This window comes from Halococcus salsus (assembly GCF_009900715.1).
Lineage (GTDB): Archaea > Halobacteriota > Halobacteria > Halobacteriales > Halococcaceae > Halococcus > Halococcus salsus.
Map to the genome: position 1 here is coordinate 1 of NZ_JAAAJC010000002.1, position 54,927 is coordinate 54,927.

At 66.8% G+C, this 54,927-nt stretch carries 58 protein-coding genes and 1 tRNA gene (1 of these 59 only partly in view); 21 read left to right on the plus strand and 38 right to left on the minus strand.

The window, feature by feature from the left end; translation table 11 throughout:
* Window positions 1–346: 346 nt before the first annotated feature.
* Window positions 347–967 carry a reverse transcriptase-like protein gene (locus tag GT355_RS07115; protein ID WP_160134026.1) on the minus strand — a complete coding sequence of 207 codons (621 nt, stop codon included), beginning with the start codon at window positions 965–967 and terminating at the stop codon, window positions 347–349.
* A gap of 149 nt (window positions 968–1,116) precedes the next feature.
* Here GT355_RS07115 and GT355_RS07120 point away from each other — a divergent pair, with 149 nt between their 5' ends.
* Entirely contained in the window at window positions 1,117–2,031 is a 915-nt protein-coding gene (locus GT355_RS07120; RefSeq protein ID WP_160134027.1) for a DMT family transporter, read from the plus strand.
* Window positions 2,032–2,158: 127 nt separating this feature from the next.
* Here the strand turns inward: GT355_RS07120 and GT355_RS07125 are convergent, their stop codons facing one another.
* Complete coding sequence (locus GT355_RS07125) at window positions 2,159–2,419, minus strand: hypothetical protein (RefSeq protein WP_160134028.1); 261 nt, start codon at window positions 2,417–2,419, stop codon at window positions 2,159–2,161.
* 48 nt (window positions 2,420–2,467) lie between these two features.
* A complete protein-coding gene (locus GT355_RS07130; protein WP_160134029.1) occupies window positions 2,468–2,893 on the minus strand; it encodes a DUF8009 family protein in 426 nt (141 codons plus the stop codon).
* 94 nt (window positions 2,894–2,987) lie between these two features.
* Here GT355_RS07130 and GT355_RS07135 point away from each other — a divergent pair, with 94 nt between their 5' ends.
* The gene (locus GT355_RS07135) at window positions 2,988–3,383 is read left to right on the plus strand and encodes a hypothetical protein (protein WP_120074423.1); all 396 of its coding nucleotides are present in this window, start codon (window positions 2,988–2,990) and stop codon (window positions 3,381–3,383) included.
* Window positions 3,384–3,423: 40 nt separating this feature from the next.
* On the opposite strand, the gene GT355_RS07140 is transcribed toward GT355_RS07135, so the two are convergent.
* Window positions 3,424–4,419 carry an aldo/keto reductase gene (locus tag GT355_RS07140; RefSeq protein ID WP_120074471.1) on the minus strand — a complete coding sequence of 332 codons (996 nt, stop codon included), beginning with the start codon at window positions 4,417–4,419 and terminating at the stop codon, window positions 3,424–3,426.
* A gap of 72 nt (window positions 4,420–4,491) precedes the next feature.
* On the minus strand, window positions 4,492–5,472 hold the full coding sequence (locus tag GT355_RS07145; RefSeq protein ID WP_120074425.1) for a DMT family transporter: 981 nt from the start codon (window positions 5,470–5,472) through the stop codon (window positions 4,492–4,494).
* 304 nt (window positions 5,473–5,776) lie between these two features.
* On the opposite strand from GT355_RS07145, the gene GT355_RS07150 reads away from it, so the two are divergent.
* The 4 genes from GT355_RS07150 to GT355_RS07165 all read left to right on the plus strand — a co-directional run bounded on the left by GT355_RS07150 (window position 5,777) and on the right by GT355_RS07165 (window position 8,785).
* Entirely contained in the window at window positions 5,777–6,211 is a 435-nt protein-coding gene (locus GT355_RS07150) for a DUF7552 domain-containing protein (protein WP_160134030.1), read from the plus strand.
* On the plus strand, window positions 6,208–6,996 hold the full coding sequence (locus GT355_RS07155; protein ID WP_160134031.1) for a DUF7260 family protein: 789 nt from the start codon (window positions 6,208–6,210) through the stop codon (window positions 6,994–6,996). The genes GT355_RS07150 and GT355_RS07155 overlap by 4 nt, the downstream gene beginning before the upstream one ends.
* 134 nt (window positions 6,997–7,130) lie before the next feature.
* Window positions 7,131–8,315 carry an MFS transporter gene (locus tag GT355_RS07160; protein ID WP_160134032.1) on the plus strand — a complete coding sequence of 395 codons (1,185 nt, stop codon included), beginning with the start codon at window positions 7,131–7,133 and terminating at the stop codon, window positions 8,313–8,315.
* A 92-nt stretch (window positions 8,316–8,407) separates the two neighbouring features.
* On the plus strand, window positions 8,408–8,785 hold the full coding sequence (locus tag GT355_RS07165; protein WP_160134033.1) for an FAS1-like dehydratase domain-containing protein: 378 nt from the start codon (window positions 8,408–8,410) through the stop codon (window positions 8,783–8,785).
* A gap of 264 nt (window positions 8,786–9,049) precedes the next feature.
* Here the strand turns inward: GT355_RS07165 and GT355_RS07170 are convergent.
* The 4 genes from GT355_RS07170 to aglM form a co-directional block, all read right to left on the minus strand.
* Window positions 9,050–9,122, minus strand: a tRNA-Pro gene (locus GT355_RS07170).
* Window positions 9,123–9,163: 41 nt separating this feature from the next.
* On the minus strand, window positions 9,164–9,604 hold the full coding sequence (locus GT355_RS07175) for an EamA family transporter (RefSeq protein ID WP_120074433.1): 441 nt from the start codon (window positions 9,602–9,604) through the stop codon (window positions 9,164–9,166).
* A 6-nt stretch (window positions 9,605–9,610) separates the two neighbouring features.
* The gene (gene trmY, locus GT355_RS07180; protein WP_160134034.1) at window positions 9,611–10,222 is read right to left on the minus strand and encodes a tRNA (pseudouridine(54)-N(1))-methyltransferase TrmY; all 612 of its coding nucleotides are present in this window, start codon (window positions 10,220–10,222) and stop codon (window positions 9,611–9,613) included.
* A 34-nt stretch (window positions 10,223–10,256) separates the two neighbouring features.
* Window positions 10,257–11,552, minus strand: coding sequence for a UDP-glucose 6-dehydrogenase AglM (gene aglM / locus GT355_RS07185; RefSeq protein WP_160134035.1), 1,296 nt, complete (start codon window positions 11,550–11,552; stop codon window positions 10,257–10,259).
* Between the two features lie 94 nt (window positions 11,553–11,646).
* On the opposite strand from aglM, the gene GT355_RS07190 reads away from it, so the two are divergent.
* The 3 genes from GT355_RS07190 (at window position 11,647) to aglF (ending at window position 14,558) form a co-directional block, all read left to right on the plus strand.
* Entirely contained in the window at window positions 11,647–12,450 is an 804-nt protein-coding gene (locus tag GT355_RS07190; RefSeq protein WP_160134036.1) for an N-acyl homoserine lactonase family protein, read from the plus strand.
* Complete coding sequence (locus GT355_RS07195) at window positions 12,447–13,760, plus strand: hydroxyacid-oxoacid transhydrogenase (protein WP_160134037.1); 1,314 nt, start codon at window positions 12,447–12,449, stop codon at window positions 13,758–13,760. Before GT355_RS07190 ends, GT355_RS07195 begins: the two co-directional genes overlap by 4 nt.
* A 78-nt stretch (window positions 13,761–13,838) precedes the next feature.
* The gene (gene aglF, locus GT355_RS07200; RefSeq protein ID WP_160134038.1) at window positions 13,839–14,558 is read left to right on the plus strand and encodes a UTP--glucose-1-phosphate uridylyltransferase AglF; all 720 of its coding nucleotides are present in this window, start codon (window positions 13,839–13,841) and stop codon (window positions 14,556–14,558) included.
* 23 nt (window positions 14,559–14,581) lie between these two features.
* Here aglF and GT355_RS07205 read toward each other — a convergent pair whose 3' ends face one another.
* From GT355_RS07205 to GT355_RS07225, 5 genes are all read right to left on the minus strand, one after another.
* Complete coding sequence (locus GT355_RS07205) at window positions 14,582–15,556, minus strand: NAD-dependent epimerase/dehydratase family protein (protein WP_160134039.1); 975 nt, start codon at window positions 15,554–15,556, stop codon at window positions 14,582–14,584.
* A complete protein-coding gene (locus GT355_RS07210; protein ID WP_160134040.1) occupies window positions 15,553–16,476 on the minus strand; it encodes an NAD-dependent epimerase/dehydratase family protein in 924 nt (307 codons plus the stop codon). Before GT355_RS07210 ends, GT355_RS07205 begins: the two co-directional genes overlap by 4 nt.
* The gene (locus GT355_RS07215; protein WP_160134041.1) at window positions 16,476–17,642 is read right to left on the minus strand and encodes an NAD-dependent epimerase/dehydratase family protein; all 1,167 of its coding nucleotides are present in this window, start codon (window positions 17,640–17,642) and stop codon (window positions 16,476–16,478) included. Before GT355_RS07215 ends, GT355_RS07210 begins: the two co-directional genes overlap by 1 nt.
* Before the next feature lie 196 nt (window positions 17,643–17,838).
* Window positions 17,839–19,626 (minus strand): glutamine--fructose-6-phosphate transaminase (isomerizing), encoded by a 1,788-nt coding sequence (glmS, locus tag GT355_RS07220; protein ID WP_160134042.1) that lies wholly within the window; start codon window positions 19,624–19,626, stop codon window positions 17,839–17,841.
* Entirely contained in the window at window positions 19,626–20,825 is a 1,200-nt protein-coding gene (locus GT355_RS07225) for a sugar phosphate nucleotidyltransferase (protein ID WP_160134043.1), read from the minus strand. The genes glmS and GT355_RS07225 overlap by 1 nt, the downstream gene beginning before the upstream one ends.
* Before the next feature lie 235 nt (window positions 20,826–21,060).
* On the opposite strand from GT355_RS07225, the gene GT355_RS07230 reads away from it, so the two are divergent.
* The gene (locus GT355_RS07230) at window positions 21,061–21,339 is read left to right on the plus strand and encodes a DUF7967 family protein (protein WP_160134044.1); all 279 of its coding nucleotides are present in this window, start codon (window positions 21,061–21,063) and stop codon (window positions 21,337–21,339) included.
* A gap of 16 nt (window positions 21,340–21,355) precedes the next feature.
* On the opposite strand, the gene GT355_RS07235 is transcribed toward GT355_RS07230, so the two are convergent.
* Together GT355_RS07235 and GT355_RS18225 are read right to left on the minus strand one after the other, a co-directional pair.
* Window positions 21,356–22,426, minus strand: a complete 1,071-nt coding sequence (locus GT355_RS07235; protein ID WP_160134045.1) for an archaeosine biosynthesis radical SAM protein RaSEA — start codon at window positions 22,424–22,426, stop codon at window positions 21,356–21,358.
* A gap of 734 nt (window positions 22,427–23,160) precedes the next feature.
* A complete protein-coding gene (locus GT355_RS18225) occupies window positions 23,161–23,517 on the minus strand; it encodes a hypothetical protein (protein ID WP_240145752.1) in 357 nt (118 codons plus the stop codon).
* Window positions 23,518–23,625: 108 nt separating this feature from the next.
* Here GT355_RS18225 and GT355_RS07240 point away from each other — a divergent pair, with 108 nt between their 5' ends.
* Window positions 23,626–24,564 (plus strand): DUF389 domain-containing protein, encoded by a 939-nt coding sequence (locus GT355_RS07240; protein ID WP_240145753.1) that lies wholly within the window; start codon window positions 23,626–23,628, stop codon window positions 24,562–24,564.
* 136 nt (window positions 24,565–24,700) lie between these two features.
* Here GT355_RS07240 and GT355_RS07245 read toward each other — a convergent pair whose 3' ends face one another.
* Window positions 24,701–25,051: a hypothetical protein gene (locus GT355_RS07245; RefSeq protein ID WP_160134407.1), complete on the minus strand. Its 351-nt coding sequence runs from the start codon at window positions 25,049–25,051 to the stop codon at window positions 24,701–24,703.
* A 289-nt stretch (window positions 25,052–25,340) separates the two neighbouring features.
* Here GT355_RS07245 and GT355_RS07250 point away from each other — a divergent pair, with 289 nt between their 5' ends.
* The gene (locus GT355_RS07250) at window positions 25,341–25,772 is read left to right on the plus strand and encodes a hypothetical protein (protein ID WP_160134047.1); all 432 of its coding nucleotides are present in this window, start codon (window positions 25,341–25,343) and stop codon (window positions 25,770–25,772) included.
* A 24-nt stretch (window positions 25,773–25,796) separates the two neighbouring features.
* Here GT355_RS07250 and GT355_RS07255 read toward each other — a convergent pair whose 3' ends face one another.
* Complete coding sequence (locus GT355_RS07255; RefSeq protein WP_205250435.1) at window positions 25,797–26,015, minus strand: hypothetical protein; 219 nt, start codon at window positions 26,013–26,015, stop codon at window positions 25,797–25,799.
* A gap of 638 nt (window positions 26,016–26,653) precedes the next feature.
* On the opposite strand from GT355_RS07255, the gene GT355_RS07260 reads away from it, so the two are divergent.
* The 3 genes from GT355_RS07260 (at window position 26,654) to GT355_RS07270 (ending at window position 28,740) form a co-directional block, all read left to right on the plus strand.
* On the plus strand, window positions 26,654–26,863 hold the full coding sequence (locus GT355_RS07260; RefSeq protein WP_160134049.1) for a hypothetical protein: 210 nt from the start codon (window positions 26,654–26,656) through the stop codon (window positions 26,861–26,863).
* A complete protein-coding gene (locus GT355_RS07265; protein WP_160134050.1) occupies window positions 26,860–27,930 on the plus strand; it encodes a DUF7972 family membrane protein in 1,071 nt (356 codons plus the stop codon). Before GT355_RS07260 ends, GT355_RS07265 begins: the two co-directional genes overlap by 4 nt.
* Window positions 27,931–28,068: 138 nt before the next feature.
* Window positions 28,069–28,740 (plus strand): helix-turn-helix domain-containing protein, encoded by a 672-nt coding sequence (locus GT355_RS07270; RefSeq protein ID WP_160134051.1) that lies wholly within the window; start codon window positions 28,069–28,071, stop codon window positions 28,738–28,740.
* Between the two features lie 431 nt (window positions 28,741–29,171).
* Here the strand turns inward: GT355_RS07270 and GT355_RS07275 are convergent, their stop codons facing one another.
* A complete protein-coding gene (locus GT355_RS07275; RefSeq protein WP_160134052.1) occupies window positions 29,172–29,654 on the minus strand; it encodes a hypothetical protein in 483 nt (160 codons plus the stop codon).
* A gap of 132 nt (window positions 29,655–29,786) precedes the next feature.
* Here GT355_RS07275 and GT355_RS07280 point away from each other — a divergent pair, with 132 nt between their 5' ends.
* The gene (locus GT355_RS07280) at window positions 29,787–30,839 is read left to right on the plus strand and encodes a DUF7972 family membrane protein (RefSeq protein ID WP_160134053.1); all 1,053 of its coding nucleotides are present in this window, start codon (window positions 29,787–29,789) and stop codon (window positions 30,837–30,839) included.
* 23 nt (window positions 30,840–30,862) lie between these two features.
* On the opposite strand, the gene GT355_RS07285 is transcribed toward GT355_RS07280, so the two are convergent.
* The 3 genes from GT355_RS07285 to GT355_RS07295 all read right to left on the minus strand — a co-directional run bounded on the left by GT355_RS07285 (window position 30,863) and on the right by GT355_RS07295 (window position 32,439).
* On the minus strand, window positions 30,863–31,288 hold the full coding sequence (locus tag GT355_RS07285) for an EamA family transporter (protein WP_160134054.1): 426 nt from the start codon (window positions 31,286–31,288) through the stop codon (window positions 30,863–30,865).
* Window positions 31,289–31,363: 75 nt separating this feature from the next.
* Window positions 31,364–31,753, minus strand: a complete 390-nt coding sequence (locus GT355_RS07290; protein ID WP_160134055.1) for a VanZ family protein — start codon at window positions 31,751–31,753, stop codon at window positions 31,364–31,366.
* A 59-nt stretch (window positions 31,754–31,812) separates the two neighbouring features.
* Window positions 31,813–32,439 (minus strand): uracil-DNA glycosylase, encoded by a 627-nt coding sequence (locus tag GT355_RS07295; protein WP_160134056.1) that lies wholly within the window; start codon window positions 32,437–32,439, stop codon window positions 31,813–31,815.
* 94 nt (window positions 32,440–32,533) lie between these two features.
* On the opposite strand from GT355_RS07295, the gene ileS reads away from it, so the two are divergent.
* Window positions 32,534–35,719: an isoleucine--tRNA ligase gene (gene ileS, locus GT355_RS07300; protein ID WP_160134057.1), complete on the plus strand. Its 3,186-nt coding sequence runs from the start codon at window positions 32,534–32,536 to the stop codon at window positions 35,717–35,719.
* 67 nt (window positions 35,720–35,786) lie between these two features.
* Here ileS and GT355_RS07305 read toward each other — a convergent pair whose 3' ends face one another.
* The 3 genes from GT355_RS07305 to GT355_RS07315 form a co-directional block, all read right to left on the minus strand.
* Window positions 35,787–36,524 (minus strand): hypothetical protein, encoded by a 738-nt coding sequence (locus tag GT355_RS07305; protein WP_160134058.1) that lies wholly within the window; start codon window positions 36,522–36,524, stop codon window positions 35,787–35,789.
* 81 nt (window positions 36,525–36,605) lie between these two features.
* Window positions 36,606–37,562, minus strand: a complete 957-nt coding sequence (locus GT355_RS07310; protein ID WP_192927987.1) for a VOC family protein — start codon at window positions 37,560–37,562, stop codon at window positions 36,606–36,608.
* A 108-nt stretch (window positions 37,563–37,670) separates the two neighbouring features.
* Entirely contained in the window at window positions 37,671–38,489 is an 819-nt protein-coding gene (locus tag GT355_RS07315; RefSeq protein ID WP_240145755.1) for an alpha/beta fold hydrolase, read from the minus strand.
* A gap of 118 nt (window positions 38,490–38,607) precedes the next feature.
* Here GT355_RS07315 and GT355_RS07320 point away from each other — a divergent pair, with 118 nt between their 5' ends.
* A complete protein-coding gene (locus GT355_RS07320; protein ID WP_160134061.1) occupies window positions 38,608–39,609 on the plus strand; it encodes a TatD family hydrolase in 1,002 nt (333 codons plus the stop codon).
* A 25-nt stretch (window positions 39,610–39,634) separates the two neighbouring features.
* Here GT355_RS07320 and GT355_RS07325 read toward each other — a convergent pair whose 3' ends face one another.
* The 5 genes from GT355_RS07325 to hemC form a co-directional block, all read right to left on the minus strand.
* Window positions 39,635–40,495, minus strand: coding sequence for a 3-hydroxyacyl-CoA dehydrogenase family protein (locus GT355_RS07325; RefSeq protein WP_160134062.1), 861 nt, complete (start codon window positions 40,493–40,495; stop codon window positions 39,635–39,637).
* A gap of 90 nt (window positions 40,496–40,585) precedes the next feature.
* Entirely contained in the window at window positions 40,586–42,091 is a 1,506-nt protein-coding gene (locus GT355_RS07330; protein WP_160134063.1) for an alpha-isopropylmalate synthase regulatory domain-containing protein, read from the minus strand.
* Between the two features lie 372 nt (window positions 42,092–42,463).
* Entirely contained in the window at window positions 42,464–43,183 is a 720-nt protein-coding gene (locus GT355_RS07335) for a uroporphyrinogen-III synthase (RefSeq protein WP_160134064.1), read from the minus strand.
* 2 nt (window positions 43,184–43,185) lie between these two features.
* Window positions 43,186–43,926 carry a uroporphyrinogen-III C-methyltransferase gene (cobA, locus tag GT355_RS07340; protein ID WP_160134065.1) on the minus strand — a complete coding sequence of 247 codons (741 nt, stop codon included), beginning with the start codon at window positions 43,924–43,926 and terminating at the stop codon, window positions 43,186–43,188.
* Window positions 43,923–45,053: a hydroxymethylbilane synthase gene (hemC, locus tag GT355_RS07345; RefSeq protein ID WP_160134066.1), complete on the minus strand. Its 1,131-nt coding sequence runs from the start codon at window positions 45,051–45,053 to the stop codon at window positions 43,923–43,925. The genes cobA and hemC overlap by 4 nt, the downstream gene beginning before the upstream one ends.
* Window positions 45,054–45,176: 123 nt before the next feature.
* Between hemC and GT355_RS07350 the strand changes: the two genes are divergently transcribed.
* Window positions 45,177–45,839 carry a CRISPR-associated protein Cas4 gene (locus GT355_RS07350; RefSeq protein ID WP_160134067.1) on the plus strand — a complete coding sequence of 221 codons (663 nt, stop codon included), beginning with the start codon at window positions 45,177–45,179 and terminating at the stop codon, window positions 45,837–45,839.
* Here GT355_RS07350 and GT355_RS07355 read toward each other — a convergent pair.
* The 3 genes from GT355_RS07355 to GT355_RS07365 are packed head-to-tail and all read right to left on the minus strand — an operon-like array spanning window position 45,836 to window position 47,201.
* A complete protein-coding gene (locus GT355_RS07355) occupies window positions 45,836–46,423 on the minus strand; it encodes an L-threonylcarbamoyladenylate synthase (protein ID WP_160134068.1) in 588 nt (195 codons plus the stop codon). The two genes, GT355_RS07350 and GT355_RS07355, sit on opposite strands and share 4 nt — an antisense overlap.
* The gene (locus tag GT355_RS07360; RefSeq protein ID WP_160134069.1) at window positions 46,423–46,929 is read right to left on the minus strand and encodes a redoxin domain-containing protein; all 507 of its coding nucleotides are present in this window, start codon (window positions 46,927–46,929) and stop codon (window positions 46,423–46,425) included. Before GT355_RS07360 ends, GT355_RS07355 begins: the two co-directional genes overlap by 1 nt.
* Window positions 46,929–47,201, minus strand: a complete 273-nt coding sequence (locus tag GT355_RS07365) for a glutathione S-transferase N-terminal domain-containing protein (protein WP_160134070.1) — start codon at window positions 47,199–47,201, stop codon at window positions 46,929–46,931. Before GT355_RS07365 ends, GT355_RS07360 begins: the two co-directional genes overlap by 1 nt.
* Before the next feature lie 88 nt (window positions 47,202–47,289).
* On the opposite strand from GT355_RS07365, the gene GT355_RS07370 reads away from it, so the two are divergent.
* Window positions 47,290–48,678: a hemolysin family protein gene (locus tag GT355_RS07370; protein ID WP_160134071.1), complete on the plus strand. Its 1,389-nt coding sequence runs from the start codon at window positions 47,290–47,292 to the stop codon at window positions 48,676–48,678.
* Here GT355_RS07370 and GT355_RS07375 read toward each other — a convergent pair.
* The 3 genes from GT355_RS07375 to GT355_RS07385 all read right to left on the minus strand — a co-directional run bounded on the left by GT355_RS07375 (window position 48,675) and on the right by GT355_RS07385 (window position 51,653).
* On the minus strand, window positions 48,675–49,364 hold the full coding sequence (locus GT355_RS07375) for a DUF5828 family protein (protein WP_160134072.1): 690 nt from the start codon (window positions 49,362–49,364) through the stop codon (window positions 48,675–48,677). The genes GT355_RS07370 and GT355_RS07375 overlap by 4 nt on opposite strands.
* Window positions 49,365–49,527: 163 nt before the next feature.
* Entirely contained in the window at window positions 49,528–50,463 is a 936-nt protein-coding gene (locus GT355_RS07380) for an A24 family peptidase (RefSeq protein WP_160134073.1), read from the minus strand.
* A gap of 530 nt (window positions 50,464–50,993) precedes the next feature.
* Window positions 50,994–51,653 (minus strand): HAD family hydrolase, encoded by a 660-nt coding sequence (locus GT355_RS07385; protein ID WP_160134074.1) that lies wholly within the window; start codon window positions 51,651–51,653, stop codon window positions 50,994–50,996.
* 225 nt (window positions 51,654–51,878) lie between these two features.
* Between GT355_RS07385 and dnaG the strand changes: the two genes are divergently transcribed.
* On the plus strand, window positions 51,879–53,327 hold the full coding sequence (gene dnaG, locus GT355_RS07390) for a DNA primase DnaG (protein WP_160134075.1): 1,449 nt from the start codon (window positions 51,879–51,881) through the stop codon (window positions 53,325–53,327).
* On the opposite strand, the gene GT355_RS07395 is transcribed toward dnaG, so the two are convergent.
* Both GT355_RS07395 and GT355_RS07400 read right to left on the minus strand, forming a co-directional pair.
* Complete coding sequence (locus tag GT355_RS07395) at window positions 53,288–53,719, minus strand: GNAT family N-acetyltransferase (RefSeq protein WP_160134076.1); 432 nt, start codon at window positions 53,717–53,719, stop codon at window positions 53,288–53,290. The two genes, dnaG and GT355_RS07395, sit on opposite strands and share 40 nt — an antisense overlap.
* On the minus strand, window positions 53,716–54,927 hold the 3' portion of the coding sequence (locus tag GT355_RS07400; protein WP_160134077.1) for a DUF92 domain-containing protein. It continues 150 nt past the right edge of the window; 1,212 of the gene's 1,362 nt are visible here — the last part of the coding sequence; its start codon lies off the right edge, out of view; it ends in the stop codon at window positions 53,716–53,718. The genes GT355_RS07395 and GT355_RS07400 overlap by 4 nt, the downstream gene beginning before the upstream one ends.

Below are 54,927 nucleotides of genomic sequence, written 5' to 3' on the forward strand. Positions count from 1 at the left end.
GGATGAAGGGCGACGGCGCGAGCGAAGCGAGCGCCGGAGGGCTTTGGCGGAGCGGGTGCGGTAGGCGGTGCGGAGGCGGAGCGGGTGCGGTAGGCGGTGCGGAGGCGGAGCGGGTGCGGTAGGCGGTGCGGAGGCGGAGCGGGTGCGGTAGGCGGTGCGGAGGCGGAGCGGGTGCGGGAGAGAAGTGGTTGTACCGCGAGTGAGCCAAAGGCGAACGAGCGGGCCGAGGAACCCCTGAGCGACTGAAAGGAGCGAGGGGGTGACGACGGCTTTTGATCCACATTTTGCCAGGGAGCGAACGAAGTGAGCGACCGCAGCAAAAGGTGGGGATGCGAAAGGTGGGGTTCTAGTCACTCGCGGGCCGGTCGGCGCGCGAGGGCGGCGGGACCTCGTCGCGACCGGCGGGGGTCGGCAGCACGCACCGGGGCGGCTCCTCGTTGACGTGGTGGTACTGCGCCGGCGTGTTGGCGAGCGGGTGGGCGGGGTTCTCGGCGCTCCGGATACGGGCGACACGGCACTCGCCGAAGCCTCGGAGGCGGGCGCGGATGCCGCGCCAGTGGTGGCGCGAGCGCTCGGGGATCGAGAGCGAGCGGGTCGAGTGACAGCCACCGCGGGTCGCGAGCAGCGCCCGGTTGGCGTTCGCCGCGAGGTCGTCGTGGTCGACGAGCACCCCGACCCGGGCGTCGCCGGGGGCCCTGGCGGCGAGCACGTCGAGCCCGAGGTGGAGCGCGCGGTACTCGGCGACGTTGTTGTCGGGTGCGGTGTCGGGTACCGCGAGGCGGGCGACGCGGTCGCCGCTCCGGGTCTCGATCACCACGCCGAGCCCGCCGGTCCCATCCGAGAGGCGATAGGAGCCGTCGGTGGCGACGTAGAACTCCCGGCGATGCGTCCGCGGTGGGTGGGCGATGTGCGGGGTGGGCGAGTCATCGAAGAGGTCCCGAAGCGCCGGCCGGCCGTATGCGGCCATGCCAACGCTTGTCTCCCCCGGAACTTAAATCGTGCGGCGAGGGTCGTTTCCGGATCCCGATCGGTTGTTGGGGGCCCCACGTCGGCAGAGGGGATCAGGACACCCAAGTTTTCGCGCCACGGACGGTCGGACGGTACTCGATACAGTCAATGAGATTTCGAAACGCCACCCTGTTCGTGGCACTGTCGATAGCGTGGGGGTCCGCGTTCACGGCGATCAAGGCGGGGTTGGAGTTCTTCCCGCCGGTGCTCTTCGCCGCCGTTCGCTACGACCTGGCCGGCGTCCTGATGATGGCCTACGTCCTCCTGACGACGGACCACTGGCTCCCGAGGGACCGCGAGGAGTGGTTGGTGGTCGGCATCGACGGCTTACTGTTGATAGCCGCCTACCACGCCTTCCTGTTCGTCGGCGAGCAAGGGACGACCAGCGGTGCGTCGGCCATCGTCGTCAGCCTCTCACCGATACTGACCACCGTCTTCGCCAGGGCGTTCCTCCCCCACGAACGGCTCACCACCGTGGGGACCATCGGTCTCGTGCTTGGGTTCGTCGGCGTCGGCATCCTGAGCGACCCCGACCCGGGAAACCTCCTCGGGACGAGGACGGTCTCGCTCGGCTTCGTGTTCGTCGCGGCAGTGGCGTTCGCCCTGGGGAGCGTCCTCACCCAGCGGCTCGACACCGAGATGCCGGCCAGGACGATGGAGGGCTGGTCGATGGTCATCGGTGCCGGGCTGTTGCACGCGGCGAGCGCCGGCATCGGGGAATCGGTCGCCAGCGTCGACCTGACCCTCGAAGCTATCGGCGCGTTGGTCTTCCTCTCGGTCGTCTCCAGCGCCATCGGTTTCCTGATATACTTCGACCTGCTGAAGCGGCTCGGCTCGATAGAGATCAACCTGGTGTCCTATGCGGCCCCGGTCGTCGCCACGGCCACGGGATTCGTCTTCCTCTCCGAGACGCCGACCGCGCTCACGGTCGTCGGTTTCGGGTTCGTCTTCGGCGGGTTCGTGCTCCTGAAACGACGGACGATCCGGAACCAGATCGTTCGAAATCGGTCGTACGCGGACTGAGGGCTTCGAACCGCCGGAGGTCGTCGTACCCGTTCGGGCACGTCGAGTTGGTCGCCGCTATCGATAGGACGACCCTCTGAGATGTCCATCGCGGGGGCACCGACGACGATGGACGTCGTTCGACCGCTCACTCCGAGAACGCTTCGCGGAGCGCCGCGCGGTCCTCGGGGTCGAGGTCGGTCGCGAGGTCGGCGGTGAACGGGCTCTCGGCGAGCGTGGCGAACGCGCGCTCGGTCTTCTCCCGGATGCGCTCGACGGCCGCCTCGACCGTCTCGATCGAGGCGTCGCGCTCGTCGGCGATCGCCACCGGGTCGGTGCCCGCCGCGAGGGCGGCCGCGACCGCGCGCTCCTCGTGGCTGAGGATCGACTGGGTGGGGTCCTCGGTCATGCCCGATCCGGGAGGGCACGCGGTAAATGAGTGACTACCCGGGGACGATCAGCCGAGGGCTGCGACGGCGACCGTGTGGGGGCCGTGGTCGCCGTCGAGTTCGACCGACTCGACCACCCGGTCGGCGAGCGCCGCGCGCCACGCGTCCACCGCCGCGGTGTGGCGCTCGTGGTGGCGTTCGACGGTGTACTCGACCTCGGGGTCGTCCCGGAGGCGCTCCTCAGTCGCGTCGGGAGTCGGGTGGGGTGGAGCATCGACGAGACGTCCCGGGTCGATGTGGAGCGGTGTGAGGCTTCCCGCGTACTCTCCCTCGTGCTCGACGTGGATCCGCGCGCGCATCCGGGGGGTGAACGGCGGCGTCACCCGGAGCACCGTCCGCGGGCCGGCCGTGTGGTTGGCCTCGACCGCCGTCACGATGTCGTCCGTGTGGACCGCGATCGAGCGGATCGTGCGATAGTCGCCGTCGTCCGGCATTCCCGGCGGTACGCGGTCCGCGTTCCTAAACCATCCGGGCGAGGCCGCGAGGGTTTCAGAACGCTTTTGCTCGCGCCGAATCTTCTCGAAGGATATGGATCGACGAGGCTATCTCGCGCGGGTCGGGGCCGTGAGCATCGGCGGGTTCGCGCTGCTGGCGGGCTGTTCGGGGAACGGCGACGGGAGCGATGGAAACGGAAGCGGCAACGGGAGCGACCCGGGCGGCGGAACGCCCGCCGACGAGGAGAGCGGCGAGGACGGGACCGCGGCGAGCGGGGCGGACGGTGAGGACGGGTCGGCCGCGTCCACCTCGACCGCGGCGGAGGAGGAGGGAGAGATACTCACGACCGGTGACGAGGCGCTCGACACCGGGCAGGCTCCACCGAGCGTCACCGCGACCCAGTACGAGAACACCGCCACCGTCCCCGAGGTCGACGGGCTCGAAACCGGGCAAGCACCGAACGCGGGCGGGAACAACTCCAGTAGCTGAGGCGCACCACCGAGAACGGGGTTTTTCGTTGGAGAGCGGGTTACTGTTCGCCTGCACGCGCCGTGTCGATGCGCTCGCGCTGGTCGTCGGAGAGCGAGATCTCGACCGCGCCGACGTTGTCGTCGAGTTGGTCGGTGGTGCGCGCGCCGACGATCGGGACACAGGTGAACTGCTCGCGCTCAATGAGCCAGCGGAGCGCGACCTGGGCCGGCGTGGCGTCGAGCTCGTCGGCGATCGCCCGAACCTCGTCGAGGACGTCCCAGCCGCGGTCGGAGACGTAGTAGTCGTCGAAGAACTCGTCGAAGGTGCCACGGGAGCCGTCGGGCGACTCGACGTCGTGGGTCCCCTCGCCAGCGCGCTCGTACTTCCCGGTGAGGAAGCCGCCCGCGAGCGGCGAGTACGGACAGACGGCCAGGTCCTGGTCGGCACAGACGTCCAGGTACTCGGCGACGTCGTCGTAGTAGGCGGCGTGGAAGAGCGGCTGGGTGACGTCGAACCGTTCGAGGTTTTCCACATCCGACTTCCAGAGCGCCTTCGTGAGCTGCCAGCCCGCCATCGTGCTCGCCCCGAGGTAGTTGACCTTCCCCTTGCGGACGAGGTCGTTGAGGGTGCGAAGCGTCTCCTCGATCGGGGTGTCCTCGTCGAAGCGGTGGATGTAGTAGAGGTCGAGGTAGTCGGTTCCCAACCTATCGAGGGTCCCCTCGATCTGGGTGCGGATGTGCTTGCGACCGAGGCCGCTGCCGTTGGGGTTGTCGGGGTCGAAGCCGAAGAAGACCTTCGAGGCGATGACGTAGTCCTCGCGGTCGCGGCCCTCCAGCCAGTTCCCGATGTACTTCTCGGCCGTGCCGTTCGGGTCGCCGTAGACGTTCGCGGTGTCGATGAAGTTGATGCCGTGGTCGGCGGCGGCGTCGAGGAGCTCGTGGCCCTCCTCCTCGTCGGTTTCGAGCACGTCGCCGGTTCGCTTGCCGAAGCGCCACGTCCCGAAACAGAGTTCTGAAACCGTCAGTCCCGTCGAGCCGAGTGTCGTGTATTCCACATCGGCCGATCGACGGTTGTCCACAAAGCGATTCGGGATGCGGCGGTTCGGACGAGCGCGCCCGACGTCGCCTCAGTCGTCGCACTCGTTCCAGGTCTCCGGGTTCGCGTCGGGCCCGCCGGCGGTGTCGGAGTCGACGAACGCCGCGAGCCGCCGGAGTTCGACCCGGAGTTCCCGCCGGCCCAGCACGGCGAACCCGAGCGCGACCACCGCGAACCCGAGGACGGTCGTCGGGGTGATGGACTCGCCGAGGAGGAGCCAGCCGCCGACCGCCGACACGACGGGCACGACGTAGAACGCGAGGTTCGCCCGGATCGCGCCGACGTCGTCGAGCAGCCCGAAGTAGACGATGTAGGCGATCGCGCCGGAGAACAGACCGACGTAACCGAGCGCGAGGAGCGCCGTGGGCGTCCACTCGATCGCGCTCAGCTGCTCGCCCGCGCCGAACGCGACGAGGTGACAGAGGAGCGCCCCGACCGGCACACCCCACGCCGTCCGGGCGATGCTCGTGTAGTCGGCGTCGGCCCACCGGATCAACACGCTCCCGAGCGCGGCACACACCGCCCCGCCGAACAGGACGAGGTACCCGGCGAGACCGCTGTCGAGCAGGGTCGCCGGGTCGATACCCACGACGAGCGCGACGCCGACGAACGCGACCGCCATCCCGACCGCGCCGTACTCCGGCAGCGACTCGTCGGAGAGGAGGAGGGCGGCGAAGATCGGGGTCAGCACGGGGTTGAGGCTGAAGACGATCGAGGCCACCGCGCTCGTGGCGTACTGCTGGCCGACGAACAGACACGCGTTCGCCAGCCCGATCGCGAACACGCCGGCCGCGAGCGACCCCAGAACGTCGTTCCTGGTTCGTGGGATCCACTCGGACCGGTCGTGGGTCAGCACCACGAACCCGAGCAGGAGGACCGTGGCGATGTCGAACCGAAACGAGACGAACAGCAGCGGCGGGATGTAGGCGATGCCGGCCTTCGCCGCGACGAACGTCCCGCCGAACAGCAGGGCCGTCGCGACGAACAGCAGGGGGACCCGGTGGCGCGCCACCCTACCGCTCCCTCCGGTTCGACACGACGGGTCCGTTCATACCGTCGAGACGGCGTTGCGGGTGAAATACCTGTGCAGAAACGCCGACGGACCCTGATCGAATTTCACTGCGCGACGCGTATTCACGGCGTGAATCGACCGCGACGAGGTCCCGCCATCCGGCGATCACACGGCCGATACCGAACAACGGAGCCGGTTCGAAGCGACCCGGTCGAACGCCACATGGGATTTTAGGCAACCCGAAAAACCGAAACGCCTTTACCTCTTTAGGGTTGCCTAAAACCATGAACACGTTCGTCTCCGGATGGTCGGCCCCGGCGGGTTCGAGGGAAGCGGCCGGCCGTCCGGCAGCGCAGGTCGAATCGAGTACGGGGACGACCCGGTCATGAGCTCCCACCCGACGCTCCGCGAGATCCGTGCGCGGCTCGTCTCGCTCGCCAGCGAGGACGGCCGCTACGTCGTCGTCTGCGGGCGCACGGATGCCCGACCGGTGCCGGTTTCGGGGCTTCGGTTCGCCGACCGTGGGACCGCGGCGAGCGCGGTTCGGGTGGCCGAGGCCTACCGCGCTCGTCTCCGTCGGTACGACCCCCGGCTCCCGGTCCACGAGTTCGTCGTCCACGAGACGGCCGCGACCGACCCGCGGGGCCAGCACCGGCGGGTGCCCGTATCGGTCGGCTGTGACGAGCCCTCACCGGCGAGTGACCGCGAAACGGCCGGTATGGCGGGTGACGACCGATGACCGTCGAGACGTACGTCGAGCGCGCACGGGGCCGAGTGGACGACGAGCGAACCGCCACCGAGAACAAACGAGCGGCCTACCGCCGGTTCGTCGCGAGCGTGAAGGAGACGCCGACCGACTCGCCGGTCGGCCGTGGCGGCGGCCCGACCGCGATCGGGTCGGTGGCGGCGGCGAGTTCGACGGGATCGAGCGGCTGCGACCGGGTCCGCGAGCGGTTCGCCGACACCGTGGCCGGCCACCGAACCGTCGATTCGGACCCCGCCGACGGACTCCTCGAAACCGTCGCCGCCGAGCTCTCGGAGGGTATCGCGGTCGCGCTCGCGCCCGCGAACGGTGCCGCGAGCCTCACCGACGGGCTGAAACAGCGTGTGGTCTCGGAGGCGACCACCCGCCAGCACGAACTCCGCGTGATGGCGCGCGCCCTCGAAACCGAGGCCGAATCGCTGGCGGCGGCGGACGAGGCGCTCGGCGACGTCATCGAGTGGCTCGTCGAGGCGAACGAGACGCCGCTCACCGACTGCGACTTCGACGCACTGGCCGAACGGCACGACCGGCTCGCGACCCACCGCGAGCGCTGCCGGACGGTCGCGCGCGACCGGCAGGGGGTGCTTCGGACCACGACGAGCATCGACGCGACGATCGGGCTCGCTCAGCGGGAACTCACCGGCGGCCTCTACGAGGGATTTTCGGTGAACTACCCCGTCCTCTCGACGGCCGTCCGACTCGACGGGCTGTGTGCGGACTGCCAGGACGTCGTGCGCGACCACCTCGTCCGACGCGTTTGACGACCCGACCGGGTCGAGCGCTGCCGAAGTGCTCGATGATGGGGTTTCCACCCATCGTCGTCCGGTCGTGACGGGGTCGATCGACCGGAACCGAACGCGCCGGCTTTACGTCCCGGCCACGGGTTCGCAAACGAATGACGGCGCGCGCTTCAGGGTGGTGGTCGCGACTCGGCGGGTACGACACGCTGGGGCTCGCGGCTGGACTCTGGTTCCTCGCGAAGTTCCTCCGCTACGGGATCTCGGCGCTGTTCCCCCAGTTCCAGACGGCCTTCGGGGTCTCGAACGCCACCCTCGGGGCCGCCTTCTCCGCGATGATGGTACTCTACTCCCTCCTCCAGTTCCCGAGCGGCGCGCTCTCGGACCGGTTGGGAGAGGTCAAGATCATCGCCATCGGGAGCCTCGTGGCCGCGCTCGGGGCGTTCGTGCTCGGGGTCGGGGCTCCGTTCGCGGTCGTGCTCGTCGGGATGGCGCTCGTGGGACTCGGGACCGGGACCCACAAGACCGTCGCCGTCGAGCTGCTCGCGCGTGTCTACCCCGCGCGCGTCGGGCGGTCGCTCGGGATCTTCGACACCGTCGGCGCGCTCGGGGGCGTGGCCGCCCCCGCGGCGGTCGTGCTCGCGACGGGCACCGTGGGCTGGCGGGCCCTGTTCGCCCTCGGCGGGGTCTGCGGCGTCGTGCTCGTCGCAGGCGTCCTCCTCCGGGTGCCGCGTCGTGAGCGAACGGCGTCCGGGGGAGAGCGCTCGCTCGCGATCCGCCCCTACCTCGTGCTCTTTCGCGACCGCCGGCTCGCGGCGTTCGTCGTCGTGACGTTGTGTTTCGGGTTCGCGTACAACGGGCTCGTGGCGTTCCTCCCGCTCTACCTCACCCAGCGCGGCCTCGCGACCGGCACGGCCTCGTTGCTCTACAGCCTCCTCTTCGCCGTCAGCGTGGTCCAGATCCTCACCGGCGGGCTCTCGGACCGGCTCGGCCGGCTCCCGCTCGCCGCGGTCGTGCTGAGCGTGGCGACCGCCGGACTGGTGGGGCTCATCGGCCTCGGCGGTCTCGTGGGTCTCGGCGCGGCCGTCGTCGTGCTCGGGCTCGGGGGCCACGGCTTCCGACCGATCCGCGCGGCACACCTCTCGACGACCATCCCCGAGGAGATCGCCGGCGGCGGGTTGGGCCTCGTGCGAACCCTCCTGATGGGCGTCGGGGCGGTCGCACCCGCGGTGGTCGGGGTCATCGCCGACGTCTCGGATTTCAGGGTCGCGTTCTCGCTGCTCGCGGTCTCGATGGCCGCCGGCGCGGTCGTCGCGGTCGGGCTCGCCGTCACCGAGCAGTAGCGTCCCAACGTCACAGAATCCACGAACAAAACTCCATGGAGGTTTATCGGTGAGCGAAAACGGTTCGACGGGACCCACCGAACCGAGCGGGCATGGTTCCAGAGGAAGGCGAGATCCGGTCGTACGAACGGATGTTCACCGAGGAGGACATCGAACGATTCGCCGAGCTCTCGGGTGACAGCGGGCGACAGCACGTCGAACGCGACGCGGAAGGGCGGCTCATGGCACAGGGACTGCTCACCGCGACGCTGCCGACCAAGATCGGTGGGGAGATGAACTACGTCGCGCGAACCCTCGACTTCGAGTTCCTCCAGCCAGTCTATGCCGGTGACACTATCACCTGCGAGACGGAGATGACGCGCGTCTCCGAGGAAGAACATCGAACCCTGCTAGCCTCCGAGTTCGTGTGCACGAACGAAGATGGTACGGAAGTCCTCAGAGGCGAATCGGATGGACAGATCCCGAAATAGGCATATCATCCCCTTTGACCGGATGGTAGCCTGTGGAATTTCGCGGTTTCGCGCACAAGCGCAGCATCCGTGGTCGGGGGCTTCGGCGGTGCTGTGCGGTGGCGGTTAGTGGTTGCGGGGGCGGTTAGTGGTTGTACCGCGAGCGAACGGAGTGAGCGGGCCAAGGAACCCCCGAGCGGAGCGAGGGGGTGACGCAGGCTTTTGATCCACATTTTGCCAGCGAAGGAGCGAAGCGACTGAGCGCAGCAAAAGGTGGGGACTGAATGGGCCGGCGCGAATTCGAATCGCGGTTACGGCCACCCGAAGGCCGAAGGATACCAAGCTACCCCACCGGCCCGCAGTCGGGTTGATGGCCACGACGGTGTTAACCCTTCCGTTCTATCCGGTGGCGGTGAGATAGACCGCGACGACGGCGAGCGCGATGCCGGCACCCTTCTGGAGGGTGAACGACTCGCTGAGGAAGAGGATCGAGAGCAGCGAACTGCCCACCAGAAACATCCCGAAGATGGGGGTGACGACGCTCACCGGGCCCGCAGCGAGCGCGCGGTAGTAGGCGAGGATGCCGACCGCGAGGAAGACCCCCGCGGCCACCATGTAGATCCCGGTTCGACCCGTGAGATAGGTGAGGAACTGGTCGCCCTCGTAGAGGCTCACCGCGACCGCCGCGAACAGGAGGATGCCGTTGGCGACCACCGCGACCACGCTGGAGGGCGCGTTCCGGATCGCGAGCGAGGCGAGCGGGGTGAAGATGCTGTAGCCGACGAGCGCGAACAGCGCCCAGCCGAGGTAGTTCATCTCGATATCACGAACTCCAGTCATCTGTGTTCATCCGGTCGTGGATTCGGGTTCGTACCGCCTGAACCCCTCGGTATCGAGCCAGTTGTGCGCCACCGGTATCGCGTGGTTCGCGTGGAGGCGCTCGGGGCCGAGGGTCACTCGCGCCGCGGCCCGCGCTTCGAGGAGGTCGGCCTCACCCGCGGTGAAGTCCCGGTGGTCCGAGAGCACGAACACCGGGTCCGCGGGTGGGTCGACCTCCCCCACCGGGTTGCCGTCCTCGTGGAGTTCGATCACGGTGCCGTCGACCTCGTCGAGCACGTCCTCGAACCCGAACCGGACTATCGACACCCCCGGCGAACTCTCGGCCGCCATGTGGCCGATCGCACCGTTCTTCGCGTCGAGCGCCCCACGAACCAGCGCCGCCGTCGAGCGCTCGTCGGGGTTGAGGTTCCGCACCTCGCTCCCCTCGAAGCGCACCGTGAACTCGTCCTGCAAGACGAGCCAGACGCGGACGTCCTCGCGGATGCCGTGCGAGAGACACAGCGCCGCGGTCACGCACCGACAGAGCACGTCGAGGCGGCCCGCCGCACCGGCCAGATCGTCGAGCGAGAAGTCGGGCGAGAGCGGCGCTTCGTGACCCAGAACGACGAACTGGCGCACGGCTACACCACCTGACTCGAAGCGACGCGCCCGCTCACCACGTCAGCCCCTCGTAGGTCATCCCCTCGCGCGGCTCGACGATCCGCCGGCCGTCGACGACTATCTGACTACGCATCGTCTCGAACTCGTCGTCGAGCGCCCCGAACTCGTCCCAATCGGTGAGCACGAGCGCCCCGTGAGCATCGTCGAGCGCCGCCGCGGCCGACGCGACGTACTCCACGTCGGGGAACTTCTCGGCCATCGCGTCGGCGGCCACCGGGTCGTAGGCCACGACGTCCGCACCGCGCTCCAGCAGCCCGTCGATGGCGACCGTCGCGCGCGAGCCACGGATGTCGTCGGTGCCGGGTTTGAACGCGAGCCCGAGCACCGCGATACGGTTCCCGTCGAGGTCGACGTGCTGGGCGAGCAGGTCGAGCATTCTCCTGGGTTGGCCGTCGTTGACCCCGACCACCGCGTCGAGGAGCTGGGGTTCGTAGTCGACCGAGCGCGCCGCCGCCCGGAGCGCGTCGGTGTCCTTCGGGAAACACGAGCCGCCCCAGCCGACGCCGGACCGGAGGAATTTTTCACTGATCCGCTCGTCGAGCCCGATGGCGTCGGCGACCTCGTAGGAGTCCACGTCGAACTCCTTGCAGATGTTTCCGAGCTCGTTGATCAGGCTGATCTTCCCCGCGAGGAAGACGTTGTTGGCGTACTTCACCATCGCCGCCTCGCGCTGGCCGGTCTCGACGACCGGCACGCCGTCGTTGGCCTCCACGAGCGGGTTGTAGAGTTCGTGGAGCGCCCCGAACGCTCGCTCGTCCTCGGCACCGAAGACGAGCTTGTCGGGATGCATGAAGTCCTCGACCGCCGAACCCTGGCTCTGGAACTCGGGGTTGACCGCGACACCGAACCCCTCGCCCGCCGTTTTCCCCGAGGCCTCTTCGAGGACGGGCTCGATCTCCTCCTCGATCATCCCCGGGATGACGGTGGATTTGACCACGACGAGGTGGTAGCCGTCCTTCTCGGCGAGCGCCTTGCCCGTGTCCCGTGTGCCGGCCTTCAGTACTGAAAGATCGATCGAGCCGTCCTCGCGCGAGGGGGTCTGCATCGCGAGGATCGTCACGTCGGTGTCCGTGAGCGCGTCGTGTTCGGTGGTCGCCCGCAGTCGGCCGTCGGCGTGTTCTTCGACGAGTTCGGGCAGGCCCGGTTCGTGGATCGGCGTCTCGCCCGCGTTCACGGTGTCGACGATCTCTTGATCGATGTCGATCGCCACCACGTCGTGTCCGAGGTCCGCGAGACACGCCGCGACGGTGGTTCCCACGTAGCCGCTGCCGACGACGCTGACGTTCATGCCGGGTCGTCGGTGGCTTCCGGCTTGAGGATTCGGGTTCGATAGTTGAGAACCGGGCGAACAGTCATGACGGTTCGGCGTGTGATCGGCGGGCATGGTCGACGCAACCATCGACGTCATCGACCGCGGCGTGCTCGAAACCGACCTCAACTATCTCGTCGAGGGCAACACCCTCGGGAGCCACGACGAACCGAACCCCGACACCGACTACGTCGAGATCCCGGTGCCGAACTTCGTGATCGACCACCCCGAGGCGACCATCCTCTGGGATACGGGCTCGCATCACGACGCGGCGAACGGCCACTGGCCCGAGGGGCTCGTGCAGGCGTTCTATCCGAAGGACGCCCACGAACACCGCCTCGACGACGACCTCGAGGACGCGGGCTACCCGATCGACGAGATAGACTGCGTGTTCCAGAGCCACCTCCACCTCGACCACGCCGGTGGCCTCGAATTCTTCGACGGGACGGATACGCCCATCTTCGTCCACGAGGAGGAGCTGAAGTTCGCCTACTACAGCGCGAAATCCGACGAGGGAAGTGCGGCCTACGTGCTCGGCGACTTCGACCACGACCTCAACTGGGAGGTGATCCACCAGGATCGAGAAACCCACTTCGAGGGCGTCGAGTTCATCCAGCTGGCGGGTCACACGCCGGGGATGACGGGCACGATGGTCGACCTCGAGGACGAGACGGTGGTGTTCGCAGGCGACGAGATCTACCAGTCCGTGAACTACGACGACGAGGTGCCGCTGGGTGCGGGACTGCTCTGGAGCCACCGCCACTGGTTCCGGAGCCTCCAGACCCTGAAGGAGCTCGAACGCAAACACGGGGCGGAGGTCGTCTACGGCCACGACCCCGAGCAGTTCCCCGAGATCGAGGAGGGATGGGGCCAGTGAGCTACGAGCGCTCGGTGTCGGCCCCCGACCACCGCTTCGAACCCGAGACGGTCTGGAACCTCCAGATGCCCGAGATACGGTTCGGCCGGGGAGCCGTCGAGGAACTCGGCTTCCAGTTCCACGACCTCGGGGTCGCGGACGGCGCACACGGGCTCGTCGTCACGGATCGAAATCTCGCCGACCTCGGTCACGCCGACCGGGTTCGCGAACACCTCGAAGACGCGGGCTTCGAGGTCGACGTCTACGACGACTGCGAACGCGAACCCTCCCTGGAGGCGGTCGGCGAGTGCCTCTCGTTCGTCCGCGACGAGCAGGGCGAGGCGGGCTACGACTTCTACGTGGGATTCGGGGGCGGGAGCTGTCTCGACACCGCGAAGGTCACCCGCGCAGTCATCGAAAACGGTGGCGAGCCGCTCGACTACGTCGCCGAGCCCACGGGAAAGGGCAAGGCGCTCACCCAATCGAATATTCCCTTGGTTCTGATGCCGACCACAGCCGGCACCGGGGCCGAAACCTCGCCGGTGGCGATCCTCTCGGTCGAGGAGAAGGAGACGAAGGAAGGGATTTCGAGCAACCACGTTCGGGCCGATGCCGCGGTGCTCGATCCCACCTTCACCACCACGCTCCCGCCGGACATCACGGCGAAGACCGCGATGGACGCGCTCGGCCACGCCATCGAGGGGTACACCACCCACCAGTTCGACGACCTCCTGCGCGCGGACGACCCCGCCTCGCGCCCGACCTACGCGGGCCGAACCCCGATCACCGACCAGTTCTCCGAGGCTGCGATTTCCCTCCTCTCCTCGAACGTCCGGCAGGTGGTGAACAACGGCGACGACATCGAGGCGCGCTCGGCGATGTTGCAAGGGGCCCTGTTCGGCGCGATAGCGGGCCTCACCGCGGGCGCGACGCTGTGTCACGCGATGGCCTACCCGGTCGGGAACCGCTATCACACCTTTCATGGGGAAACCATCGCGGTGCTCACGCCCGCGAGCACGCTCGGCTACAACGCCGCGAGCGACCCCGAGCGGTTCGCGCGTCTCGCGGAGATGCTCGGGGCCGATACGACGGGGATGAGCACGAGCGAGGCCGCCGGGGAGGCCAAGAAGGAGTACATCCGACTCCAGCAGGACCTAAACGTGCTCCCGAGCGGACTCAACGAGCTCGCGGGGATCACCGAGGACGACCTCGACTGGCTCGCCGAACAGACCACCGACACCCAGAAACGACTCCTCCGGACGAATCCCCGGCCCGTGACGACCGAGGACGTCCACGATATCTTCGCGGACGCGCTCTACAACTGGGAGTAGGCGAACCCACGGTCGGCCCACGACGCGGCGAGCGACGATAGCGGCAGATTCTTGAGAGGTGGGGGCGCAGACCGACGCATGCAAGCTGTCGTGCTGGCCGCCGGGAAGGGGACCCGGCTCCGGCCGCTCACCGACGACAAACCGAAGGGGATGGTCGAGGTCGACGGAAAGCCCATCCTCACGCACTGTTTCGAACGCCTCGTCGAGCTCGACGCGAGCGAACTCCTCGTGGTCGTCGGCTACAAGCAGGAGGTCATCATCAGCCACTACGGCGACGAGTTCCAGGGCGTGCCGATCACCTACGCCCACCAGCGCGAACAGGCCGGGCTGGCCCACGCCCTCCTCACGGTGGAGGAGCACATCGACGACGACTTCATGTTGATCCTCGGCGACAACGTCTTCGAGGCCAACCTCGGGGACGTCGTCGAGCGCCAGCGCGCCGACCGCGCCGACGCCGCCTTCCTCGTCGAGGAGGTCCCGATGGAGGAGGCGGGTCGGTACGGCGTCTGTGACGTCACCGAGGACGGCGAGGTCACCGACGTCATCGAGAAACCCGACGACCCGCCGAGCAACCTCGTCCTCACGGGCTTTTACACGTTCACGCCCGCGATCTTCCACGCCTGCCACCTCGTCCAGCCCTCCGCTCGCGGCGAGTACGAGCTCTCGGAGGCCGTCGACCTCCTCCTGCGTTCGGGTCGAACCATCGACGCCATCGAGATGGACGGCTGGCGGATCGACGTCGGCTATCCCGAGGACCGCGACGAGGCCGAACGGCGGCTCCAGAACAAACGCGAATAATCGAACTCGACCCGGAAACGTAGCTATTCCTCTCGAAGCCGGTCACGGACTGTGGCTTCGAGCGAGTGTTCGGTCTCCCAGCCGAGCTCCTCGCGCGCCCGGGTCGTGTCGACCGCGAAGGAGTCGACCATCGTCTCGCCCGCCCGCGGGTTCTCGACGAGTTCGATGTCGACCTCGATGCCGCGTTCCTCCTTTGCGACCCGCGCGACGAGTTCGGCGACCTCGTGGACGCTCGGGTCCTCGTCGCTCGCGAGTTCGTACTTCGTCGCGCCCGTCTCGCCCGCGGCGAGCCCCTCGACCATCCGCTCGGCGCTCTTGACGTAGGCCCGCGCGACGTCCTTGACGTGGAGGTAGTTGCGCGATTGGGTGCCGGGCTCGTAGACGGTGAGCGTCTCGCCCGCGAGCGCGCGGTCGAGGAAGAAGTTCGTCACCGTACCCTTCGAAACCCGCGTTCCGTCCACGGTGTGGTCGCCGTAGAGGTTCGACTTCATGAACAGGTGAGCCGGGAACGCGCCCTCGGCCATCGTCTCGATGGTGCGCTCGGAGAGGAGTTTCGTCCGGCCGTACCAGTTGAGCGGGTGTCGCGGGTGGTCGATCGTGATCGGGAAGTCCTCGGGGTCGCCGATGACGCCCATGCTGTACGGGAAGACGAGGCCGACCTCGTGTTTCCGACAGAACCACGCCACGTTCTCGGTGCCCTGAACGTTGACCTCGAAGGCCAGGTCGGGGTTCGTTGCGCAGTCGTCGACGCCGCTGATCGCCGCGAGGTGAAGCACGATGTCCGCCCCGTCGAGCGCGGCCTCCAGCCGGTCGCGGTCCCGGATGTCGACGTGGTCGATCGCGACCCCCTCGACCGCCCGGAGGTCGCCGACGTAGAAGTTGTCGAGCGCCGTCAGCTCCCAGTCGGGGTGGGCCTCGCGGAGGCGTTTGACCACACAGCTCCCGATGTAGCCCCCCGCGCCGGTGATGGCGATCGTGGGGGGCGTCGCGTCGCTCATGTGGCGAACCTCCCGGCGAGCTCGCGAACGCCCTCGCGGAGGGTGTACTCGGGTTCGAAGCCCGTCTCGGCCACCCGGTCGAAGTTGACGTGGTAGGACGGCCCCGGGTGTTCGTCTTCGAGGTAGGTCACGTCCGGTGTACCGACCTCCTCGCTCACGGCCTCGGCGATCTCCCGGACCCGATAGTTCTCGGCGTTCGCGCCGACGTTGTAGACGGGGTCGGTCCAGTCCTCGGGTCGAAGCACGGCGTCGCGGTAGGCCCGCGCGGCGTCCGCGACGTGGATGAACGGCCGCCAGTTCGAACCATCGCCGTAGACGGTCAGCGGCCGGCCGGTGAGCGCCCGGAAGACGAACGTGTTGACCACGAGGTTGAACCGGATGCCCGGCGCGTCGCCGTAGACGGTGCTGAGACGGAGCGCCGTCCCCGTCATCGACGACTCGGCGGTGACCTCCGCCAGGAGGTCCTCGGCGGCGGCCTTGGTCTCGGCGTAGGGGTTGATCGGGTCCGGGCTGGTCGTCTCGTCGATGTCGGTGCTGGTCGCCCGGCCGTAGATGTTACACGACGAGGCGACCACGACCCGCTCGACCCCGACCTTTCGCGCCGCGGTCAGGACGTTCTCGGTACCGTCGAGGTTGGTCGCGTAGGTCTCCTCGCGCCGGTCGTGGGTGCTGTCCGCACCGGTGATCGCCGCGAGGTGGACGACGCCGTCGACGTCGCGGACCGCGCTCTCGACGGCCCCGTACTCCCGAACGTCGCCCTCGCGGAACTCGACCCCGTCGAGACAGCCCATCAGCGTCCGGGGCGACCCGCTGGAGAGGTCGTCGAGCACCACGACCCGCCCGACCCGCTCGTCGTCGCGGAGCAGCGGCACCAGGGCGCTCCCGATGTAGCCACAGCCGCCGGTGACGAGGACGTCCATCAGGACTCCAGGGCGTCCGGCAGGAAGCGGTCCTCGTGAGCCTCGACGACCTCCTGGCGCTCGACCATCGCGCCGAGCACGTCCCGCATCCCGGCCTCGAAGCCCACCGCGCTCCCGCCGATCAGGTCGTCGTACTTCTCGTACTCGATCTCCATCTGGTGGGTCTCGTCCTCCTCACGCGGGTTCTCGACGTGTTCCACGGTGATGTCGAGGTCGTACTCCGCGCCGACCTCGGCGATGGTCTCGGCGATCTCGACGATGCTGATCGCCCGCGTGGTCTGGTTGTAGACCGTGTGGGAGTCGGGTCGCTCGTCGGGATCGACGAGCGCGAGCCGCGCGAGCCCCTCGACGGCGTCCTCGAGGCTCACGAACGGCTTTCGCTGTTCGCCCTTGCCGTAGACGGTCAGGGGATAGCCCGCGACCGCCTGGGCCGCGAACCGGTGGGCGACGACCCCGAAGTAGTAATCGAAGTCCAACCGAGTACCGAGCCGGTCGTCGGCCCCCGTCTCCTCGGTGCCCGCACCGTAGACGATGGCGGTTCGGACGTCGCTGACCGGGATGTCGAACTGTTTGTGGGTCAGTCGGAGGTTGGCGGCGTCGTGGGACTTCGAGAGGTGATACCAGCTCCCCGCCATCGCCGGGAACGGCACCTCGTCGCGCTCGCCCTCGTTCTCCATCGTCGCACCGCCCTCCGGGATCGGGAACTCCGGCGCGCCGTAGACCCCCGTGGTGGTGGTCTCGATGAAGTGGGTGTCCGAGAGCCCGGCCTCGTGGAGCCCCCAGAGGAGGTTCCGGGTGGCCTGCATGTTGTTGTGCTGGGTGAAGTTCGCGCGCTCGCCGTCGATCTGGGAGTAGGGCGCGGAGGGCTGGGCGGCGGTGTGGACCACGGCGGTCGGTTCGTGGACCGCCAGCAGCTGGTCGACGAACGCCCGGTCCGCGAGGTCGCCCTCGACGAACGAGAGGTTGCGGTAGCCGTGCTCCGCGGCGGCCGCGACCCGCTCCTCGATCGAGGCGACGGCCGTTGTGCTCACCCCGCCGACCGACGCGACCCACTCGCGACGGCCGCCGTTGTCGACACAGATGACGCGCTGATCGGTACGGTCCGCGATCCTGAGGGCGGTCGGCCACCCGACGTAGCCGTCGGCCCCGGTGACGATGATCGACATTGTTACTCGCTATCCGAGTAACTTTCCAGAGCGAGAAAAACGTTCCCCTCACGACGTGGACGGTGCGCCCGACCTCCGCGAGGTCGACGAAGCCGAGACCGACGAAACCGAGGTCGAACGAGAAACTGAACGACTGCCTGAAACCGACGAACGAGGCGGGGCGAACCGCTGCGGACGGACGTGGGCGAGCGCCGACCTACTCGACGGTGACGCTCTTGGCGAGGTTGCGGGGTTTGTCGATCGAGCGGCCGAGGTCGGCGGCGGTGTGGTAGGCGAACAGCTGGAGCTGGACGCTCGCGAGCACCGCGGCGGTCCGCGGGTGGGTTTCGGGGACGGAGAGCACGTGGTCGGCGTAGCGTTCGATGTCCGACTGGCCGTCGGTGACGGCGATCACGGGTGCGTCGCGCGCCTCGACCTCCTTGACGTTGCCCACGGTCTTCCTGGCGAACTCGCCGTCGCCGGTGGCGACCGCGATGACGGGGGTGTTGTCGGTGACGAGCGCGAGCGGGCCGTGTTTGAGTTCGCCCGCGGCGAATCCCTCGGCGTGGCGGTAGGTGATCTCCTTGAGCTTCAGCGCGCCTTCGAGCGCCACCGGGTGGTTCAGCCCCCGGCCGATGAAGAAGTAGGCGTCGGCGTCGAGGTACGCCGTCGCGACCTCGGCGGCGGTCGAGTCGTCGAGGATGGCCTGCACGGTGCTCGGGAGGTCCCGGAGCGAGCCGATGCTCTCGCGGTCGTGGTCGTCGGTGACGGCGAGCGCGAAGAGGTTGAGCGTCACGAGCTGGGAGGCGAACGTCTTCGAGGCCGCGACGCCGATCTCCGGGCCCGCCCGGATGTAGAGCACGTGGTCGCACTCGCGTGCGACGGTCGAGCCGACGACGTTGGTGAGCGCGAGGGTGCGCGCGCCGAGACGTTTGGCCGCCCGGAGCGCGCTCAGGGTGTCGGCGGTCTCGCCGCTCTGTGTGACACCGACCACGAGCGCGTCGTCGACCGGCGGCGGCGCGGTGACGTACTCGCTCGCGAGGAACGCCTGGGCCGGGATCCCGGCCTCCTGGAACAGCCGCGCGCCGTAGAGGGCGGCGTGGTAGGAGGTGCCACAGGCGACGAACTGGACGCTGGTCGGGTTGACGCCAGCGAGCTCCTCGAGCTCGACCTGTCCGCCGAGTTCGTCGACCCGGCCCTGGAGACACTGCCGGAGCGACCGGGGCTGTTCGTGGATCTCCTTCAGCATGAAGTGGTCGTAGCCGCTCTTCCCGGTGTCTTCGGGGTCCCAGTTCACCGTGTTGATGCTCTTCTCGACCGGCTCGCCGTCGAGGGTCGAGACCGCCCAGCCGTCCTCGTCGATCCGCGCGAGTTCGCCGTCCTCGAGGTAGATCACGCGGTCGGTGAACGCCCGGAAGGCCGGGACGTCGCTCCCGAGGTAGGTCGCGTCGTCGCCGACGCCGAGTACGAGGGGTGAGTCCTGGCGAGCGCAGTAGACCGCCTCGTGGTCGGCGAACACAGCCGCGATCGCGTAGCTCCCCTCGATCCGCCGGATCGCCGCCCGGAAGGCGTCCTCCTCCGTCGCCCCGTCGGCGAGCGCCGACTCGATGAGGTGGGGGACCACCTCGGTGTCGGTGTCGCTCTTGAACTCGTGGCCGGCGGCCTGGAGTTCGTCCTTGATACCCTGGTAGTTCTCGATGATGCCGTTGTGGAGCACCGCGACCTGCTCCTCGCAGTCGGCGTGCGGGTGGGCGTTGCGGTCGTTCGGCGGGCCGTGGGTGGACCACCGGGTGTGGCCGATCCCAACCGCCCCTTCGAGGCTGACACCGTCGAGCGCGGCTTCGAGGTTCTCGAGTTTGCCCGCACGCTTTTCTATCTCGACGGAGCCGTTGGCGAGCGCGACGCCCGCCGAGTCGTAGCCCCGGTACTCGAGCTTCGAGAGGCCGTGCATCAACACGTCGAGGGTCTCGTCGGGCCGTCCGACGCAGCCGATCACGCCACACATCAGCTCATCACCTCCGCGTCGGCGACGATCTCACCGCGCACCCGGACCCCCGTGTGGAGGTGTGCGCCGGGCCCCACGAGGGTTCCCGGTTCGAAGCCGACCATCCCACCCGCGGTGACGCGGTCGGCGACCACCGCACCGAGCTGGCGGTCCTCGAACACTCGCCTGCCGACGCGGACGTCCGCGGGCCCGCCGGGAACGATGCTCCCCGCACCCAGCGTGACGTCCTCGCCGACCACGCAGTCGAGCACCGTGCTCCCGGGTCCGATCCGGGTGTCCGAATCCAAGACCGTGCGCTCGACCGTGGCGTTCGCCTCGACCGTGACGTTCCGCCCGAGCGCGACGTTCGGCCCGACGACCGCACCCGGACCGACCTCGCAGTCCGACCCGACGACCACCGGGGCCTGGAGGGTGGCGTCGTCGTGGACCAGCGCCGTCTCGTCGACCCAGACGCCCTGTTCGCGAACGGGCTCGTCGACCCGGCCGCGCGCGAGGATCTCCCGGGTCACGGTGAGGAGGTCCCACGGGTAAGTGGCGTGGGGCGAGAGGCCGTCGACCCGGACCCCCCGGACGTCCTCGCCGTCGTCGATGAGGCGCGCGAGGGTGTCGGTGAGCTGGAGTTCGCCGTCGCGGCGCTCGGTCTCGCCGATGGCGTCGAAGATCGAGGTTCGGAAGGCGTAGACACCGGCGTTGATCAGGCGGTAGTCGTCGGAGTCGGGTTTCTCGACGAGCTTCTCGATCCGGCCTTCCGAGAGCGCGACCGCACCGTAGCGCCTGGCGTCGCGGTGTTCGAGCACGCCGAGCGTGGCGGCGGCGTCGGGGTAGGTCTCGAACTCCGCGACGACGTCCTGGACCAGCCCGGACTCGATGACGCGGTCGCCGTTCACCAGCAAGAACGGTTCGTCGACGGCCGATTCGGCACAGCGCAGGGCGTGACCGCTGCCGAGCTGTTTCTCCTGGGCGACGTACTCGATCGGGACGTCGCGGTAGGTCGGGCCGAAGTGTTCCTGCACCCGGTCGCGCTTGTAGCCGATCACGACCGCTATCTCCTCGACCCCGGCGTCGATCAGCGCGTCGAAGACGTACTCGAGGACGGGTCTGTTCGCCGCGGGTAGCATGGGCTTTGGACGGTTGTGCGTCAGCGGGCGCAGCCGGTTGCCCTCGCCGGCCGCGAGAACGACCGCGGTGCGAATACTCATCGATCCATCAATCCAGGCGGATCGGCTTCAACGTTCTGGGCACGTCCCGACCCGAACCCCATCCATCGTGGACGATCGTTTCGGAATCGGCGGTCGAGAACGCGCATCGACGTTTCGCCACCCGGGACGGCGATGGCCCGAAGGTGCGACCGGGTGCGGTCGGTTCGTACGGGCGATCCGTTGGGTTACACGGCGACGAACAGACCTAACCACGGGCCGTTCGTACCGCGGCGCGATGACCGACGACACCGTCCGCGTCTGGCTGGTCGAACGCACCTTCGCCGAGGACCTCCCGAACCTCATCGTGTTGACCTACGCGACCCCCGACGGCGAACGCGACTATCGCAAGGAACGCGCGCTCCAGATGCCCGGCGGCGGAGGGCGAGAGACCACCGCGGCGCTCGACGTCGATCCCGACAACCTCGGGGAGGTCTCGGACCCCGAGACGCGCGAGCGCTACGCCACGGAGGCGGCCCGGATGGCCGAGAAATACGACCCCGACGAAGTGGTCTGAGAGGGCACAGGCCGATTCAGTTCGTCAGTGGCATCCCGTAGCTCCGCTCGCGCTCCATCACCACGTCCCAGGTCGCCTCGCACTCACAGGAGACCTGATCGAAGACAGTAGGATCCTGTCGGAGGTCGAAGTCCTTGATAGCCGTCTGGACGTGGTCGTCGCACTCGCCGCAGTTGTGAGGGCCGCGATCCGAGCCGTGGCCCACCGGGTCGGAGATAACGATGGCGTCCGCGTCGGCGGTCTCGCGGAGGACTTCGGCGACCGACCAGAGCCACGGCGGGCGGTAGCCCCCGTCGTGATAGAGTTCCTCGACCATCGTGTGACGCTGGACGTTACAGGGGTTCATCGAGACGGTGTGGGCGTACTCGGCACAGCGCTCGACGGAGGAGACCATGTCCGCGACGGCCTCCGACTCGGTGAGGAATGGCGGTTTCATCAGGAGGTAGGCCTTGATGCCCACGCCCGCCTCGTCCGCGCGCTCGCTCGCCGCGACGAAGTCGGCGAAGTCGAAGTACTTGTTGACGCAGTCGTGACGAACTCGATCCGTGGCGGTTTCGAGCCCCACCGCGACGTCGACCGCGAGTCCCTTCTCGGTGAAGTCGGCGAGGCGCTCCGGCTGGACGAAGTCGGGCAGCGATTCGAGCACGATCCGCTCGCGGTCGGCGAAGGCCTCGGCGACCGCCTCCCGGGCCGCGGCGGGCACCTCGCGCTCGTCGAGGAAGCTCCCCGAGGTGTAGATCTTGATCAGCGGGCAGGGCTCGTCGGCGTTCTCGCGCTCGTGTTCGAGGCAGACCTCCAACTGGTCGACGAGCGCCTCGTGCGGGACGGTGCCGCCCTCGACGGACTCGGCGACGTAGCCGCACATCGTACAGCCACCGGCGCGTGCCCACCGACAGCCGCCCGTATTCAGGATGATCGTCAGCGACTGGCGCACGCCGTCGGGCGTGTTGTCCTCGTCGACCCAGACCCGCGTGGGTTCGTGGGGGTCGTAGGTCCGGTCGTTGCGCGCGCGGATCTCACGCATCGCGGCGTTGTGGGCGTCCATCCCGCGCCCGGACTCGTAGACCTCCGGCGATGGCTGGCTCATTGAGTGGGGAAGGAAGTCAGCGCGAAAAGCGGCTTCGGTCCGGGCGGTGGCTGGTCAGTGACGAACGGTTGTAGTATCATTGCGGTGGTGGATAAACTGGTGGCGTTTCTCCAGCACCCTCAGCGTGAACCCGATTGAGAGATCAACGGCTTCTAATCTGGTGTCTTCTTCAGTGGCGTGTAGGATCGGACATTAATCGACCAACGATACGCCTGTTTCCCGTTGGTCTTGATTCGAATTCATATCTAACCGCGAATTCCCTGCACAGTGGCTATCTCAGAAGTGTTGGCTTGGATGACTGACTGGTGTTCGTTCATAGAGAGGTTCGAGTCTCTGATCGAAGTTACACATGGAAGCAGATTCGAGTAGTATTCATTGCACATCGGTGAGTTGACTTGATGTGTGACGAGGGGGAAACGATTCTATCGGCATGAAATCCCGTGCAGTTGCCTCAGAACAGGGTCGCAAGCGAACAACCGGCTAGGGGGTAAGGAGAGGAACAAGGCATGGTCCGAGAGTATCCTAGTGTAGAGAGTCACGCTCTATTCGGCTGGTTAGAGTTCCGTGCTTTTAGAACCCCTGTCGAAAGGAAAGGGATGCTGACGGGAGTCAGCTCGGTAGATAAGAGGCATTGTCTTGCCCTATAGGCAGCCCAGTAGTTGCTGACACCCTGTCAGCAATCATGTGGCTACCAACAGAGGCATGTCATAGCATGATCGTTACCGAATCCGATATTATATTGTAAATCCGATTTCCTGCATCTCATCTCTGGTAAGTGTCCTTCTGGAGAGAACGGAGTAGACGGCCCTTGCAGAACGAACGGTTTTGCCTGTCGAGCCTGCAGTATCGTCGTGCGTCTCATCCGCCTGCTGGCCGACGAAGAACACCTTGAGGAAATCTTCGAGATTCTCAACGACAACGACATCGATTTCATCGTTACACCCGGTGACGAGGATTCTCCCGACTCGAAGGTCATCGAATTCCCGATCCCGACGGATGGACTCGGACTCATCCTCGAGAAGGTTCGCGAGGCAGGACTCGACGACAATTACATCATCGTTCTGAACGCCGAGAACGCGAACACACCCCACATCGAGGAGCTTCAGGACCGGTACGCCAACGACTACGATCCGCTCCGTCTCCCCGAATTACGCTCGAAAGCACGCGACCAAAGTCAGGACCCGCTGTCGTACGCGATGATGATATTTCTCAGCGCGATCATCGCTGCAGCCGGACTGCTCGTCGGTTCACCGGCGATCGTCGTCGGCTCGATGGTGATCGCTCCCCTCGTCGGCCCGGTTCTCACCGCGACGGTTGGAGCAGCTGCCGGCGATCGCCCGATGCTCGTCGACAGCGTTCGTATCCAGGCGCTCGGTCTCGTCGCTGGCATACTCGGTGCGATCGTGTTCGGATTCGTCGCCAAAACCATCGGGCTCGCCCCCTCCTCGCTCGATATCACGTCGCTTCAGCTCATATCGCTCCGTGCGGCCCCGACACCGTTTTCGATCATCGTTGGTGCCGCCGCCGGAGCGGCTGCAGCGTTCGGGCTCACAACGAAGGGTTCGAACTCGCTTGTCGGCGTCATGATCGCTGCCGCACTCATTCCTGCTGCAGCGACCGTCGGAATCGCGATAGCATGGAGCGAGTATTTGGTTGCGCTCGGGAGTGGGCTACTTCTGGTGAGCACGATGGCAGTCGTGAACCTCGCGATGTATCTCGTTCTGTGGGTGTTGTACCGGGACCAAGACCCGAGCAAGCTCTCGTTTGCGGACCGAGTTCCGACCCGGGCGGCAGTCGTCACGGTCGTTCTCATCGTTGGAGCGGTTGCCGTCACGGGCGTTGCAGTCTCCCAGCAGGCACTCTTTCAGCAGACGGTCACACAAAGCGTCGATACCGTCCTCGACGACCCGGCGTACTCGGGTGTTGACTCGGTGTCGGTCCAAACCGAATACGCCGGGATCGGGAGTCATCTCACCTCATCCTCAAAATCGACGACGGTCACCGTCAGCGCATCGAACGAGTCGTATCCAAGCCTCTCGGAGCGCCTTCGCGACCGCATCCAATCACAAGCGGGAGGGACACGAGTGACGGTTCGCTTCAATACCTTCCAACAGGCCAATCAAACAGCAACCACATAAATAGTCGCTCGCGAATTCGTCAGCTCCGAAAGTTCGAGTAGGGAGACTCTTTGCGGTGAATCGGCCTCGCACACACTACTGGAACCGACAAATGGGAAGTAGACTGGAGTTCTCCTCCAGCGCTCGTCGAAGAGGGTTATTGAGTAGTGTCTGCGTCCGAATCGTCACCTAGATCGTCGGACTTTTCCTCTGTTTGGGACTGCACATCGCCAACGTCTACGTCAGTTCCCAACTGGTCTTCGTCGATAGCGGATTCTAAGGTATCCCGGTTCGTGACTGCACTAAGACCGTCTTTTTCGACGGCTGATTTGACCGTCTCAGTATCAATAGCCCCATCGACGTTTTCCGTGCCGGTGCTGGATTTGAGACTCCGCTTGACGAGGGCATACCCGACTGCTGCGGCACTCCCCGTTGCGATGGCACCGGGGATTCCAGCGCGTTTGTACCCAAACTTCAGTGCTTTCTTCCCGAGGGTGAGTCCAATCACTGCATCGCCTTTCTCGCTGAACAAGGGAAAGGAGACTGCTTGCAATTCAATCACTCTTCCAGACTGAAACACCTCAGATTCGTTCGTTCGCGTTGGCAAGCACGACACCTATTGAACTACCTATCGATCGATTTCATGAGGTAACCATAGATGTTCTACCACGACGACGAACGCCAGTACGAGGTCGAGGTCATCGAGGCCATGCACAACGAGATCAACTGACGTTGAAAGTTCAAGAGATTTCCTGCATTCTGCAGTGCTTTCCCGTGAACAACGCAATCCAACGAACATGAGTACAATCTCTGGCCTTAAGGAAGGACTCGTGGGTGGGTTCTTCGCAACAGTCGTAATGACGATATTTCGGGAACCGACCGCTCGGTCACTGCCGCCGACAGCCGAATTGATCGCTCAGTACACTGGGGGTGACCCCGAGGAGTATCACGTATCCTCGCTCACCCTTCATGGGCTGTACGGAATCGTTGGCGGTGCCCTGTTTAGCCTCCTCTTCGGGGAGCATATTAACGAGACCAGTGAGCCGGAGACCGTCGGGTTAGTTGCTGGAGCCGTATACGGGACCGTTTCATCCCTCTTCGGTGAGCGGGTCGTCCTCCGGCACGTGCTCGGGATGGACCTCGAAACGGACGAGTCAGCGATCTTCCACACTGGACACCTCATCTACGGATTAGCGCTGGGAGCCTGGATCGGCTCACGCCACGAGTGAAAATTGAAAGATTGCGGAGCTGTCTTAGGCTTCGAGTTCGTCTTGGGCCTTCTCGGTGAGGTCGGTCTGCTCGATGTAGCTCGCCATCGTGAGGATCGTGGGTGCCCAGAGCCCCACGAATATCCCTTGCGTTCGCTTGCCCTGTATGTAGAACAGGTAGAGCGAGTAGAGTACGGAGAGTCCCGCTGCCACGACTGCTCCGGTCGATGCTTTCTCTTCTGATTCCATCTGTTGGTCTGCCATCGGCAAGGAAGGGAAGGCCTTGAAATGCATCATCAGTGGGCTTGCAGGTGCGAGATGGGTCTGAAGCGATAGTGACAGGCTTTGAGAGACAACTTGGCGGTGAGCCCTTACGGATATGTGTTTCCGGAGACCGTTATGTTCGCCGTTCCAACGGTCGTTCCGTCGACTGTATTTGTCGCAATGATCTGTGCGGTGCCCATTGGAAGTGGGAGTGTGACGCTCGTTTGCCCTGGGTCGAGCGATGTCGTATAGAACGAACTCCCGTTAGCTGTGACGACCGAGAGTTTCGTTACTCCTTCACTGGTCGTCGCTCCCGGTGCCAAGGTGATCGACGTCTGGAGTGAGGACGTCCCCCAGGAGTCAGCCGTCGAGATACTCTCGAAAACTGCTGGATCGTTCGTCGCCGAATCAAGCGTCGGTTGGGCCGTCACACACCCTCCACAGACAACTGCTATCGCGAGCAGGACAAGGACGCTCCTGCGTCGGTAATTCTTCGTCACTACCGCACGATTTCGACTACGCGGATTTCATTCCTCCGACTGAGGGTTGCGGATTCAGTGGATAGAACGTGTGAAGCGGGGGATATTGCCGATACGGATGTGAAGGCCCAAACCCCTCTCTTCCTGAAGGTAGTTTGCATGGATAACGACCAGTCGTCGAGATACGAATACTACACTCTCCGTCCTCCGCGGGAGGCCACCAAAAAGGAGGCTGCCGATCCTGTCGACGAACTCAACGACCTCGGGGCCGACGGATGGGAACTCATTACAACCGTCGAGTACAGCGGTGGCGGCACGAAATTTCTCGTGCTCCGACGGCCCTACACTGGAGAGTCTTCCCAGCGATGAGTGACGCTGCGGATACTCTTGATCCAGAAGAGGACGACCCGAATATTGAACAGGGGAGTATTGAGAACATCAGTACCGCGAACACGATGCGCGAGCGCTCGGGCGAGACTCGTCTCAAGGTTTGGTTCTTCCTTGAGGGCCATCGACTACTCGTCACCGGCCTGCTGGCGTTGTTGATATTCGGCGTGTTCGTCCTTGGGGGCACGTACTTCTATCAGTATCTCCTCACCGACGCCCAGACCGCCGATACCATCGAAACACTGTTCTCGACGATGATCTCGGCTATCATCACCGGTGTCACGCTGGTGTTGACCATCTCTCAGATCGTTATTTCTCAGGAGAACGGTCCGCTCGGCGACCAGCGCGAACGCATGAGCAACACGATGGACTTTCGAGACTACACCGAGGAGTTGACCGGTGCACCCACGCCTGCCGATCCCTCGGCGTTCCTCCGTGCATTGGTGCTCGAAGCCAAAGACCGCGCCCACACTCTCAGTGAGAGCGTCTCCGGTAACGACAACGATACCCTCACTGGGGAGGTCGACGAGTTCACGAACAGCCTCATCGAAAACGCGGATACCGTCTCGGGCAAACTCGACGAACAATCGTTCGGGACGTTCACCGTGGTCTCGGCCGCGCTAGACTTCAACTACTCCTGGAAGGTCTTCCAAACCGAACGTATTGCCGACCAACACCAAGACGAACTCTCAGAGGAGTCGTTCGCGGCGCTCGACGACCTCAAAACCCTCCTCTCGATGTTCGGACCGGCGCGCGAGCACATCAAGACCCTCTACTTCGAGTGGGAGCTGATCAGTCTCTCACAGAACATCCTCTATGTATCGGTACCGGCACTGCTCGTCGCGGGCTTCATGACGACGTTCCTCGGTGGAAGCTCGCTCTCAGGGGTCTTCCTCGGAGTCTCAGTGCTCATCTGGGTGACTTCAGTGGCGTTCACAGTGACGACCCTGCCGTTCTTATTGACGATTTCGTACATCGCGCGAGTAGCGACGATCGCAAAACGTACTCTCGCCATCGGACCGTTCATCCTCCGCGATTCCCAGCGCTGAAGACTGGGATATTCGAGGGCTAACTCTCGCCGTCTTCCTCGTTCGGCGATTCCGCACCCGCTAAGTTTCGCTCTACGATCGCACTGGTGGATTCGGTCATATCCTCTCATTAATGAGTGTGCTTGCAATAGCTGGTGTATGGCGACTATCGCGGAGTTCACGATCCCAGCCCACGAGTTCGCACTCTCAGAGACCCTCGAACGTCGCCCTGATATTACTATCAACATTGACCGCGTCGTCGCTCACAACACGAGTCAAGTCGTTCCATTTGTTCGGGTTACCAATGGCGAAGTCGAAGGGCTGACCGAGATACTCGAAGCCGATGCAAGCGTCATGGAGATCGAACTCTTCGGTGAAACCGACGACGAACGATTCTATCGGCTAGTGTGGAACGAAACTGCCGAAATCGTCGGCTACATGATCAACGAGCATGATGCTACTGTCCAAGAGGCCACCGCCACTGATGGCGTATGGCACCTCCGTGTACTCTTTCCCGACAGAGAAGACCTCTCCGCTATAGGTGAATACGCCACTGAGAACGGCATTACTCTCGATGTGAAGAGGATCTACGGCACCGATGAGTTTGAAGCGGCTCGCTACAACCTCACCGAATCGCAGCATGAAACCCTTTCCAAGGCTATCAAAGAGGGATATTACGAGATCCCACGCGGGATAAATACTCAGGAACTCGCCAATGAACTCGACATTTCTCATCAAGCACTCTCCGAACGATTCCGACGAGCAACGAAGAATCTCGCGCTGAGTGCGTTGGCCATTGAGGATGACGACGACCGAAACACAGAGACATAGGCTCAGATCTGCCGAAACGAGTGTGAAAAGTAAGTGCAGCCCCCTGTCAGTGGACTAGCATTACCTAGAGAAGACGACGAATTTCACCATCTACGGAAACACCGCGACACTTCGGCACGCATGAGAAACACGCGCGGTTCGAGAGGAACGGCAACCGCTCCACCATGCTCGCTGCGTCGTCGCGCGGTTCTCACCAGCTGGCTCCGACGCAGAACGCCGTCACCACCGCGACAGCCCCGCTAAGGAGTCCCGGCCCAGAGGGCCGACCAAAGCCCGACCGCGTACCCACCTCCGCGCCCGCCCACCTCCACGGCCCTGCTCGCGACCACAGGGCGCTATGCGGGCTTTCGCGGGCAGAAGGGTGTCGAAAGTGTCGGGAATCCTATATCACTCATCGGTCGATCCTCCGAAAGCGGCGCGGGGGACTGAGTTTAGGTCGCCTGCGTCCCATCGGAATCCCGACGTGCGTCGACGGTGAGAGCGATCGCAGCGGCGATGAGGAACACCGTCGGGAACATGAAGTACCAGCCGATGCTCCACAGACCGAGGATCGAGACGACCGCGCCGACACCGGCGGCCATCGAGGTGACGTACCGATGTCCCGTCCAGGCGGCGACGCCACCCACGGTGACGAGCACGAGGAGAACCACCGCCCAGAAGAAGAACACGCCGGCGTTGCCGCCACCGCCTCCGAGGAGGTAGTCGATACCCGCCTCACAGCCGCGGGCAACCGTGGTCTCGGTAGAATCGAGGCCGCCTGCGCTGGTCGCCGTCCCGCCGGCCGACACGCTCGTCCAGCAGGAGACCGGCCCGAACGCACCCATCAGCCGCAGAAATCCGGCCGCCCCGGAGAGACCGGCCAGTCCAGCGACGACCCGAACGGTTCGTGAGAGCGTGAGGTCTGGTGTATTCATCCCGTCACGTACGCTACGTAACTATTTAGCGATGTAGGAGGCAGGGAGTGACCCGGATACGAACCCGCTTTCGAGGAGTTTGGGCGATACGACACGGAACCCTCAATCCACTCAAGGCAGTAGAGCGGTTGGATGGAAAAGACCGAGACGGAGACGGAGACCATCGCTCCGCCGGCGAACACGATGCGCGAGCGGGTCGGTTACAGTCGGGCGAAGATGTGGTTTCTCGTCGAAGGCAATCGCTGGTTGGTGAGCGGGGTGTTGCTGTTGGTCACCTTCGCCATCGTCGTCCTCGCCGGCGTGTTCGTCTCCGGGTCGGTCGCCGACGCGTTCGACAACAGCACGATCGCGTCGCTGTTTCAGTCGATCTTCCTGGCGATCGTAACGAGCGTCGCGCTGACCCTGGCGATCGGACAGCTGATCCTCTCACAGGAGATGGGTCACTTGGGCGAGCAGCGCGAGAAGATGCTGTCCGAAGTCTCGTTTCGGGGCGACGTCGAGCAATCGGCGGGGGTCGGGGTGAGCCCGGCGACGCCGGCCGGGTTCCTCCGGACGCTGATCAGGGCCGTCGAGGAGAAGGCGACACGCGTCAAGGAGTCCGTGGCGGACGACGCCGACGACGAGGCGACGGCCCAGGTCGCCGAGTTCGCCGAGGTCGTCACCGACCACAGCCAGCAGATCGACGCGGACCTGGAGACCGCCGAGTTCGGTTCGTTCGACGTCGTCTCGGCGATCCTCGATTACAACTACTCCTGGAAGGTCCGGACGGGCCGCCGACTCCAGGACAAACACACTGGGGCGATCGCCGAACGGACCGAGGAGCGGCTCGACGCACTCGTCCGGAACCTCCAGCTGTTCGGACCGGCACGTCAGTACTTCAAACTCATCTACTACCAACACGAACTGATCGACGTCTCCCGCGTGCTGCTCTATACGGTGATGCCGGCTCTGGGCGTCTCGGCGTACATGAGCTTCGCGTTCGACGTGAACCGGTTCAGCGGCAGCGTCGTCGGTATCGACACCGCGTTTCTGGTGATCAGTTTCGTGGCGATGATCGGCCTGTTCCCGTTCGCCGTCCTCGTCGCGTTCATCTTTCGGCTGATCACCGTCTCACAGCGAACGTTGACGATCGGGCCGTTCATCCTCCGCGAGTCCTCGGACTCCGGACAGATCAAGGAAGTCTAACCCGGTTCGGGGCACATCGAGCGCTATCGCGCGACCAGCACCACGCCGACCACGGCGAACGCGATGCCGACGACCCTCGTCAGCGTGACCGCCTCCCCGAGCACGCCCATACTGATGACGGCCGCGACGATGAAGTACATGGCACCGAGCGTCGAGACGACCGTCGTCGAGCCGTGCGCGAACCCCATGTACATCGAGATGAGGCCGATCCCGGTGAACACACCAGCGACACCAGCGAGGACTCCACCCCGCATCGTGACGGCGAGCGATGCGTCCGAGACGAGCACGAAGCCGAGCGCGAGGAGCCCCGCCGTCAGATACGAGATGGCGGCCGCAGTTCTGGGGTCGATCGATTCCGACGCGGCGTTGCCGACGACGATCCAGACGCCCCACGTCACCATCGTGACCAACCCGAAGCCAACGGCCGAGTTCAGTTCTGCGAACTCCATTAGGGCAACCATCGTCTCGCACCCCTAAGCCACTTCGTCACTCCGCCGCAGTTCAGGCACCCACTAACGCGGAGATCATCGTTCGGTCCACGGTCGCCGTCGTAACACGTGGTCGAATCCGGTGGCGAGCGCCACACCGACGACCGCGCCGAGGACGTCCGCACCCCAGTCGAGCAAGGAGGGGTCGCGCCCGACGAAGCCCTGGACGACCTCGATCCCACCGCCGTAGAGCGAGGTGACGACGACCGCGAGCGCTGCCGCCGCGACCCAGCGCCGGTCCGGCGCGAGCGCGAACGCCAGCGCCCCGCCGAGACAGAAGTAGGCAAAGGCGTGGGTGTACTTGTCCGCACCGACGAGCCCGAACGGGCCGAGCGTGGTCTCGCCCCCGGGAAGCGGGACGACCGACCCCACGAAGACGACGACGGCGAAGGCGACCACGGGGAGCCAGCGATATCGTCGATCCATGGGAAATTCGTGCTGGGACGGACCGAGGAAGTTTCGGATCCCGTTCGATTCGGTGTCGCTCACTCGACCGCCGCGAGCGTCTCCCGGACCGCATCGAGATACGATTCGTAGGAGTAGCCGAGCCGGGAAATCCAGATCTCCTGGTAGGAAGGGTGGAGGATCGGCACGAGGGTCGTGTGCAGACCGGGGAGCGGAACGGGGTCGAGGACCGAGTCCACGAACCCATCGAGTTCCAGGTTCTCGGTAGCGAGCAAGCTCGTCGTGGCGTGTTTTCCGGTGGCGACCACCGCTCGGGGTTCGATCTCCCGAACCTCCTGTTCGAGATACGGCCGACAGTTCTCGTGTTCCTCGTCCGTCGGTTCGCGGTTCGACCCCTCGCCGTCCGACGGAAAGCACTTCACCGCGTTGGTGTAGTAGCACGCGTCCCGATAGCCGAGGTCCGCCATCATCTCTCGAATTTTGCGCCCGGAGTGGCGTGCAGTGTAGGCTAGTCCGGTGAAGTTGCCGCCCTTCCACAGGTCGGCTTCGGGCGTGCCCGCGCCGGGTGCCTCGCCGACAACCACGATGTCGGCGTCGAGCGGGCCGTTGCCCCACGAGATGCACTCGCGGGCCTCGACCAGCGCGGGACATCGCCGGCAGTCGGCGGCGAGCGGGTGCTTCGCGTCGGGTTCGGGATACTCGGCCACCCCGGTCCTACTGGATCCGGCGGTTTGAGTCTGGCTACAGCAGCCGGACCTGCACAACCAATCAGTCTTTAGGCCCCGACCGGATAGTCGCGCCATGAGCAGGTTCGAGGACGTCGCGGAGCGGTACGACCCCGACGCGGTCGAGGAGCGGGTGTTCGACTACTGGGACGCGGTCGACGCCTACGAGCAGACCAAGGAGCACCGTGCCGACGCCGAGCCCTTCTTCTTCGTCGACGGCCCGCCGTACACCTCCGGGGCGGCCCACATGGGCACGACCTGGAACAAGACCCTGAAGGACGCCTACATCCGCTGGCATCGAATGCGCGGCTACGACGTCACCGACCGGCCGGGCTACGACATGCACGGGCTCCCCATCGAGACCCGCGTCGAGGAGAACCTCGGCTTCGAGAACAAGAAGGACATCGAGGAGTTCGGGATGGAGCCGTTCATCGAGGCGTGCAAGGAGTACGCCGACGAGCAGCTGGACGGTCTCCAGAGCGATTTCAAGTCCTTCGGCGTCTGGATGGACTGGGAGAACCCCTACCGGACCGTGAATCCCGAGTACATGGAGGCGGCGTGGTGGGCCTTCGGCGAGGCCGCCGACCGGGGACTCGTCGAGCAGGGCAAGCGCTCGATCACCCAGTGTCCGCGGTGTGAGACCGCCATCGCGAAGAACGAGGTCGAGTACCACGAGGTCGAGGACCCCTCGATCTACGTGAAATTCCCGCTCACGGACCGCGAGGGCAGCCTCGTGATCTGGACCACGACCCCGTGGACGGTCCCCGCGAACACCTTCGTCGCGGTCGACGAGGACGTCGAGTATCTGGAGGTGCAGGCCGAACGCGACGGGGAGAGCGAGGTGCTCTACCTCGCCGACGGTGTAGTCGAGGACGTGCTGAAGAAGGGCGGGTACGACGACTACGAGGTGCTCGACGAGTTGGCCGGCGAGGAGCTGCTCGGCTGGGAATACGAGCGCCCGCTGGCGGACGTCCTCCCCGAGCGCGACGAGACCGAGGGTGCGTTCGAGGTCTATCACGCCGACTACGTCGAGGTCGACAGAACTGGATTGGTTCACTCCGCGCCCGGCCACGGTCAGGAGGACTTCGAGCGCGGTTCGGAGCTCGGCCTGCCCGTGTTCTGTCCCGTCGGCGACGACGGGGTCTACCTCGACGGAGCCGGGAAGTACGCGGGCGAGTTCGTTCGCGACGCGAACCAGGAGATCATCGCGGACCTCGACGAGCGGGGCGCGCTGCTCGCCGAGGAGACCTACACTCACGACTACGGCCAGTGCTGGCGGTGCGATACGGACATCGTCTTCCTCGCCACCGACCAGTGGTTCGTGACGGTGACGGACGTCAAAGCGGAGATGCTCGCGAACATCGAGGACTCCGAGTGGTACCCCCCGGAGGCCCGCGACGGCCGCTTCCGGGACTTCGTGGAGGGCTCGCCCGACTGGAACGCCTCACGCCAGCGCTACTGGGGCATCCCGATCCCGATCTGGACCCCGGAGGACTGGGCCGGCGGGATGGACGAGGTGGTCGTGATCGCCACCCGCGAGGAGCTCGCCGAGCGGGTCGATCAGTCTATCGACCCCGAGACGGTCGACCTCCACCGCCCGACCGTCGACGACCTCACCATCACCGAGGACGGGAAGACGTACACCCGCGTTCCGGACGTCTTCGACGTCTGGCTCGACTCGGCGGTGGCCTCGTGGGGCACGCTCGACTATCCCGAAGAGGAGGAAAAGTTCGAGGAGCTCTGGCCGGCCGACCTCATCATGGAGGCCCACGACCAGACCCGCGGCTGGTTCTGGTCACAGCTCGCGATGGGGACGACGGCGCTCGGGGAGGTCCCCTACGAGCGGGTGCTGATGCACGGCTACGCCAACATGCCCGACGGCCGCGGGATGTCGAAGTCGAAGAACATCACCGTCGAACCCGGCGAGGTCATCGCGGAGTACGGGGTCGACCCGATGCGGCTGTTCCTGCTCTCGGTGACCCCGCAGGGTGACGACATGCGCTTCTCGTGGGAGGAGACCGAGACGATGCAGCGCACCCTCAACATCCTCTGGAACGTCTTCCGGTTCCCGCTGCCGTACATGCGCCTCGACGGCTTCGATCCCAGCGAAACGAGCCTCGACGACGTCTCCCTCGAACTGGAGGACGAGTGGGTGCTCTCGCGGCTCCAGACCGTGGAAGCCGAGATGACCGAGGGATGGGAGGAGTTCCGCCAGGACCGCGCGCTCAACGCGCTACTCGACTTCGTGGTCGAGGACGTCTCGCGGTTCTACGTCCAGAGCGTACGTGAGCGGATGTGGGAGGAGGCCGACAGCGACTCGAAGCGGGCGGCCTACGCCACCTTCTACGAGGTGCTCTCGGAGGTCGTGGCGTTGCTCGCACCCTACGCGCCGTTCGTGGCCGAGTCGATGTACGGCACCCTCACCGGCGACGACGGCTTCGACACCGTCCACATGCGCGACTGGCCCGAACCCGACGCGAACTACCGGGACCCCGACCTCGAACGCGAGGTGGCGGTCGCCCGCGGAGTCGAGGAGGCCGGCTCGGCGGCGCGCCAGCAGGCCGAACGCAAGCTCCGCTGGCCCGTCACCCGCGTCGTCGTCGACACCGAGAGCGAGGCGGTCGCTGACGCGGTGCGCTCGCGCTCGGCGATGGTCGAGGACCGGCTCAACGCCCGCCGCGTCGAGGTCGTCGGCCCCGACGAACAGTGGGGCGAGCTCCGCTACAGCGCCGAAGCCGACATGTCGGTGCTCGGCCCCGCGTTCGGCGAGCAGGCCGGCGAGGTGATGACCGCCCTCAACGAAGCCCGGATCGAGGAACCCACCCTCTCGGCGCTCGAAGACGCGGTGGCCGACGCGCTCGGTGAGTCGGTCGAGGTCACCGACGAGATGGTCGAGTTCGTGGTCGAACTCCCCGACGACGTGGCGGGGAGTTCGTTCGATGCGGAGGGCGGCGGCACCGTCTACGTCGACACCACGCTCACCGAGGATATCGAGAGCGAGGGCTACGCCCGCGACGTCGTCCGGCGTGTCCAGGAGATGCGCAAGGAGCTCGACCTCGACCTCGAAGCGCGGATCCGACTCGACCTCGATATCGCCGACGACCGGGTCGCCGACCTCGTCCGCGAGCACGAGGAGCTCATCAAGACGGAGGTTCGCGCCGAGGAGCTCGGCGCGGTGGCGGACGGCCACCGACGCGAGTGGGACGTCGAGGAGACGACCGTCGAGATCGCCATCGAGCCGCTCGTGGAAGCCCAGGCGTAGACTTCGTCACGGGACCTCGATCGGTTCGTCGGATTTTCGAGCGTTCGGAGAAGCGACGAGAGGGTTCTCAGGCCGCCTCGGCCGTCCAGTGGTCGTAGGCCCGTGCGGCCGCGATGAAGAGGAAGACGACCCCGACCATGTCGACGAGCGTGCTGACCAGCGGCGCGAGGAAGGAGACGGGACCGAGCACGCCGACGAGCAGCGTGCCCACGACCTGCAACACGACGCTCACGAGGACGAGCACGACCACCAGCCCCGCGACCGCGAGCGGCGCGTCCGCGAGCACGCCGAAGCTCCGCCGGAACGCCCGCACGACGTTGTCGTCCTCCACCGCGACGAACGCGAACGCGAACAGCGACGCCGCCGCGACGACCACGACGACGACGAAACCGACCGCGATCCCGACGATTCCGAAGAGGCCCGCGAGCACGAGCCTGACGACGAGGGCGGCGAGCCCGACGACGAACACCCCGAGGAAGTTGAGGAGGCCGAACCCGAGGTTGTGGGTGAGGTGGTGGCGTTCGACGATCCCCCACTGGTCGGCGAAGACCCGGACGAGGAGGAGCGAGAGATACAACAGGACCACGAGCAGGACGAGGCTCGCGACCAGTGGGAGCGGGCTGGCGGTGAGCAGCGGGGGCGAGGCCCCCCCGCCCGCCGCGATGAGTCCGAGGTCGGCCCCGCCGCTCGGAACCAGCGCGACCGCCGTCTCGACGACCACGAGCGCCAGAAGGACGAGCAGCGCGGGGCCGGTCGCCAGCCGTCGGAGCGACTCGCGGAGCACCGTGCCGACGCTAAATGCCATGTCGAATCGAATTCGAGCCGGAATACTGTGTTTTGCGGTTTCGAAACCGGTGGCGTGGACCGGTTCCGGGGACGTGGCCGGTCAGTTGGTTTCGAGCGGCGGGAGCATCCCCTCGATGCGCTCGATGTCGACGTCGAGCCAGTCGGGCACCTTGAGCTGGTCGCCGTACTCCGCGGGGTCCTGGTCGATCTCGAAGCCGGGCCCCATCGTCGCGTACTCGAAGACCGAGCCGCCCGGTTCGGTGATATAGCGCGAGTGGAAGTAGTCGCGGTCCTTGCGCGACGTGGTGATGTAGCCGTTCTCGCGAAGCAGGTCGCTCACCGCGTCCTGTTCCCAAGTGTTCTCCACCTGGAAGGCGACGTGGAGGTAGGTCCCGATCCCCATCACGCCGTCGGGCGCGTTCGGGCGGATCAGCACGTCGACTTTGTCGGCACACGGCGCGTCCCCCGGCGCTCGATATCGGATGCGGTCGCCACGCTGTGGGTGGGTAGCCTCGCCGATCCGATCCCAGCCCATCACTTCGAGGACGTCCATCGTGCCGGCGGGGTCGGCCGAGTGGATGGTCGTGTTGAACATCCCGCGGATGGCGTGCTCGGCGGGCACGTCGTTGCCCTCGGTCCAGGGTTCGATATCGGACTCGCCGGTCACGAGTTCGAAGGGTAAGCCGTCGGGGTCGGTGAACTCGATGGCGGTCTCGCCGAAGCGTTCGTCCATCGTGTAGGTGACCTCGTGGTCCTCGAAGCGGCCCTGCCAGTACTCGACCGACCCCTCCGGGATGGTCAGCCCGACCGACCGGAGCTTCCCCTTCCCGACCACGCCCTGCTCCATCGGCATGTTGGTCATCGGGAAGTAGGTCACGATCGAACCGGGGGTGCCCACCTCGTCGCCGTAGTAGAGGTGGTAGATCTTCTCCGGGACGTCGAATCTGACCGTGCGCTTGACGAAGCGGAGGCCCAGCACGTTCGTGAAGAAGTCGTAGTTCTCCTGGGGGTCGTCACAGAACGCGGTGACGTGGTGGATTCCGTCTATGTTCGGCATGGTGTGGTCCGGCACCACATACGACGGGGCCCTAAATGTAATTGTTGTTTACAGAAGACTTTGCAGGGCGGTCAGTCGCCGGTCGATGCGGGTAGCGGGACCACCGGCTCACATCCCACGAACGAACTCGCGAAGCTCCTCGTTGAATCGTTCAGGAGCCTCCCGGAACGGCGTGTGGCCGACGGCCGGATAGAGCGAGGTTCGCGCGTCCGAGGCGAGCGCTGCGGTGACTTCGACCGCCCTCGGTTCGACGATCCGGTCCTCCGCGCCGTGGGTGAACAGCAGGGGAACGTCGAGTTCGGCGACCGTCTCCCGGTGTGAGAGGGTTCGTGAGCGCATCCCGTCGCGGACGAACGGCGGGACGACGACGTTGTAGCCGAGGACGAAGTAGCGCTCGACCGGATCGAGGTCGCCCACGACGGAGCGCTCGACGAACCGTTCGAGCGTCCGCACGCTCTCCTCGGCGTCCTCTGAGGTGATGGCGGGGAACAGTTCGAGATAGGCCGAACCGAGCAGTTCGGTCGCGGCGTCGGTGCCCATCCCGGAGACGACGCCGACGAAGTTCACCCCTCGAATATCGTCGGTTCCGTACGCGCGGAGGTAGTCGAGGGCGACCAGACAACCGTACGACCACGCCACGATGACCACCTCGTCGAGGGTCTCGACGACGGCCTGTACGTCCGCCGCCCAGAGCGACGAGTCGGTGTAGGCGCGCTTCTCACGAGGGGTCTCCGAGCGGCCGTGACCCCGGTTGTCCACCCGCACGAGGCGGAACTCGTCGGCGAGGGGCGACTCGAACTGCTTCGTCCACGACAGCCGGCTCTGGGAGTAGCCGTGGAGGAACAGGACAGTCGGTCCGTCCGCGGGTCCCGTCTCCTCGACGTAGAGCTCCACGCCATCGCCGCCGCGAACCGTCCGTGATCGCATGACGGTCGAGAGACGGTACCGAGTCATTTGATTCTTCGTGCCGTCGTCGACCCGAGAGACCGAGCGAGCGCGCTGCTGTGGACTGAAGGTATAAACTCCCGCCGAGCCAGTCTCGACCATGGCACCGCCGTATCCGACTCAGCGCCCGACGGACGCGACACACCTCCCGGCGGACGAGTTCGACCTCCCGACGGAACTCCTCAACCTCCCGTGGATCGACAGCCACACCCACGCCCAGACCCTCTCGTGGGCGGACCGCGAGCGCTACTCGCTGGCCGGCTGTCGCGCGATGGTGATGGTCGCGTCGGGCTATCACTGGACGCCGTACAAACCCGTGACCGCCGCGGACGTCCGATACCTCTGGGACGACGCGATCAACCGTCGGCGGGCGATCGAACGTAACCACTTCTTCGAGGCCGGGCTCGCGCTCGGGGCGCACACGGGCGTCCGGATCGAGAACCCGGCCGACCTCGTCGGCTCGATGGCCGACTACTGCGGGCTCGACGAGGTCGTCGCCGTCGGTGAGACGGGGATCACCCCGGCCCAACACGTCGAGTCGTGGGATCTCGACGCCCAGTTCGAGCTCGTGCAGGCCCAGATGGAGCTCGCGGACGAACACGACCTGCCGGTGATCCTCCACACCCCGAACGCGACCGGCGAGGGACCGGACTACCGACCGGGTGTCGGGCTACCGGGGTTCGAGCTGAACACCGAACTCGCCGAGGAGCCGGTGCTCACCGGCGAAAACCCCGCGCTCGAAGCCGTCGAGATCGACGTCGACGCCGCGCGGGAGGCGGGGCTCGCGGAGGAGCGGATCGTCGCCTCCCACGCCGACCCCAACAACGTCGACTACCTGCTCGGCGAGACGGACTGCTATGCGAGCTTCACCGTCGGCTACGAGTGGCTGACGGGCGTCTCGGCCGCCGACGTCGCCGCGGCCATCGAGGCGTACGGCCCCGATCGGGTGCTCGTCGAGACGGACTGTGCGAACGTGCTCGACACGGACGTCTTCTCGGTCAAACGGACGATCCTCGAACTCTACCGCCTCGGGATCGATATCGACGACATCCGACAGGTCGTCTTCGAGAACCCCCGGAGCGTCTACGGCCTCGCGGATTGAGCCCGCTCGGGAGCTGCCACGAGCCTCAGTCGTAGTCGTAGAACCCGCGACCGGTCTTCTTTCCCAGGTCGCCCGCCTCGACCTTGCGTTTCAGGAGGTAGGCGGGCGTGTAGCGGTCGCCGAGTTCGTCGTGGAGCGTTTGCGTCGCGTCGAGGCAGATGTCGAGCCCGATGTGGTCGGCCAACTCGAGGGGCCCCATCGGGACGTTGGTCCCGAGCTTCATCCCGCAGTCGATGTCGGCCTTCGTGGCGACACCCTCGTCGAAGGCTCTGATCCCCTCATTGATCCACGGCATCAGGATCCGGTTCGAGACGAAGCCCGGTTTGTCGTCGGACTCCCAGGTTTCTTTACCCAAGTCCTCGGCGAACGCGTGAGCGAGGTCGACCACTGCCGCGTCGGTGTGCTCGCCGACGACCAACTCGACGCCCTTCATCACGGGCACGGGGTTCATGAAGTGGAGCCCCACGACGAGGTCGGGCCGCTCGGTCGCGCTCGCGATGGATGTCACTGAAAGGGTACTCGTGTTGGTCGCGAGCACCACGTCCTCGGGCACGACCTCGTCGAGGTCCGCGAAGATGTCCTGTTTCACGGTCATATTCTCGACGGCGGCCTCGACCACGAGGTCGCAGTCGGCGAGCGCGTCGAGATCGGTGGTGCCCGTGACCCGCTCGCGGGCACTCTCGGCTTCCTCGTCGGTGAGTTTCTCGCTGCCGACCAATCTGTCGAGACTGCTCTCGATGGCGTCGAGGCCCCGGTCGACGAACTCGGTTTCGATGTCACGCATCACCACGTCGTAGCCGGCCATCGCCGCGACCTGGGCGATGCCGTTGCCCATCGTGCCCGCACCGACGACGCCCACGGTCGAGATCGAATCGAGCTCTCGCATGGGTCGGGTCGGGACGGTGCGGTCGTAAGCCTGCTGATGCGGCGGCGGAGGGGGCGGTGGCGGACGGGGCGCGATGGTGGAGTGGCGAGGTCAGGCGAGCAGGCGGTCGAACGCCTCGACCATCGCCGCGACGCTCGCGCGCGTGATGTCGGTGTCGCTGGCCGCCACCGACACTGACTGGTCGTCGCGCGTCATCTCGATCTCGACCGTGACGACCGCGTCGGTCCCACCCGTGATCGCGTCGACGTGGTAGGAATCGAGGGTCGCGTCGCCCCGTGGACCGAGCGCGCTCCGAACGGCCTTGACCGCCGCGTCGACCGGGCCACTCCCGGTGCCGCTGGCGGTGCGCTCCTCGCCATCCACCACCAGTTTGACGCTGGCCGCGGGGGTGCCGTTGCCGCTCGCGGCCGTGAGGTCTTCGAGTTCGACCCGGCGCTCGCGCTCGCGACCCTGTACGGTTTCGGCGAGCGCGAGCACGTCGGCGTCGGTGACGCGCTTGCCCGTGTCGCCGAGGTCGGTCACGCGGTCCGTGACCTCCGCGAGTTCGTCGGGGCTCACCGCGACCTGGTGTTCGGCGAGCGCGGCCTCGACGCCCGCCCGACCCGCGTGTTTGCCGAGCGCGAGCCGTCGTTCCCGACCGACGGTTTCCGGCGGATAGGGTTCGTACATCGCGTCGTCCTTCAGCTGGCCGTCGGTGTGGATCCCCGACTCGTGGGTGAAGGCGTTCTCGCCGACGACGGCCTTGTTGGGCGCGAGCGGGATCCCCGTGAAGTCCGCGACGGTTCGCGCGAGGTCGTACAACCCTGTTGTGTCGACCGTCTCGACGTCGTAGCCCTCCGCGAGCGCGATGGCGACCTCTTCGAGCGCGACGTTGCCCGCACGTTCGCCGATGCCGTTTACCGTCGTGTGGACGAGGTCGGCCCCCGCCGCGAGCGAGGCCAGCGCGTTCGTCACCGCCAGCCCGAGGTCGTCGTGGGTGTGGGTGCTCGTCGGGCCGAGTTCGGCCAGCGCCGAGACGGCCTCCATCGTTCGCTCGGGGGTCGCGTAGCCAACGGTATCGCAGTAGCACACCCTATCCGCGCCCGCTTTCAGGGCTTCACCCATGAGTTCCGTGAGGAACTCGGTGTCGGCGCGGCTCCCATCCTCGCCGAGTACCTCGACCCAGAGGCCGTGGTCGCGGGCGTACTCGGTGAGCTCGACGGTGGTCTCGACGACCCCGCCACGGGTGGTGCCGACTTTTTGCTCGATGTGGCGCTCGCTCGCGGGCACCACGAGGTTGACCCCGTCGACCCCGCAGTCGAGTGCGAGGTCGATGTCGGATCGGATGCCGCGGCAGAAGCTCGTGACCCGCGCGTCGGGGTTCGACTGGGCGACTCGCGAGATGGTCTCGCGCTCGCCCGCGCCGGTGCAGGCGCTCCCGGCTTCGATCACCGAGACCCCGGTGGCATCGAGCTTGCGTGCGATCTCGACCTTCTGGTCGGGCGAGAGCGACACGCCCGGGGCTTGTTCCCCGTCGCGAAGCGTCGTATCGAGAAACTGTGCGTCAGTATCGGACAGCGGAGTGGTTTCGGGGGAGCCCCCGAATAAAACGTTCACCGGTCATGATAGCCATTCACACCGCCGCACGGCACCGACTTAAACCGGCGTGTTGTGACAGATGTTGCTGTGGGCGCGATTCGATAGCATGGTAGGAGATAACGTAGACAATTTCGAATTCGATGGTGGACGGTGGCGGTCTGCGGTATTGCGGTTGGCGCGCGGGAGCACGCGGAGCGTGCGACTCGCGCGAGGGATGAACGACGCGAGGGCGGAGCCCGAGCGGAGTGAATCGGCTGGGGAGGATGTGGCGCGGGGTGGTGCGGTGGCGGGAGCGGTCTCTCGTTTGGAACGGGATTTGCCAACAGCGAATCAGTCAGCCCAGAAACCAAGGAAAAACGAACAATCGAGAAAAAGGCCGATCCCGGGAACCTACTCAGAAAGCTGCGCAACAACAGAGCGAGCGAGTACCTCGAAATCCGCTGACTCCGGCACGACGTCCACCGAGACCCCCTCGCGCTCGGCGGTCGCGCGGGTCGGCTCGCCGATAGCGCCGACCACACAGTCCTCCAGCCCGTCGACCGCCGCCGCGCGAACGCCGCGTTCGTCGGCCGCCGCGAGGAAGTTCTCGACCGTCAACGAGGAGGTGAACACCGCGCCGTCCAGTTCGCCCGCCGCCGCGAGCGTCGCCGACTCACCCGCCTCGGGAGGAACGACGAGTTCGTAGAGAACCGTCTCGTGGACGTACGCACCGGCACGTTCGAGGCCGTTCGTGAGCACCGGCGAGCCGTGGTTGCTCCGGGCGACTTCGCAGCGCTGGCCTGCGACCCGGTCTTCGAGCGCCGCCACGAGCCCGACCGACGAGAACTCGTCGGGAATCAGGTCCACTCGATACCCCGCCGCGCGGAGCGCCGCGGCGGTCGCGTCGCCGATGGCGCACACCGTTCCCGAGGGTTGCCACCCTGCCGCGGCAGCGAGCTCCACACCGGTCTTGCTCGTCACGACGGTGAATTCACTGTCCTCGCGCGGGGCGGCTCCCGTGGCCTCGACCGCGAGCATCGGGTCGGGAACGGGCTCGACCCCGAGCGAGTCGAGCAGCGAGACCGCCCGCGCGAGGCGGTCGTCGTCGGGTCGGAAGATGGCGACCTTCATGGTTACGAGCGGGTGGCGAGCGTCTCGCGCTCGCCCACGACCCCACCGATCACGGTGATGGCGGGTGGTTCGATTTCGGCCTCCGCGGCGACCTCGGTGATGGTCGAGAGCGTCCCGGTGACGACCCGCTGTTCGGGTCGGCTCGCGCGCTCGACCAGCGCGACGGGCGTTTGAGAATCCATCCCGGCCTCGCGGAGCGCGGCGGTGTAGTCCGGGAGTTTGCCGACGCCCATCAGCACGACGATGGTACCACCAGTAGCGGCGAGCGCGCCCCAGTCGACCGCGGATTCGTCCTTCGTCGGGTCCTCGTGGCCCGTCACGAAGGAAACACAGGAGGCGTGATCGCGGTGGGTCGTGGGGATCCCGGCGAGTTCGGGGCCCGCGAAGGCCGAGGAGATACCGGGCACGACGTCGAAATCGACCCCGTTCGCGGCGAGGTGGCTCATCTCCTCGCCGCCGCGCCCGAAGACGAATGGGTCGCCGCCCTTCAGTCGGACGACCTCGTTCCCTTCCTGGGCGAGTTCCACGAGACGGTCGTTGGTGTACTCCTGGCTCGTGCGTTCGCCGCCCGCGCGCTTGCCGACGTCCTCGCGTTTGCCCTCGGGGATGGTCGAGAGGATCTCGGGGCCCGGGAGCTTGTCGTGGAGCACCACGTCGGCCTCGTCGATGAGTCGGCGAGCCTTGATCGTGAGGAGTTCGGGGTCGCCGGGGCCGCTCCCCACGAGGTGCACGATGCCGGTCATGTCGCCCGTTTCGCCTCCTCGTCGGCGTCGCGGGCGCGTTCGATCAGTTCGGCCGCGCCATCGTCGGCGAGTTCCGCCGCGAGGTCGCGCGCGGCTTCGGGATGGCGTTCGACGGGGAGGTCGCGCGTCGCCGCCACCTCCTCGGTGCCGTCCTCGCTGAGTACCCGAACCGAGGTGTGGACGTAGCCGCCTTCGAGCACCGCGTAGGCCCCCATCGGCGCGACACAGCCGCCACCGAGTTCCTCCAGTACGACTCGCTCGGCGGTGGTCTCGACCCTGGTTCGTGGGTGGTCGAGCGCGTCGTTCAGCGTCGTCGCGAACGCGTCGTCGCGTGCCGTCACCGCGATCGCGCCCTGGCCGGGGGCCGGGACGAACTGTTCGGGGGGAAGTGCTTCCGTGTGGACGTGGCGGTCGAGACCGATCCGTTCGAGCCCCGCCGCCGCCAGCACGATCGCGTCGAACTCGTCCTCGACCTCGCGTTCGAGCGAGCGACGTTCGATCTCGGTCAGGTCCTCGAACCACTCCTGTGGCGTGCGCTCGAAGTCCACCGGGTCGTCGTTCCCGTCGTCGCCGTCTGACTCGTCGTTCCCCTCGCTCTCTTCGGCCGCCTCGACCCGTCGTTCGTGCTCGCGCTGGCGATGCGGCGCGAGGAGTTTCTCGATCCGCGTGTCGACGTTGCCGCGAACCCCGAGCACGTCGAGATCAGGCCGGGCGGCGAGGAGCTCGGCCTTCCGTCGAAGGCTCGCGGTCCCGACGGTGGCCCCCTCGGGGAGGTCGGAAAAGGACGTTCCGTCGGGCGTGACGAGCAGGTCGCCCGGCGCGGCGCGTTCGGGGACCCCCGCGACCACGAGGTCCTCCATGTCCTCGGTCGGGACGTCCTTCATCGAGTGGACCGCGGCGTCGCAGTCGCCGTCGAGGACCGCCTCGTCGAGCGCGCGGGCGAACGCACCGGTCTTCCCGAGTCGGCGGATAAGGTCGTCGCGGAGCTGGTCGCCGGTCGTCTCGATCTCGACGAGCTCGACCGTGCGGCGGCGGGTTTCGAGTCGGTCCTTGACGGTGCTCGCCTGCCGGAGCGCGAGGTCCGAGCTCCGCGTCGCCAGGCGAACGGTGTCCTCGCGTGTGTTCATACCCCGACTCGGGGGTCGGGGTTCAAACCCCCTTCGAGAGACGCCAGTCGCCACACCGCGAGCCGTCCCCGGTGGCCGACTCGTGGACGAGGATTTATATCGGATACCGGGGCCACCCGTGGTATGTCGAAACACGCGTTCAGCGACCTCAGGACCGCGGCGTACTGTCCGCGGCAGTGCTACTATCGTCGCCAGGAGGACGACCGCGACCCGCCGCCCGAGGTCGAGACGCGTCGCGAACTCGCCTTCCGATACGAGGAGCTGCTCGACGAGGCGGACCTGGCGACCGAGCCGATAGCGGTCACGCCGACCCAGTTTCGGACCAATCTCTCCTGTGCGAAGGCCCGCTTCGACGCCTTCGACGAGCTCTGCCGTCCCACCGAGCGCGACGTGTTCCTCGACGGCAAGGAGTGTCGCGGGGTCGCGCACAAGGTCCTCGACCTCGACCCCCCGGTACCGTCGCTGGTCTCGGCCGGGAGTCCACCGGAGGACGGCGTCTGGCATCCCCAAACCGTCCACGCCGTCGCGGCGGCGAAAGCCCTCGCGTGGGAGCGCGAAACCCCGATCGAGCGTGCGTTCGTGGAGTATCCGACCTACGGAACGATCCGCGAGGTCCGACTCACGACCCGGCGGAAGGCCGCCTACCGCGCCACAGTTCACGTGCTCGACTCGATCGACGGCCCGCCGCCGCGTCTCGCCAATACCGAGAAGTGCGAGTCCTGCGAGTATCGCGGCGACTGCGGTGTGAAGACGCGCTCGCTCCGGTCGCTGCTCGGGTTCGGTTAGTTTCGTTCGATCCAGGCCTCGATCTCGTCGGCGAGCGCCCCGCGACGGTGGATCGTCCCCGCCGAGACGTCGACCACGGTGCTCTCGGTACCGGGGAGTTCGCCGGCGTCGAGCACCGCGCCGCACGCGGTTCGAACCGAGTCGTCGATCTCGTCGACCGTTCGCGCACTCCCGGTTCCGCTCCGGTTCGCGCTCGTGGCGGTCAGCGGGCCGGCTTCCCGAAGGAGGTCGAGCGCGACCGGATGGTCCGGGATCCGTATCCCGACGCGCTCTCGCCCGCCGGTCAGCGCCTCGGGGATCGCCCCGCCCGCCTCGACCACGACGGTGACGGGACCGGGGAGGAACGCCCGCATGAATTCGACCTCTCGATCGGTCGGGTGAGTGTATTCGGTCGCGCGCTCGACGCTCGCGACCCCGAACGACACGGGGTCGTCGCGCGGTCGGCCCTTCGCCTCGAAGACGCGTTCGACGGCCGGTTCCGAGAGCGCGTCCGCACCGAGGCCGTAGACGGTCTCGGTCGGGTAGACCACCAGCTCCCCGCTCCGGGCGCTCTCGGCCGCCCGTTCGACTCGCTCTGGGTCCATCAGACGTCGTCGATGGCGGCCTCGATCGCGTCGTAGTCGGGGAAGTCGGGCCACTCCGCGGCGACCCAGGCGTACTGGATCGTGCGCTCGCCGTCGATCACGAAGGCCGCGGGACGTGGTTCCTCGATCCCCGCCATCCCGTCGAGGTCGTTGACGATGCCGTATTCCTCGGCGACGCCGTTCTGCGGGTCCGAGAACACTCGCGCGTCGACGTCACGGTCCTTGAGGAGCCGTTTGTGCTCGTAGGGCGAAGAGATCGAGAGCCCGACGACGGTGATCGCGTCGGTCCAGCCACGGTCCCGGACCTCGTTCCAGATGTAGGTCGCGGGGAACGCACCGTCCATCGAGTGGAAGAGCAGGAGGAGTGGTCCCTCGTCGGTGAGTTCCGAGAGCGCGACGTCCTCCCAGAACTCCGCGTTGACGAGCGGCCGGGTGAAGTCGGGGGCCGCCTCGCCCGCCTCGGGGTTGTCGGCGGGGTCGAGGTCGACCACGTCGAAGTCGGGCATCAGGCGGCTCCCTCGCCGTAGGTACCGTCGAGGTACTCGACGATGTTCGCGCTCTCGGACATCGTGACGCCCGTGTTGGGGTCGTCGATCGCGGGGACGGTCCGCTTGCCGCTGACGCGTTTGACGACCGTGCGCTCGGAGTGGAGCGGTTCGATGAACCGCGATTCGTACGCGACGTCGAGCTCCTGGAGTCGACGGACGACGCGCTCGCAGAACGGGCACGCCTGGAGCCGATAGAGGGTGATCGGGTCGGTCGCCTGCGGCTGACTCATGGCTTCGAATTGGAACGAGACCCGCCTAAGCCCTTCGCCTCAGCCATGCGAACGTTTAATCCCCGGCCCGGATAACTCCGCGACACTGATGAGTTTCACCCGGTTCGTGCCGTCCGTGTCACCCGTTCCGGTCCGAGTCGATATCCTCGGGTTCTCCATGTCGGAGACGACGTTCACAGCGATCGGCGTCGTCGTCATCGTGGTGTTGATCGGGCTCTCGGCCTTCTTTTCGTCGTCCGAGCTCGCGATGTTCTCGCTCGCCTCCCACCGGGTGGAGGCGGTCGTCGAGGAGGGAAAGCCGGGAGCGGACACGATGCAGCGCCTCAAGTCCGACCCCCATCGACTCCTGGTGACGATCCTCGTGGGGAACAACCTCGTCAACATCGCGATGACCTCCATCTCGACGGGGTTGCTCGCGATCTACCTCTCACAGGGGGCGGCGGTCGCGGTCTCGACGTTCGGCATCACCGCGCTCGTGCTCCTCTTCGGCGAGAGCACGCCGAAGTCCTACGCGGTCGAGCACCCCGAATCGTGGGCGCTCACGGTCTCGCGCCCGCTGTTGTACGCCCAGTACGTCCTCCTCCCGCTCGTGGTGTTGTTCGATTACCTCACCCGGCAGATCAACCGGATCACCGGCGGCGGGACGGCGATCGAGACCTCCTACGTGACCCGCGACGAGATCCAGGGTATGATCGAGACCGGCGGGCGCGAGGGCGTGATCGAGGAGGACGAACGCGAGATGCTCCAGCGGATCTTCCGGTTCAACAACACCATCGCGAAGGAGGTGATGACGCCCCGGCTCGACGTCACCGCGGTGGACGCCGACTCCACCGTGGACGAGGCGATCGAGACGTGTATCCACAGCGGTCACGCCCGGATCCTGGTCTACGAGGGCGACCTCGACAACGCCATCGGCACCGTGAACATCCGCGACCTGGTTCGCGAGGACAACTACGGCGAGTCGCGCGACCTCGAACTCCGGGACCTGATCGAGCCGACGCTCCACGTCCCCGAGTCGAAGAACGTCGACGAGCTCCTGCGCGAGATGCGCGCCGACCGCCTCCGGATCGCGATCGTGATCGACGAGTTCGGCACCACCGAGGGGATCGTCTCGGTCGAGGACATGATCGAGGAGATCGTGGGCGAGATCCTGGAGGGCGGCGAACGCGAACCCATCGAGCGCATCGACGACGACACCGTCCTCGTGGCGGGCGAGGTCAACATCGAGGGCGTTAACGACGCGCTCGGGATCGAACTTCCGGAGGGCGAGGAGTTCGAGACCATCGCGGGCTTCATCTTCAACCGGGCGGGCCGGCTGGTCGAGGAAGGAGAGACCATCGAGTACGAGGAAGTCGAGATAACCGTCGAGTCGGTCGAGAACACCCGGATCACCACCGCGCGTGTCCATCGACTACCCGAATCGGAGATGGACGAGGCGGACGCCAACCAGGTCGAAGCCGACGTCGGCGAGGATTAGTTGGTCGTGAAGTCGGTGTCCTGTTCGGGTTCGGGGGCCTCGATACCCTCGGCGGCCTCGGCCATCTCGGTCCGTTTCTCGGTGGTGACGTGCCAGCGGTCGACCCGGTCCTCGTACTCCGCGAGGCGCTCCGAGACCTCGTCCTTGAGTTCATCGTCGTTGACGTTGACCTCGAAGACGTAGCCCGCGTACTCGCCGTCGCGCGCGCCGTCGGTGCGCTGGAGGTTCGCGCTCACGAGTTCGTTGTCGAAGTAGTAGGGGGCGACCTGCGTCATCACATTGCGATAGACCGTGTCCTCGACGGTGCGGATCGCCTTCCGCCCGACCGAGTCCGCCGCGCGCGCGACGTACTCGACCGAGTCCACGACCGACTCGGCGACCTCGTCCGGTTCGTCGATGTTGGCGGCGGACGCCGAGAGCATCTCGCCGGCGCTCCGGAGGTCGTCGTTGGGGTCCTTGCCGGCGCGCTCGCCCGCTCCTTCGTCGATACTCGCCTGCTCGGCGGTCTTCTCGTTGACGTCCTCGTCGAGGCGCTCGTGGTTCTTCGGTCGCCACTCGTCCCACTCGGTGAAGGCCTCGCCGTCGCCGGCACCGAACTCCACGAGCGCGTTCGTGATCCGCTCGCCGTGCTCGACGATGTCGTGCCATCCACCCCGCTCCTTGAATCCCGAAATACTCTCTTCCATCTACAGTCCGTGAGGGGCCCGCGGCTCGACTGCTGGCCGCGAGGCCGGCGCGTGTTCGTCCCGTCCCCGCCTCGCCCCGGCGGGGGTCGCCGTGCGACGCGTTCGTTTCATCGGCGGGCCGTAGGTCAAGCCGCCGTTTAAACGTTCCCGTGGCGGTCGCCGGTCACAGAAGACCGAGCGCGTCCACGACCGTATAGAGCAGGTCGCCGTAGACGAGCGCGAGACAGAGCCCCGCGAACAACGCGACCAGGAAGGGGATCCCCGGCGACACCCAGAGGCGCTCGCGGGCGACGACCGCATCGAGCGCTTCCCGAAGACGGGCCGGCGTGGTGCCGTAGGCGTCGCCGTCGAGACCGTCGAGGAACGCCGCCGCCCCCCACTGGTCGGCGTGGGTGACCGCCCGTCCGCCGTCCGTGATGGGTCCGACGGCACCGTCGCCGGGTGGATGGGGCTCGGCGGGGAGGCTCGCGGGGTCGCGGGCGCGGTCGGGCGTGGCCCGGAGGTCCCGGAGGCGCTCGCCGCGCCACGCGAGGTACATCCGGAGGGCGTCGAGGTCGAGACCGGCGTCGAGCCCGTTCGGGCGGGCGAGCAGCCGGCCGTGGGTCGTGGGAAGCGCGCGCCAATCGACGGGGCGGCCGACGAACCCCGCGAGCGAGAGCCGACCCGCGAGCGCGTTCCGGACGAACAGGAAGAGGGGGACGAGGCCGGCGAGCAACACCGCGTCGGTGAGTATCGAGAGCGAGAAGGCCCCGCTGACCGGCGAGAGCGGGAGGGTCGTCGTACCGAGGAGATAGGCGGGTGGGAGGGGAAAGAGCACGCAGACCGCCGCGAGCGCCTTCGCGTCCGCGCCGCCGAACGCGCCGAGCCACCAGAACGCGAAGCCGAGCGGCGCGACCACGCCGACGCCGACCGCCACCCGAAGGGCGAACAGCCCGGGGGCGGCGGTGTCCCACGCGTCCCACGTGAGCAGGACGGCACCGAACGCTACCAGGGGAAGCCACGTCCGGTTCGGCACGCGGCGGGTCCGGAGGTCGCGAGCGGCAGCCCACGCCAGCACCGGCAGCGAGAGCAGGCGGAGCAGGTCGGTAGCCCCGTTCACGGTAGACGGGACGAGCGATAGCACATAGCTTTTACTCTAGTCGAACCGGCCCGGGTGCGGGAACGGGACGGCCGCGTCGTGGCGGGCGGTAGCGGGGCGGTCGGCCGTGCTGCGGTGCGGTCGCGGTGCGGACGGGTGCGGTTCCTGGTGTCTCGGCGAGCGCCGAAGGCGCGAGCCGAGGCTCAGGAGAGCGGTGTTCTCCTGGCGGATGAAGGGCGAGCGAGGGGAGGTTCGACTGAAAGGAGGACCTCGGACGCGAACGGGGAGCGGAGCGATCCGTGAGCGCCCGGAGTGAGCGAGGGCTTCGGCGGTGCGGAGGCGGTCGCGGAAAGCGATAGCGTCCACACGAGCGGAGCGAGTGTGGTTCACCGCGAGCGAGGCGGAGCCGAGCGAGCGGCCCTTTTTAGTCCGCCGGAAGACGCGAAGCGTCTTCCGAGCTGCTCGAAAACGCTTCGCGTTTTCGGCATCGCGAAACGCGGAAAGCGTTTCGAACGACTTCGTTCGCGCTCCGCGCTCACGAAGACAGGTTTCTACCTCGTCGGGTTCGCCATTGGCGAACCGCTCCTCGGTGAAAAGTGGAGGTCCCGGAGACGGTGATCCGCCCGCACGCAGCGACCACGGCGGGTGTGGCCGTGGCGTTCGAGGTGGACCCCGTCGAGGCCGGCGTTCCAGGCCGCGCCGACGTCGTGTGCGCCGTCGCCGACGAACGCGCCGCGACCCGAGACACCCATCTCGTCCATCGCGAGTTCGACGGGTGCCGGGTCGGGCTTCCAGCCGATGTCGCCGGTACAGCAGACCACGGTGTCGAAGCGGTCGTCGAGGTCGAGCTGGGCGAGGACCGGCTCCGTGAGGTAGCGCTGGCAGTGGGTGACGATCCCGACGGGGACATCGAGGGCATCGAGGAACGCGCGGGCGTCGTCGTGGAGGTAGGTCGCGGCGGCGCGCTCCGTCGGGTCCTCGACGGCGTGGAGGGTCTCCCAGAACCGTTCGACGTCCACGTTCCACGACCGTATCAGGGCGTTTCGCTGGCCGGCGAGCCCGTGCCAGAGGATCTCGGCCTCCTGATCGGTGAACGGTCGGTCGAGGCGCTCGCCGACGCGGTCGAGCAGCCGGCGGACGTAACCCGGTTCGACGTCGACGAGCGTGCCGTCGAGGTCGCACAGCCAGAAGTCGTACCCGGTGGGGTCCATCGAGGGGACCAGCTACGACGGTCGGGAATAAATCAGTTGTGTCGCGGTACCAACCCACTGATTCCCGAGGACGACTGGATAGCTATCGGTCACGAACGGGGCGTGAAGGGAGGAGAAACCGTGGGGCGGTAGGTATATCCGTCGCGATCGCCCATTCATATGTGCATCAGTGATCACGATCATCACAATCACTAGCCAGCCCCCCACGGGGCAGTTCACTCACTCATGGAGGACACAGACAAATACCTGATTCACGCGGACGTGACCGCCGAGGGGGTGGTCGAACGGAACGACGTCGTCGGCGCGATCTTCGGGCAGACCGAGGGGCTCCTCGGCGACGACCTCGACCTGCGGGGGCTCCAGCAGTCCTCGAAGGTCGGCCGGATCGACGTCAGTATCAACTCCCAGAACGGCCAGTCGTTCGGCCGTATCACGATCGCGAGCGGGCTCGACAAGGTCGAGACCGCGATCCTCGGTGCATCGCTCGAAACCATCGAACGCATCGGGCCGTGTCGCTCGACGGTCTCGGTCGAGCGGATCGAGGACGTTCGAGCCGCGAAACGCCGAACGGTGGTCGAGCGCGCGAAGTCGCTGCTCGGCGCGTTCGAGGAGAGCACGATGAGTTCAGCCGAGATCATCGACGCGGTTCGCGAGAGCGCCCGCACCGGCGACATCACGACCTACGAGGGCCTCCCCGCCGGGCCGCGGGTCGCCGAGGGCGATGCGGTCATCGTCGTCGAGGGTCGTGCCGACGTCCTCACCCTGCTCGGCTACGGCGTCAAGAACGCCGTGGCGGTCGAGGGCACCAACGTCCCCGACGCCGTGGCCGAACTCACCGGTCATCGAACGACCACCGCCTTCCTCGACGGCGACCGCGGCGGCGACCTGATCCTGAAGGAGTTGACCCAGGTCGGCGACATCGACTACGTCGCGGTCGCGCCCGCCGGCAAGAGCGTCGAGGACCTCTCGCGCGAGGAGGCGCTGTCGGCGCTCCGCGAGAAGGTCGCCCACGACCTCGTGGTCGAGGCGGGGAACGCGCGCGAGGCGGTCGCCGCGACCGACGGGAGCGCCCGGCCCGCGCCGCCGATGCCCGAGCACGAATCGACCAATCCCGCGACCGACGAACCGACCGCCGAACCCGCCCCACGCGCCGGGCCCACCGAACCATCGACCCCCGATCTCGGACCAACCGAACCGACCCCGACCGCCGAAGCGGACGTGTCGGAGCCGGAGCCGACTGCGGGCACGGCGGCGGACGTGGGGACGGCCACCGAAGCCGATCAGGACTCGGTCGAGGGCGTCGGGAACGAGGACGGAGCTGAGGACGGATCGGCGGCCGACGAGGCGGACGAAGCGACCACGCTCGGCGGCCACGTCGAGCACGTCATCGGCGACGGGATGGAGGTCGCTCGTCTGCTCGACGGCGAGTTCGCGGTGCTCGCGGAGGTCGAGGCGAGCGAGACGTTCGACGCGCTCGCCGAGGGGTCGGCGGTTCCCGCGACCGTCGTGCTCGACGGCGAACTCACCCAGCGCGTGCTCGACGTGGCGGCCCAGCGCGGGGTCGGACAGGTCGTCGCCCGCACGACGGGCGAGTTCGTCAAACAGCCCACCGACGTTCGGATCAGAACCGCCGGTCAGCTCCCCGAGGCGTCGTCCGATACCGAGTCGGACTGACGGACGAGACGAACCGCGTCACCGTCTTCGTAGTAGCCGGGGAGCGATTTCTCGACCCGGAAGGCGTGTCGTTCGTAGAAACGCCGAGCGCGTTCGTCGTCCGCCCGAACGGTGAGTCGAAACGCGCCCCCGCGGGCGAGGAGGGATTCGAGGAGCGCCGAGCCACGGCCCGCGTTCCGGTGGTCGGGCGCGACCGCGAGTTCCACGAGGTCGGTGGGGTCGTGACCGACTGCGAGCGCGTAGCCCGTCGGCCGCCGGCCGGCGACGAGCACGGTGGCCGCCCCGCGAAGCCCGGCATCGAGGAGCGAGGGCTGGGGCGAATCGAGCGACGCCGCCTGGATGGCGAGGAGCGTGGGGCGGTCGGCGGGCGTGGCGGGTCGGACGTGGGTCACAGCGGGGCGAGCCCGACGACGACCGCGAGCACCGCACACACGACCGCGGCGACGAGGGTCGTGAGGAAGTTCACGGCGGTGTTGCCGACGCGGTGCTCGCCGAGGTCGGGGGCGAGTCGCCCCACGACGGCGTCGATCCGGTGGTTCTCGACGAGCGCGCCGAGGAGGCTGTCGACCAGCGTGCCGACGACGCCCGCGGCGCAGATGACGAGCGCGCCCGCGGGCGAGGTCCCGAGCGCGAGCACGGCGAGACCGGCGACCAGCGCCGCGCCGCCGACCCCCGCGAGCCCGCCCTGCCACGTCACGCCACCGTCGGTCCCCGGCGGGACGGGTTCGAGCGTCGTGACGAGTCGGGGCGTATCGTAGAGCCCGCCGACCTCGCTCGACAGGGTGTCGGCCATCGCGGCGGCGAGCGAACCCGCGAAGACGTAGAGGAATATCGCGCGCGGCATCGGGAACAGCGGGCTCGCGGCGTAGCCGACGACCGCCGCGAGCGCGACCGCCGCGTTCGCGAGGACGTTGGCGCTCCCGCGCGCGCCACCGTTGGCCTCCGCGAGGCCGCGTTCCTGCTTTCGGTCGTAGCCGAACCGGGTCGAGAGCCCGCCGATGCCGAAGAAGGCGATCAGGAGCGCGAACCAGCCGAAGCCGCCGAGCACCACCATCACGAGCGCCGCGAGCACGCCCGTCAGCATCCCCGAGACGGAGGCGACCCCGAGCGCGTAGGCCAGCCCGCCGAAGCCCGCCGAGACCACGACCGCGGCGAGGACCGTCGCCGGCGAGGGGTCGATCGGGAGCGCGGTGAGGAGCCAGACCGTCAGCCCCGCCGAGAACAGCACCAGCGCGTCGTCGCGCGGGGAGAGCCCCGTCCGAACCAGGGCGGCGACGAGCGCGGCGTTCGCAGACAGGAAGGCCACGAACGCGGGCCGGGAGACCAGGTCCGGGGTCGCGAGGCCGACGAGCAGCTGGCCGGCGAGCCCCGCAGCGGCCCCGACGACGACGAACGCCGTCGTAGCGAACGCCGTCGAGCGATAGCCCTCGGCCACGGCCTCCGCGAGGTCGCCCGCCGAGAGGACGAGGACGCTGACGAGGAACACCGGGAGCGGGAGGTCGAACAGCGCGACCAAGAGTCCGAGCCCGGCGGCGGCGAGCGAGAAGCCTACGAGGCCGTAGAGCGTGTGCTCCTCGTGCTCGCCGGGGCGGGCGAACAG

Coding starts and splice junctions, on each gene's coding strand:
- GT355_RS07115 (WP_160134026.1), bottom strand. CDS start 967: ATGGCCGCATACGGCCGGCCGGCGCTTCGGGACCTCTTCGATGACTCG.
- GT355_RS07120 (WP_160134027.1), top strand. CDS start 1,117: ATGAGATTTCGAAACGCCACCCTGTTCGTGGCACTGTCGATAGCGTGG.
- GT355_RS07125 (WP_160134028.1), bottom strand. CDS start 2,419: ATGACCGAGGACCCCACCCAGTCGATCCTCAGCCACGAGGAGCGCGCG.
- GT355_RS07130 (WP_160134029.1), bottom strand. CDS start 2,893: ATGCCGGACGACGGCGACTATCGCACGATCCGCTCGATCGCGGTCCAC.
- GT355_RS07135 (WP_120074423.1), top strand. CDS start 2,988: ATGGATCGACGAGGCTATCTCGCGCGGGTCGGGGCCGTGAGCATCGGC.
- GT355_RS07150 (WP_160134030.1), top strand. CDS start 5,777: ATGGTCGGCCCCGGCGGGTTCGAGGGAAGCGGCCGGCCGTCCGGCAGC.
- GT355_RS07155 (WP_160134031.1), top strand. CDS start 6,208: ATGACCGTCGAGACGTACGTCGAGCGCGCACGGGGCCGAGTGGACGAC.
- GT355_RS07160 (WP_160134032.1), top strand. CDS start 7,131: ATGACGGCGCGCGCTTCAGGGTGGTGGTCGCGACTCGGCGGGTACGAC.
- GT355_RS07165 (WP_160134033.1), top strand. CDS start 8,408: ATGGTTCCAGAGGAAGGCGAGATCCGGTCGTACGAACGGATGTTCACC.
- GT355_RS07175 (WP_120074433.1), bottom strand. CDS start 9,604: ATGACTGGAGTTCGTGATATCGAGATGAACTACCTCGGCTGGGCGCTG.
- aglM (WP_160134035.1), bottom strand. CDS start 11,552: ATGAACGTCAGCGTCGTCGGCAGCGGCTACGTGGGAACCACCGTCGCG.
- GT355_RS07190 (WP_160134036.1), top strand. CDS start 11,647: ATGGTCGACGCAACCATCGACGTCATCGACCGCGGCGTGCTCGAAACC.
- aglF (WP_160134038.1), top strand. CDS start 13,839: ATGCAAGCTGTCGTGCTGGCCGCCGGGAAGGGGACCCGGCTCCGGCCG.
- GT355_RS07205 (WP_160134039.1), bottom strand. CDS start 15,556: ATGAGCGACGCGACGCCCCCCACGATCGCCATCACCGGCGCGGGGGGC.
- GT355_RS07210 (WP_160134040.1), bottom strand. CDS start 16,476: ATGGACGTCCTCGTCACCGGCGGCTGTGGCTACATCGGGAGCGCCCTG.
- GT355_RS07215 (WP_160134041.1), bottom strand. CDS start 17,642: ATGTCGATCATCGTCACCGGGGCCGACGGCTACGTCGGGTGGCCGACC.
- glmS (WP_160134042.1), bottom strand. CDS start 19,626: ATGTGTGGCGTGATCGGCTGCGTCGGACGGCCCGACGAGACCCTCGAC.
- GT355_RS07225 (WP_160134043.1), bottom strand. CDS start 20,825: ATGAGTATTCGCACCGCGGTCGTTCTCGCGGCCGGCGAGGGCAACCGG.
- GT355_RS07230 (WP_160134044.1), top strand. CDS start 21,061: ATGACCGACGACACCGTCCGCGTCTGGCTGGTCGAACGCACCTTCGCC.
- GT355_RS07235 (WP_160134045.1), bottom strand. CDS start 22,426: ATGAGCCAGCCATCGCCGGAGGTCTACGAGTCCGGGCGCGGGATGGAC.
- GT355_RS07240 (WP_240145753.1), top strand. CDS start 23,626: ATGATATTTCTCAGCGCGATCATCGCTGCAGCCGGACTGCTCGTCGGT.
- GT355_RS07250 (WP_160134047.1), top strand. CDS start 25,341: ATGAGTACAATCTCTGGCCTTAAGGAAGGACTCGTGGGTGGGTTCTTC.
- GT355_RS07255 (WP_205250435.1), bottom strand. CDS start 26,015: ATGGCAGACCAACAGATGGAATCAGAAGAGAAAGCATCGACCGGAGCA.
- GT355_RS07260 (WP_160134049.1), top strand. CDS start 26,654: ATGGATAACGACCAGTCGTCGAGATACGAATACTACACTCTCCGTCCT.
- GT355_RS07265 (WP_160134050.1), top strand. CDS start 26,860: ATGAGTGACGCTGCGGATACTCTTGATCCAGAAGAGGACGACCCGAAT.
- GT355_RS07270 (WP_160134051.1), top strand. CDS start 28,069: ATGGCGACTATCGCGGAGTTCACGATCCCAGCCCACGAGTTCGCACTC.
- GT355_RS07275 (WP_160134052.1), bottom strand. CDS start 29,654: ATGAATACACCAGACCTCACGCTCTCACGAACCGTTCGGGTCGTCGCT.
- GT355_RS07280 (WP_160134053.1), top strand. CDS start 29,787: ATGGAAAAGACCGAGACGGAGACGGAGACCATCGCTCCGCCGGCGAAC.
- GT355_RS07285 (WP_160134054.1), bottom strand. CDS start 31,288: ATGGAGTTCGCAGAACTGAACTCGGCCGTTGGCTTCGGGTTGGTCACG.
- GT355_RS07290 (WP_160134055.1), bottom strand. CDS start 31,753: ATGGATCGACGATATCGCTGGCTCCCCGTGGTCGCCTTCGCCGTCGTC.
- ileS (WP_160134057.1), top strand. CDS start 32,534: ATGAGCAGGTTCGAGGACGTCGCGGAGCGGTACGACCCCGACGCGGTC.
- GT355_RS07305 (WP_160134058.1), bottom strand. CDS start 36,524: ATGGCATTTAGCGTCGGCACGGTGCTCCGCGAGTCGCTCCGACGGCTG.
- GT355_RS07310 (WP_192927987.1), bottom strand. CDS start 37,562: ATGCCGAACATAGACGGAATCCACCACGTCACCGCGTTCTGTGACGAC.
- GT355_RS07315 (WP_240145755.1), bottom strand. CDS start 38,489: ATGCGATCACGGACGGTTCGCGGCGGCGATGGCGTGGAGCTCTACGTC.
- GT355_RS07320 (WP_160134061.1), top strand. CDS start 38,608: ATGGCACCGCCGTATCCGACTCAGCGCCCGACGGACGCGACACACCTC.
- GT355_RS07325 (WP_160134062.1), bottom strand. CDS start 40,495: ATGCGAGAGCTCGATTCGATCTCGACCGTGGGCGTCGTCGGTGCGGGC.
- GT355_RS07335 (WP_160134064.1), bottom strand. CDS start 43,183: ATGAAGGTCGCCATCTTCCGACCCGACGACGACCGCCTCGCGCGGGCG.
- cobA (WP_160134065.1), bottom strand. CDS start 43,926: ATGACCGGCATCGTGCACCTCGTGGGGAGCGGCCCCGGCGACCCCGAA.
- hemC (WP_160134066.1), bottom strand. CDS start 45,053: ATGAACACACGCGAGGACACCGTTCGCCTGGCGACGCGGAGCTCGGAC.
- GT355_RS07350 (WP_160134067.1), top strand. CDS start 45,177: ATGTCGAAACACGCGTTCAGCGACCTCAGGACCGCGGCGTACTGTCCG.
- GT355_RS07355 (WP_160134068.1), bottom strand. CDS start 46,423: ATGGACCCAGAGCGAGTCGAACGGGCGGCCGAGAGCGCCCGGAGCGGG.
- GT355_RS07360 (WP_160134069.1), bottom strand. CDS start 46,929: ATGCCCGACTTCGACGTGGTCGACCTCGACCCCGCCGACAACCCCGAG.
- GT355_RS07365 (WP_160134070.1), bottom strand. CDS start 47,201: ATGAGTCAGCCGCAGGCGACCGACCCGATCACCCTCTATCGGCTCCAG.
- GT355_RS07370 (WP_160134071.1), top strand. CDS start 47,290: ATGAGTTTCACCCGGTTCGTGCCGTCCGTGTCACCCGTTCCGGTCCGA.
- GT355_RS07375 (WP_160134072.1), bottom strand. CDS start 49,364: ATGGAAGAGAGTATTTCGGGATTCAAGGAGCGGGGTGGATGGCACGAC.
- GT355_RS07385 (WP_160134074.1), bottom strand. CDS start 51,653: ATGGACCCCACCGGGTACGACTTCTGGCTGTGCGACCTCGACGGCACG.
- dnaG (WP_160134075.1), top strand. CDS start 51,879: ATGGAGGACACAGACAAATACCTGATTCACGCGGACGTGACCGCCGAG.